This window comes from Flexivirga caeni (genome assembly GCF_003724155.1).
GTDB classification, from domain to species: Bacteria; Actinomycetota; Actinomycetes; order Actinomycetales; family Dermatophilaceae; genus Flexivirga; species Flexivirga caeni.
On sequence record NZ_RJJQ01000001.1, the window covers coordinates 57,672 to 113,594 of the forward strand.

The 55,923-nt window shown below is 66.8% G+C and carries 60 protein-coding genes and 1 pseudogene (2 of these 61 running past the window's edge); 20 read left to right on the forward strand and 41 right to left on the reverse strand.

The features are described 5' to 3' along the window. A protein-coding gene (locus EFY87_RS00255; RefSeq protein WP_123269318.1) for an ABC transporter ATP-binding protein crosses the window boundary here: on the reverse strand, positions 1-735 show its beginning. It extends 1,152 nt beyond the left edge of the window; the window shows 735 of its 1,887 coding nt (coding positions 1-735); it begins with the start codon at positions 733-735; its stop codon lies beyond the left edge, outside the window. Positions 736-821: 86 nt separating this feature from the next. On the opposite strand from EFY87_RS00255, the gene EFY87_RS00260 reads away from it, so the two are divergent. The 3 genes from EFY87_RS00260 (at position 822) to EFY87_RS00270 (ending at position 3,439) form a co-directional block, all read left to right on the forward strand. Beyond that, on the forward strand, positions 822-1,289 hold the full coding sequence (locus tag EFY87_RS00260; protein ID WP_123269319.1) for a MarR family winged helix-turn-helix transcriptional regulator: 468 nt from the start codon (positions 822-824) through the stop codon (positions 1,287-1,289). Between the two features lie 216 nt (positions 1,290-1,505). After that, complete coding sequence (locus EFY87_RS00265) at positions 1,506-2,504, forward strand: SPFH domain-containing protein (RefSeq protein WP_123269320.1); 999 nt, start codon at positions 1,506-1,508, stop codon at positions 2,502-2,504. Further along, positions 2,501-3,439 carry a diacylglycerol kinase catalytic domain-containing protein gene (locus EFY87_RS00270; RefSeq protein WP_245988255.1) on the forward strand — a complete coding sequence of 313 codons (939 nt, stop codon included), beginning with the start codon at positions 2,501-2,503 and terminating at the stop codon, positions 3,437-3,439. Before EFY87_RS00265 ends, EFY87_RS00270 begins: the two co-directional genes overlap by 4 nt. A gap of 30 nt (positions 3,440-3,469) precedes the next feature. Here EFY87_RS00270 and EFY87_RS00275 read toward each other — a convergent pair whose 3' ends face one another. From EFY87_RS00275 to EFY87_RS00285, 3 genes are all read right to left on the reverse strand, one after another. Next, the gene (locus EFY87_RS00275) at positions 3,470-4,216 is read right to left on the reverse strand and encodes a hypothetical protein (RefSeq protein WP_123269321.1); all 747 of its coding nucleotides are present in this window, start codon (positions 4,214-4,216) and stop codon (positions 3,470-3,472) included. Positions 4,217-4,310: 94 nt separating this feature from the next. Beyond that, positions 4,311-4,667: a DUF3024 domain-containing protein gene (locus EFY87_RS00280; protein WP_123269322.1), complete on the reverse strand. Its 357-nt coding sequence runs from the start codon at positions 4,665-4,667 to the stop codon at positions 4,311-4,313. 5 nt (positions 4,668-4,672) lie between these two features. Then, complete coding sequence (locus EFY87_RS00285) at positions 4,673-5,611, reverse strand: 1,4-dihydroxy-2-naphthoyl-CoA synthase (RefSeq protein WP_123269780.1); 939 nt, start codon at positions 5,609-5,611, stop codon at positions 4,673-4,675. Between the two features lie 31 nt (positions 5,612-5,642). Between EFY87_RS00285 and EFY87_RS00290 the strand changes: the two genes are divergently transcribed. After that, positions 5,643-6,638: an o-succinylbenzoate synthase gene (locus EFY87_RS00290; protein WP_123269323.1), complete on the forward strand. Its 996-nt coding sequence runs from the start codon at positions 5,643-5,645 to the stop codon at positions 6,636-6,638. An 8-nt stretch (positions 6,639-6,646) separates the two neighbouring features. On the opposite strand, the gene EFY87_RS00295 is transcribed toward EFY87_RS00290, so the two are convergent. Further along, complete coding sequence (locus tag EFY87_RS00295; RefSeq protein WP_148043185.1) at positions 6,647-7,246, reverse strand: hypothetical protein; 600 nt, start codon at positions 7,244-7,246, stop codon at positions 6,647-6,649. A gap of 83 nt (positions 7,247-7,329) precedes the next feature. On the opposite strand from EFY87_RS00295, the gene EFY87_RS00300 reads away from it, so the two are divergent. Further along, positions 7,330-7,821 (forward strand): MarR family winged helix-turn-helix transcriptional regulator, encoded by a 492-nt coding sequence (locus tag EFY87_RS00300; protein WP_123269325.1) that lies wholly within the window; start codon positions 7,330-7,332, stop codon positions 7,819-7,821. Next, a complete protein-coding gene (locus EFY87_RS00305) occupies positions 7,818-9,053 on the forward strand; it encodes an MFS transporter (RefSeq protein ID WP_123269326.1) in 1,236 nt (411 codons plus the stop codon). Before EFY87_RS00300 ends, EFY87_RS00305 begins: the two co-directional genes overlap by 4 nt. A gap of 107 nt (positions 9,054-9,160) precedes the next feature. Here EFY87_RS00305 and EFY87_RS00310 read toward each other — a convergent pair whose 3' ends face one another. Both EFY87_RS00310 and EFY87_RS00315 read right to left on the reverse strand, forming a co-directional pair. Then, positions 9,161-9,943 carry an inositol monophosphatase family protein gene (locus EFY87_RS00310; protein ID WP_123269327.1) on the reverse strand — a complete coding sequence of 261 codons (783 nt, stop codon included), beginning with the start codon at positions 9,941-9,943 and terminating at the stop codon, positions 9,161-9,163. Between the two features lie 58 nt (positions 9,944-10,001). After that, positions 10,002-10,745: an SDR family NAD(P)-dependent oxidoreductase gene (locus EFY87_RS00315; protein ID WP_123269328.1), complete on the reverse strand. Its 744-nt coding sequence runs from the start codon at positions 10,743-10,745 to the stop codon at positions 10,002-10,004. An 84-nt stretch (positions 10,746-10,829) separates the two neighbouring features. Between EFY87_RS00315 and menE the strand changes: the two genes are divergently transcribed. The 3 genes from menE to EFY87_RS00330 all read left to right on the forward strand — a co-directional run bounded on the left by menE (position 10,830) and on the right by EFY87_RS00330 (position 13,468). After that, the gene (gene menE / locus EFY87_RS00320; protein WP_220093444.1) at positions 10,830-11,987 is read left to right on the forward strand and encodes an o-succinylbenzoate--CoA ligase; all 1,158 of its coding nucleotides are present in this window, start codon (positions 10,830-10,832) and stop codon (positions 11,985-11,987) included. A 36-nt stretch (positions 11,988-12,023) separates the two neighbouring features. Then, positions 12,024-12,899 carry a 1,4-dihydroxy-2-naphthoate polyprenyltransferase gene (locus EFY87_RS00325; RefSeq protein WP_123269329.1) on the forward strand — a complete coding sequence of 292 codons (876 nt, stop codon included), beginning with the start codon at positions 12,024-12,026 and terminating at the stop codon, positions 12,897-12,899. A 164-nt stretch (positions 12,900-13,063) separates the two neighbouring features. Next, entirely contained in the window at positions 13,064-13,468 is a 405-nt protein-coding gene (locus EFY87_RS00330; RefSeq protein WP_123269330.1) for a recombinase family protein, read from the forward strand. Between the two features lie 217 nt (positions 13,469-13,685). On the opposite strand, the gene EFY87_RS00335 is transcribed toward EFY87_RS00330, so the two are convergent. From EFY87_RS00335 to EFY87_RS00345, 3 genes are all read right to left on the reverse strand, one after another. Beyond that, positions 13,686-14,414, reverse strand: coding sequence for a class F sortase (locus tag EFY87_RS00335; RefSeq protein ID WP_123269331.1), 729 nt, complete (start codon positions 14,412-14,414; stop codon positions 13,686-13,688). A gap of 25 nt (positions 14,415-14,439) precedes the next feature. Next, the gene (locus EFY87_RS00340; protein WP_181445416.1) at positions 14,440-15,300 is read right to left on the reverse strand and encodes a hypothetical protein; all 861 of its coding nucleotides are present in this window, start codon (positions 15,298-15,300) and stop codon (positions 14,440-14,442) included. A gap of 1,234 nt (positions 15,301-16,534) precedes the next feature. Continuing rightward, positions 16,535-17,122, reverse strand: a complete 588-nt coding sequence (locus tag EFY87_RS00345; RefSeq protein ID WP_148043186.1) for a hypothetical protein — start codon at positions 17,120-17,122, stop codon at positions 16,535-16,537. Between the two features lie 122 nt (positions 17,123-17,244). On the opposite strand from EFY87_RS00345, the gene EFY87_RS00350 reads away from it, so the two are divergent. After that, the gene (locus EFY87_RS00350) at positions 17,245-17,640 is read left to right on the forward strand and encodes a hypothetical protein (RefSeq protein ID WP_123269333.1); all 396 of its coding nucleotides are present in this window, start codon (positions 17,245-17,247) and stop codon (positions 17,638-17,640) included. Positions 17,641-18,281: 641 nt separating this feature from the next. On the opposite strand, the gene hchA is transcribed toward EFY87_RS00350, so the two are convergent. Beyond that, positions 18,282-19,163, reverse strand: coding sequence for a glyoxalase III HchA (hchA, locus tag EFY87_RS00355; RefSeq protein WP_220093445.1), 882 nt, complete (start codon positions 19,161-19,163; stop codon positions 18,282-18,284). 159 nt (positions 19,164-19,322) lie between these two features. Further along, positions 19,323-20,807 (reverse strand): aldehyde dehydrogenase family protein, encoded by a 1,485-nt coding sequence (locus EFY87_RS00360; protein WP_245988318.1) that lies wholly within the window; start codon positions 20,805-20,807, stop codon positions 19,323-19,325. Positions 20,808-21,483: 676 nt separating this feature from the next. On the opposite strand from EFY87_RS00360, the gene EFY87_RS00365 reads away from it, so the two are divergent. After that, positions 21,484-21,735: a hypothetical protein gene (locus EFY87_RS00365; RefSeq protein WP_148043187.1), complete on the forward strand. Its 252-nt coding sequence runs from the start codon at positions 21,484-21,486 to the stop codon at positions 21,733-21,735. Positions 21,736-21,776: 41 nt separating this feature from the next. On the opposite strand, the gene EFY87_RS00370 is transcribed toward EFY87_RS00365, so the two are convergent. The 4 genes from EFY87_RS00370 to EFY87_RS00385 all read right to left on the reverse strand — a co-directional run bounded on the left by EFY87_RS00370 (position 21,777) and on the right by EFY87_RS00385 (position 27,223). Continuing rightward, on the reverse strand, positions 21,777-23,063 hold the full coding sequence (locus EFY87_RS00370; RefSeq protein ID WP_123269336.1) for a PucR family transcriptional regulator: 1,287 nt from the start codon (positions 23,061-23,063) through the stop codon (positions 21,777-21,779). After that, on the reverse strand, positions 23,060-23,848 hold the full coding sequence (locus EFY87_RS00375) for an alpha/beta fold hydrolase (protein ID WP_245988257.1): 789 nt from the start codon (positions 23,846-23,848) through the stop codon (positions 23,060-23,062). The genes EFY87_RS00370 and EFY87_RS00375 overlap by 4 nt, the downstream gene beginning before the upstream one ends. A 97-nt stretch (positions 23,849-23,945) precedes the next feature. Next, positions 23,946-25,646 carry a PHA/PHB synthase family protein gene (locus tag EFY87_RS00380; RefSeq protein ID WP_123269338.1) on the reverse strand — a complete coding sequence of 567 codons (1,701 nt, stop codon included), beginning with the start codon at positions 25,644-25,646 and terminating at the stop codon, positions 23,946-23,948. Further along, a complete protein-coding gene (locus EFY87_RS00385; protein ID WP_342769084.1) occupies positions 25,643-27,223 on the reverse strand; it encodes a long-chain-fatty-acid--CoA ligase in 1,581 nt (526 codons plus the stop codon). Before EFY87_RS00385 ends, EFY87_RS00380 begins: the two co-directional genes overlap by 4 nt. A gap of 205 nt (positions 27,224-27,428) precedes the next feature. Between EFY87_RS00385 and EFY87_RS00390 the strand changes: the two genes are divergently transcribed. The 5 genes and pseudogenes from EFY87_RS00390 (at position 27,429) to EFY87_RS00410 (ending at position 31,726) form a co-directional block, all read left to right on the forward strand. Continuing rightward, positions 27,429-28,262, forward strand: coding sequence for an SDR family oxidoreductase (locus tag EFY87_RS00390; RefSeq protein ID WP_123269339.1), 834 nt, complete (start codon positions 27,429-27,431; stop codon positions 28,260-28,262). Positions 28,263-28,336: 74 nt separating this feature from the next. Beyond that, entirely contained in the window at positions 28,337-28,693 is a 357-nt protein-coding gene (locus tag EFY87_RS00395; RefSeq protein WP_123269340.1) for a UBP-type zinc finger domain-containing protein, read from the forward strand. 429 nt (positions 28,694-29,122) lie between these two features. Beyond that, a pseudogene (locus EFY87_RS20605) lies at positions 29,123-30,361 on the forward strand (GMC family oxidoreductase); the annotation flags it as partial. Then, the gene (locus EFY87_RS21280; RefSeq protein WP_158607473.1) at positions 30,249-30,665 is read left to right on the forward strand and encodes a GMC oxidoreductase; all 417 of its coding nucleotides are present in this window, start codon (positions 30,249-30,251) and stop codon (positions 30,663-30,665) included. The pseudogene EFY87_RS20605 and the gene EFY87_RS21280, both read left to right, overlap by 113 nt. Before the next feature lie 842 nt (positions 30,666-31,507). Next, on the forward strand, positions 31,508-31,726 hold the full coding sequence (locus EFY87_RS00410; protein ID WP_148043189.1) for a hypothetical protein: 219 nt from the start codon (positions 31,508-31,510) through the stop codon (positions 31,724-31,726). A gap of 109 nt (positions 31,727-31,835) precedes the next feature. On the opposite strand, the gene EFY87_RS00415 is transcribed toward EFY87_RS00410, so the two are convergent. Beyond that, positions 31,836-32,348, reverse strand: coding sequence for a hypothetical protein (locus EFY87_RS00415; RefSeq protein ID WP_123269344.1), 513 nt, complete (start codon positions 32,346-32,348; stop codon positions 31,836-31,838). Positions 32,349-32,484: 136 nt separating this feature from the next. Then, the gene (locus EFY87_RS00420) at positions 32,485-32,781 is read right to left on the reverse strand and encodes a helix-turn-helix domain-containing protein (RefSeq protein ID WP_245988259.1); all 297 of its coding nucleotides are present in this window, start codon (positions 32,779-32,781) and stop codon (positions 32,485-32,487) included. Positions 32,782-32,919: 138 nt separating this feature from the next. Here EFY87_RS00420 and EFY87_RS00425 point away from each other — a divergent pair, with 138 nt between their 5' ends. Both EFY87_RS00425 and EFY87_RS00430 read left to right on the forward strand, forming a co-directional pair. Next, positions 32,920-33,570, forward strand: a complete 651-nt coding sequence (locus EFY87_RS00425) for a hypothetical protein (protein WP_123269345.1) — start codon at positions 32,920-32,922, stop codon at positions 33,568-33,570. A gap of 57 nt (positions 33,571-33,627) precedes the next feature. Then, positions 33,628-33,888: a hypothetical protein gene (locus EFY87_RS00430; RefSeq protein WP_123269346.1), complete on the forward strand. Its 261-nt coding sequence runs from the start codon at positions 33,628-33,630 to the stop codon at positions 33,886-33,888. A gap of 119 nt (positions 33,889-34,007) precedes the next feature. Here EFY87_RS00430 and EFY87_RS00435 read toward each other — a convergent pair whose 3' ends face one another. The 12 genes from EFY87_RS00435 to EFY87_RS00495 all read right to left on the reverse strand — a co-directional run bounded on the left by EFY87_RS00435 (position 34,008) and on the right by EFY87_RS00495 (position 44,707). Beyond that, positions 34,008-34,604: a hypothetical protein gene (locus EFY87_RS00435; protein ID WP_123269793.1), complete on the reverse strand. Its 597-nt coding sequence runs from the start codon at positions 34,602-34,604 to the stop codon at positions 34,008-34,010. Between the two features lie 158 nt (positions 34,605-34,762). Next, positions 34,763-35,311, reverse strand: a complete 549-nt coding sequence (locus tag EFY87_RS00440; RefSeq protein WP_181445417.1) for a GNAT family N-acetyltransferase — start codon at positions 35,309-35,311, stop codon at positions 34,763-34,765. A gap of 327 nt (positions 35,312-35,638) precedes the next feature. Next, positions 35,639-36,109 (reverse strand): hypothetical protein, encoded by a 471-nt coding sequence (locus tag EFY87_RS00445; RefSeq protein WP_123269347.1) that lies wholly within the window; start codon positions 36,107-36,109, stop codon positions 35,639-35,641. A 171-nt stretch (positions 36,110-36,280) separates the two neighbouring features. Beyond that, positions 36,281-37,513, reverse strand: a complete 1,233-nt coding sequence (locus EFY87_RS00450; protein WP_148043190.1) for a S1C family serine protease — start codon at positions 37,511-37,513, stop codon at positions 36,281-36,283. 210 nt (positions 37,514-37,723) lie between these two features. Beyond that, positions 37,724-37,966, reverse strand: a complete 243-nt coding sequence (locus EFY87_RS00460) for a DUF4229 domain-containing protein (RefSeq protein ID WP_148043191.1) — start codon at positions 37,964-37,966, stop codon at positions 37,724-37,726. After that, entirely contained in the window at positions 37,966-38,991 is a 1,026-nt protein-coding gene (gene ccsB, locus EFY87_RS00465; RefSeq protein ID WP_123269351.1) for a c-type cytochrome biogenesis protein CcsB, read from the reverse strand. The genes EFY87_RS00460 and ccsB overlap by 1 nt, the downstream gene beginning before the upstream one ends. After that, positions 38,988-40,643 (reverse strand): cytochrome c biogenesis protein ResB, encoded by a 1,656-nt coding sequence (gene resB / locus EFY87_RS00470; protein WP_245988261.1) that lies wholly within the window; start codon positions 40,641-40,643, stop codon positions 38,988-38,990. Before resB ends, ccsB begins: the two co-directional genes overlap by 4 nt. Before the next feature lie 31 nt (positions 40,644-40,674). Beyond that, positions 40,675-41,418, reverse strand: a complete 744-nt coding sequence (locus EFY87_RS00475; protein WP_123269352.1) for a cytochrome c biogenesis CcdA family protein — start codon at positions 41,416-41,418, stop codon at positions 40,675-40,677. Between the two features lie 61 nt (positions 41,419-41,479). Continuing rightward, positions 41,480-42,064 carry a TlpA family protein disulfide reductase gene (locus EFY87_RS00480; protein WP_245988262.1) on the reverse strand — a complete coding sequence of 195 codons (585 nt, stop codon included), beginning with the start codon at positions 42,062-42,064 and terminating at the stop codon, positions 41,480-41,482. Between the two features lie 8 nt (positions 42,065-42,072). Further along, complete coding sequence (locus tag EFY87_RS00485; RefSeq protein WP_123269354.1) at positions 42,073-42,729, reverse strand: histidine phosphatase family protein; 657 nt, start codon at positions 42,727-42,729, stop codon at positions 42,073-42,075. A 102-nt stretch (positions 42,730-42,831) separates the two neighbouring features. Then, on the reverse strand, positions 42,832-44,163 hold the full coding sequence (gene hemL / locus EFY87_RS00490; protein ID WP_123269355.1) for a glutamate-1-semialdehyde 2,1-aminomutase: 1,332 nt from the start codon (positions 44,161-44,163) through the stop codon (positions 42,832-42,834). Between the two features lie 34 nt (positions 44,164-44,197). Beyond that, positions 44,198-44,707 carry a MarR family winged helix-turn-helix transcriptional regulator gene (locus tag EFY87_RS00495; RefSeq protein WP_123269800.1) on the reverse strand — a complete coding sequence of 170 codons (510 nt, stop codon included), beginning with the start codon at positions 44,705-44,707 and terminating at the stop codon, positions 44,198-44,200. A 139-nt stretch (positions 44,708-44,846) separates the two neighbouring features. Here EFY87_RS00495 and EFY87_RS00500 point away from each other — a divergent pair, with 139 nt between their 5' ends. Further along, the gene (locus EFY87_RS00500) at positions 44,847-45,383 is read left to right on the forward strand and encodes a YceI family protein (RefSeq protein ID WP_123269356.1); all 537 of its coding nucleotides are present in this window, start codon (positions 44,847-44,849) and stop codon (positions 45,381-45,383) included. A gap of 122 nt (positions 45,384-45,505) precedes the next feature. On the opposite strand, the gene hemB is transcribed toward EFY87_RS00500, so the two are convergent. The 5 genes from hemB to EFY87_RS00525 all read right to left on the reverse strand — a co-directional run bounded on the left by hemB (position 45,506) and on the right by EFY87_RS00525 (position 51,346). After that, positions 45,506-46,486, reverse strand: a complete 981-nt coding sequence (gene hemB, locus EFY87_RS00505) for a porphobilinogen synthase (protein WP_123269803.1) — start codon at positions 46,484-46,486, stop codon at positions 45,506-45,508. Between the two features lie 50 nt (positions 46,487-46,536). Beyond that, the gene (locus EFY87_RS00510) at positions 46,537-48,174 is read right to left on the reverse strand and encodes a bifunctional uroporphyrinogen-III C-methyltransferase/uroporphyrinogen-III synthase (protein WP_123269357.1); all 1,638 of its coding nucleotides are present in this window, start codon (positions 48,172-48,174) and stop codon (positions 46,537-46,539) included. Positions 48,175-48,178: 4 nt separating this feature from the next. Continuing rightward, entirely contained in the window at positions 48,179-49,201 is a 1,023-nt protein-coding gene (gene hemC / locus EFY87_RS00515; protein WP_220093447.1) for a hydroxymethylbilane synthase, read from the reverse strand. Beyond that, positions 49,198-50,607: a glutamyl-tRNA reductase gene (locus EFY87_RS00520; protein WP_123269358.1), complete on the reverse strand. Its 1,410-nt coding sequence runs from the start codon at positions 50,605-50,607 to the stop codon at positions 49,198-49,200. Before EFY87_RS00520 ends, hemC begins: the two co-directional genes overlap by 4 nt. 67 nt (positions 50,608-50,674) lie before the next feature. After that, complete coding sequence (locus EFY87_RS00525) at positions 50,675-51,346, reverse strand: redox-sensing transcriptional repressor Rex (RefSeq protein WP_123269359.1); 672 nt, start codon at positions 51,344-51,346, stop codon at positions 50,675-50,677. A gap of 187 nt (positions 51,347-51,533) precedes the next feature. Here EFY87_RS00525 and EFY87_RS20165 point away from each other — a divergent pair, with 187 nt between their 5' ends. Next, entirely contained in the window at positions 51,534-51,701 is a 168-nt protein-coding gene (locus tag EFY87_RS20165) for a VOC family protein (RefSeq protein ID WP_158607444.1), read from the forward strand. Positions 51,702-51,711: 10 nt separating this feature from the next. Here EFY87_RS20165 and EFY87_RS00535 read toward each other — a convergent pair whose 3' ends face one another. From EFY87_RS00535 to EFY87_RS00560, 6 genes are all read right to left on the reverse strand, one after another. Then, positions 51,712-51,972: a glutaredoxin family protein gene (locus EFY87_RS00535; protein ID WP_123269361.1), complete on the reverse strand. Its 261-nt coding sequence runs from the start codon at positions 51,970-51,972 to the stop codon at positions 51,712-51,714. Positions 51,973-51,974: 2 nt separating this feature from the next. After that, complete coding sequence (locus tag EFY87_RS00540) at positions 51,975-53,465, reverse strand: lysophospholipid acyltransferase family protein (protein ID WP_245988264.1); 1,491 nt, start codon at positions 53,463-53,465, stop codon at positions 51,975-51,977. Continuing rightward, positions 53,458-54,444, reverse strand: coding sequence for an NAD-dependent epimerase/dehydratase family protein (locus tag EFY87_RS00545; protein ID WP_123269362.1), 987 nt, complete (start codon positions 54,442-54,444; stop codon positions 53,458-53,460). The genes EFY87_RS00540 and EFY87_RS00545 overlap by 8 nt, the downstream gene beginning before the upstream one ends. A 127-nt stretch (positions 54,445-54,571) precedes the next feature. Next, on the reverse strand, positions 54,572-54,670 hold the full coding sequence (locus EFY87_RS00550) for a 30S ribosomal protein bS22 (RefSeq protein ID WP_082775156.1): 99 nt from the start codon (positions 54,668-54,670) through the stop codon (positions 54,572-54,574). A gap of 169 nt (positions 54,671-54,839) precedes the next feature. Next, positions 54,840-55,040 carry a helix-turn-helix domain-containing protein gene (locus tag EFY87_RS00555; protein ID WP_123269363.1) on the reverse strand — a complete coding sequence of 67 codons (201 nt, stop codon included), beginning with the start codon at positions 55,038-55,040 and terminating at the stop codon, positions 54,840-54,842. Between the two features lie 475 nt (positions 55,041-55,515). Beyond that, positions 55,516-55,923, reverse strand: the final stretch of a protein-coding gene (locus EFY87_RS00560) for an acetoin utilization protein AcuC (RefSeq protein WP_123269810.1). The gene runs 726 nt beyond the window's last position; 408 of the gene's 1,134 nt are visible here — the last part of the coding sequence; its start codon lies beyond the right edge, outside the window — the gene reads right to left on this strand; its stop codon occupies positions 55,516-55,518.

Consider the following 55,923-nt stretch of genomic DNA (forward strand, 5'->3'; position numbering starts at 1 on the left):
CTCCTCGATCTGGGTCTGCATGTCGGCGAGCGCCCGCTGCGCGCGGGCCTGGATGGTGCGGCGCAGCCGCGCGACGCGGCGGGTCAGCCAGATCGCCGGAGGCAGGATCAGCAGGCTGAGCAGGGACAGGCGCCAGGAGAGCACGACCATGGCGATCGCCGTGCCGACGGCAGTGGTGATGTTGGTGGCCACGGAGGTCGCCGAGTCGGTGACGACCGTCTGCATGGCGTTGACGTCGTTAGTCAGGCGGGACTGCACCTCGCCGCCACGGGTGCGGGTGAAGAAGCCCAGCGACATGCGTTGCAGGTGGGTGAACAGGTCGGTGCGCAGCCCGTGCATGACCTGCTGGCCGATGCGGGTGGACAGGAAGGTTTGCACGACCCCCAGCGCCTGGGTGACCACGGTGACGATCAGCATCGCCCCGACGAGTTCGAGCAGCAGCGAGACGTTGTGCTGCGGGATGGCGCTGTCGATCAAGCGGCGGATGAGGAACGGCGTCACCAGCCCGATCAGGGAGCTGGCGACGATGATGCCGGTGACCACCGCGAGGGGGAAGCGATGCTGCCGGAAGAGGCCGGCGATCCGGCGCAGGGAGACGGGATGTTCGGCGAGTTGCTCGACGTCGGCGGGGTCCTTCTTGCGACTGGCGCGGGTGCCGGGCGGCCGGCCGCCTCGTTCGCCGAGGCCGCGCGGTTGCAGGCCCGAAGATCCGGAAATTGTCGGGGTGCCCGTCATAGGGCAGCACCTGCCTTTCGGTTGATCGGCATTGATGAGGTTACCTCACAGTGTTGTAACCTCAACAGCCGCCCTACAATTCCCGTATGCCGCCACGTCCGCAGCCCGACATTGAGGACGAACCAACGCTCGCCCAGTCGGTCATGCGCGTTGCGCGCATGCTGCGGCGGGCGAGCCAGAGCGAACTCGAGCCGTTCGGCCTGACCCCCAGCCAGTCGCGGGCGCTCGGAGTGGTCAGCCGCTGCGGGGATCGGCCGCCGCGCCTGCGGGACATCGCGGCGCGCCTCGACATCGCGCCACGCTCCGCGACCGAGGTAATGGACGACCTGCAGCAGCGCGGTCTTGTCGAACGCACGCCGGACCCGACCGACCGGCGCGCCGTGACCATCACACTGACCGATGCCGGCCGGGAGTTGCGCCGCCGGATCGAGCGCGCCCGGGCTCGGCAGGGTGACGCCTTCTTCGGACACCTGAGCGCCGAGCAGCGAGCGGATCTCGCCGACCTGCTGCAATCCGCACTCGCACCGCACACGTCGCCCCGATCGCCGCGCTGACGCGAGCGGCGTGCGCGGCGGGCGCAACCAGCAACGGTCGCCGATTGCGCGCGAGCTTCGGCGGCAAACCTCGTCCCCAAAGCTCGACGGTCGCGCCTCCGGGACGGGTAACTGGCGGGCGTCCCCGCCATACTCCGATATTAATGTCAGATTGACATATATACCCCAGCCGTCTTATAGTCATATCGACTCTAACAACAGACAGAGGAGGACGTCATGGCTGACATCGCCCGCTATCCCTTCGTTCGCCACCTGCGCGGATCGGGCACGACGCACGTCGAACACATCCGGAAGGGCACTACCGTCCACGCGGGAGCCGGCGCCTCGTTCTGGTTCCGGCCGCTCTCCGCCGTACTCAACGAGGTGCCGATCGATGACCGGGAACTGCCGCTGCTGTTCCACGCGCGCACCAGCGACTTCCAGGACGTGACGGTGCAAGCGACCATCACCTACCGCGTCACCGACCCGGCGACCACCGCGGGCCGCATTGACTTCTCGATCGACCCGGAGACCGGCCGGTGGCGTGGCACCCCGCTGGAGCAGGTCGCGGGGCTGCTCGTCGAGTCGGCCCAGCAGTACGCGATCGACCGGCTCGCGACCGTCGACCTGCCGACGGCGATGGCCGCCGGAGTCGGACCGGTGCGGGCCGTGATTGCCGACGGCCTACGCGCAGACACCCGCCTGGCCGAGACCGGCATCGCGGTCGTCGGGGTGCGCGTGGTCGCGCTGCGGCCTGAACCCGAGGTCGAGAAGGCGCTGCGTACGCCGACCCGCGAGCACGTGCAGCAGGAGGCCGACAGGGCGACCTTCGAGCGGCGCGCGGTCGCCGTCGAACGCGAGCGGGCGATCGGCGAGAACGAGTTGCAGACGAAGATCGAGCTCGCCCGCCGCGAGGAACAGCTGGTCGGCCAGCGTGGCGCCAACGCCCGCCGCGAAGCAGAGGAGAACGCCGTGGCCGGTGCGATCGCCGCCGAAGCGGAGGCCAAGCGCACGGTCACCCTGAGCGAGGCGAGCGCCGAGGGCACCCGGCTCGCCGGTGCCGCCCAGGGGGCGGCCGAGGCGGCGCGCGTCGCGGCATACCGGGACGTCCCCGAGACGGTGCTATTCGCGCTGTCGGTGAAGGAGCTGGCTGCGAACCTGCCGCAGATCGACACGCTCGTGCTCAGCCCCGACCTGCTGACCAAGGCGCTCGCTCACCTCGGAGCCGCGAAATGATAAACACCCCACGAAGTTCTCCGCTCGTACCTCGCTCCGATACTTCGCGGGGACCCCGAGGGAGCACCCCAAGGGTTGTCGTCGTCCACCGACGCACAGAGTATGACGAACTGCTCGCGACCCACGGCACTCGCGGCCAGGCGGCGTTCTTCCTGCGCAGCCGCGGGCGTGACCTGAACGAACTCGAGGAACGGCACCTGCTGACCCAGGCCGCCCTCGACGCGGCGACCGCGGCGATCCCGGTGGACTGGCGGCGCGGCACGGTCGAGCGCGCGGACGTCGCGCGGTTTCTCTTCGCGCTCGAAGACGTCGTCGTGGTCGTCGGGCAGGACGGCCTGGTCGCGAACGTCGCGAAGTATCTCGACGGTCAGCCGGTCATCGGTGTTGACCCCGAGCCGGGCCGCAATGCCGGTGTGCTGGTGACACATTCGGCTCGCGACCTGCCCGAGTTGTTGCGGATGCACGGCCAGGCCGTCGAACGCACGATGGTGCGTGCCGCGCTCGATGACGGGCAGCAACTGCTGGCGCTCAACGAGATCTTCGTCGGGCACCCGAGTCACCAGACTGCGCGCTACGACCTCTTCGCGCCGAACGCGCGGCCGGAGTCGCAGGCGTCGTCGGGCGTGATCGTGTCGACCGGGACGGGCGCGACCGGGTGGTGCCGCTCCATCGCTCTCGAGCGTCGCAGCCGGCTGGCACTGCCCTCGCCATACGAACCACGGCTGGTGTGGTTCGTCCGCGAAGCGTGGCCGTCCCCGGCCACGGGCGTCGGCCTCACCGAGGGCGAGCTCATCGGCGGTGAACTCGCGCTCACTGTCGCCTCGGACCGCCTCGTTGCCTTCGGCGACGGCATCGAGACCGACGCACTCACGCTCACCTGGGGTCAGACGGTGCGCGTCGGACCCGCCGACCGTGCCCTGCGCCTGGTCGTATGACGAAAACCCCACGCAGCTAGCCGGTTTCGGTCAGTTCCAGGGCTCTCCGAAGGCCCGGATTCGATCCTCGGGAGGCGTCGCGGACAACAGAGCAACGATCTCCCTGGCCGCTTCGTCCGGGTCCGGGTTGTCGCACGGAATGCGTAGTCCGACGTATGCCGGGCCAGACCTGGGCGTGTCGCCGACTTTTCCGAACGACAGTTCCACGCCGTCGGCCCGCCACGCCGGTGACACCCACTGCAGCCGGAACTCCGGCGCCACGCTGAACCCGGCGGCTCGCAGCCGTGTCTCGACCAGCCGCGCCGTGAGCCGCCGAGGCGTCTCCCAGGACCGGTCGGCCGCCGCGCGACACACCTCGGCCTCGTACTGCGCTGCTTCGAAATGTATGGCGGGCAGACCCCATGCCCGGCCGTCGAACCGGTCCACGTCGTCGCGCACCGGACCATCGAACACACCGGTGTAGTTGCGGAAGTCCATCCACGAGATGCGGCGGCCGTCCGGAGAACGCTCGATCCAGGGCGCAATGACGCCGCATCCCGGCACTCCGCAGGAACAGCGGTAGACGGCCACGCGCCGGCCGATGTGGACGGGCAGCAACGGTCGCTCACCACCGAGGATGTCGGCCGGATCGAAACCCCGCCAGCCTTCGGCAACCGTCTCGAACGGATTCTTCCCATCGACGCGGAGCGCCATCTCCGGCCAGTCGGGATTGTCGCCGACTTCGAAATGTATTGAGAGCGTGGAGGTTTCGGACGTTTCAGCAGCGGAGTGCGTCATACGATCGGCGCTTTGCGGCGCACCGGGAGCCATCACCAAGGGCCGCAGGGCGCGGCCGAGTCGCGTGAACAGCGTAGTGCGCCCTTCCGCGGATCTAGAAACGGTCGGAGAAGATGCGCCCTGAGTTGAAGTCGACCTCCTCGAGCATCTGCACCATCGACCCGGAGTGGACGCCACCCCGTGCATAGCGCCCCCACCGGTCGGTGTATGGCTTGTAGTAGTAGAGCCCCCACTGCCGCTCGTCCTCGTAGTAGCGCAATTGGAAGAACTTCCGGTGCGTCCAGCCGCCGTCGCCGCTCCAATGCGGCCGCGATTCGCAGAGCGTGACGAAGGCGCCACGGATGTGGTACTCGATCCGCACCTCGTGCCGGGCGCCTGGGGGCACCTTCGAGTCGCACCAACGCTGCAGCCGCGCAACGTCGGTCTCCGGGATCTTGCGCCGCCACACCATACGGCTCAGAAGTACCAGGGAAACGGCGACCAGTCGGGATCGCGCTTCTCCAGGAAGGAGTCACGGCCCTCGACGGCCTCGTCGGTCATGTACGCCAGCCGGGTCGCCTCGCCGGCGAAGACCTGCTGCCCCATCAGCCCGTCGTCGGTCAGGTTGAACGCGAACTTCAGCATCCGCTGCGCGGTCGGGCTCTTGCCGTTGATCTCGGCCGCAGCCTGCAGCGCCTCGACCTCGAGCTCGGCGTGATCGGCCACGATGTTCACCGCGCCCATCCGCTGCATCGCCTCGGCGTCATACGTCCGGCCGAGGAAGAAGATCTCGCGAGCGTTCTTCTGCCCCACCATTTTCGCCAGGTATGCCGAGCCGTATCCCGCATCGAACGAACCCACATCGGCGTCGGTCTGCTTGAACCGCGCATGCTCCCGCGACGCGATCGTCAGGTCGCACACGACATGCAGGCTGTGGCCGCCGCCGGCAGCCCAGCCGTTCACCACTGCGATGACGACCTTCGGCATCGTGCGGATCAGCCGCTGCACCTCCAGGATGTGCAGCCGCCCGCCCTGCGCCTTCACCCGCGCCTGGTCGACGGTGTCCGCGGTCTCGCCCTCGGCGTACTGGTAGCCGGACCGCCCGCGGATGCGCTGGTCGCCGCCCGAGCAAAACGCCCAGCCGCCGTCCTTAGCGCTCGGGCCGTTGCCGGTGAGCAGCACGACGCCCACGTCCGGGGTCATCCGGGCGTGATCCAGCGCCCGGTAGAGCTCGTCAACCGTGTGTGGCCGGAACGCATTTCGCACTTCCGGCCGGTCGAACGCAATGCGCACCGTGCCCTGCTCCGGCCCGAGCCGCACACAGCGGTGGTAGGTGATGTCGGTGAAGTCGAAGCCCTCGACCGGTTCCCACGCACTCGGATCGAAGATTTCGCTGATCGGACGCTGCTCGCTCACCCGCACGAGCTTATGACTACCGTCGTATGCCGTGACGCCTTCCCCGACGCTGGACGAACTGCTCGACACCATGCACGTCGTCAGCATCCCGATGCGCGTGCGTTTCCGCGGTGTGCTGCATCGCGAAATCGCCGTATTTGCAGGTCCGTCCGGCTGGGGCGAGTTCTCACCCTTCCTGGAGTATGACGCCCCCGAGGCGTCCCGCTGGCTCGCCGCCGCGATCGACGCAGCCTGGGGTTCGTGGCCGGTCGCTGTCCGCTCGGCCGTGCCGGTGAACGCGACGGTGCCCGCCGTCGCCGCGTCGGAGGTCGCGGCCGTGCTCGCCCGGTATGACGGCTGCCGGACCGCCAAGGTCAAGGTCGCCGAGCGCGGTCAGTCGCTTCCTGACGACGTGGCGCGCGTTGCAGCGGTACGCGACACGATGGGCTCCGGCGCGTTCGTCCGCGTGGACGCCAACGGCGGATGGTCGGTCGACGATGCGCTGTCGGCGATCGAGGCGCTGGCGCCATACGTCCTGGAGTATGTCGAGCAACCCTGCGCGACCGTCGATGAACTCGTCGAGCTGCGGAAACGGTTGGCACGAAACGGCATCGGCGTGCGGATCGCGGCGGATGAGTCGATCCGCAAGGCTGAGGACCCACTGCGCGTGGCCCGGCTCGGCGCCGCGGACGTCGCGGTCGTGAAGGTCGCCCCGCTCGGCGGCGTCTCGTCGGCTCGGCGCATCGCGACCGAATCCGGTTTGCCCACAGTGGTTTCCAGCGCCATCGACTCGTCGGTCGGCATCGCAGCCGGCGTCGCATTGGCTGCCGCACTGCCTGAACTTCCCTTTGCCTGCGGGCTCGGCACGCTGGAGTTGATGGCCGGCGACGTGGTCTCCGATTCCCTGGTGCCACAGGCGGGTTCGATCAACGTCAGCCGACCCACACCCCAGCCGGCACTCCTGGAGCGGCATCGCGCACCGAGGGAGCGACAGCAGTGGTGGCGCGACCGCGTCACCACGTGCTTCTCGCACCTCGCCCGGGGCTGAACTGTCGATCAGGCACCTTCGCCGAGTGCCCACTCCCACCAGCGCTCGATGAATGCCTCGGTGATCGCAACCGGCGACGTGAGATCAGGCACTGTCCCCACGGTGCAACTCATCCGCCACGACGTACCCTCGAACGTGAAGTGGATCGTGGGACGTTCGTCGCGCGGAATGGGTTCGCCGGACAGGCCCGACTCGTCTGCTGTCCACCTCCAGGGGAACCGCGCGATGATCCACGCCGAGTCGGCCCTGGTGGACTCGGCGACCATCCGTTCCAGCACGTCATGGACCGGCTCGATCCGCAGCTGCCGCAGACCGCGCCTCGTGGTCGGCTCGTCGACCCGGGCCCGGCCACGGGCGAACAGCCACATCTGTCGGTGGCGCACCTCGAACCCGCTGGTGATGATCGGCAATGGTGGCTGGTGCAGTCGCAGGAAGAGCCTCAGCTGTGGCGGAGTGCTTTCCTCGGCGGCAATCGACCGCCAGGAGTCCCTGAGATCGCCATACAGCACTCGGTCCAGCATCGCCTCGTTGAACTCACCGAGGACGTGCGTCCCGGAGGTCAGGATCTCGGCACCTGGCGTCGGCTTCATCCGCCCCTTGCGTCTCATTACCGAACTCCCGTCACGAAGGTAGACCGCTCACCCTCAGTCTTGTATTGGCACTTATATATAAGCACTGTTATATTTACCGAATGCTCGAACCCGACCTGCTCGACAGCAGCTACTACCGCCCGCTTGCCCAGCTGTTGCGCGCCATGGATCAGGAGGTCGAGCGGCTCTACACCTCCCGCGGCATGACGATCCGCAGCCGGTTCGTCGGCCCGCTGATCACGCTCTCGCGCCGTGGGCCGCTCACCGTCAAGGACCTCGCGATCGCCCAGGAGGTCTCGCACTCGGCGATGAGCCAGACGGTCGCGTCCATGACGAAAGCCGGCCTGGTGCGGACGGAGCCCGGCGAGGATGCGCGGTCGCGGGTCGTCATACCCACCGATGAGGCGAATGAGCTCATCCCCCTGCTCCGGGCCGAGTGGCGCTCGACGGAGGCGGTCACCCGGGCGCTCGACGGCGAAATCGCGCACCCGATCATGCGCGCAGTCGAGGCGATCAACGCTGCGTTGGAGAAGAAGTCCTTCCGCGAGCGCCTGGAAGAGGCGCTCGCGGAGAATCTGCGGTCGGAGTCGTGAGGGTCCTCACCGACGTCACTCCCCTGCGCACCAGTCGCGAGTTCCGCAACCTGTGGCTCGGTGGCGCCGTCTCGTCCATCGGCAGTCAGTTCAACGGCTTCGCCGCCATGTATGCCGTGTGGCATCTCACCGGATCGTCCCTCATGGTCGGGATGCTGGGGCTGGCATCCGGGATCCCTTTGATCGCAATAGCTTTGGCCGGCTCGATGTTCATCGACGCGGTGGACCGCGCTGCGCTGGCCCGCCGCGCGACGGTCGGCCAACTCTGGACCGGCCTGCTGATGGCCGGGGCTGCGCTGGAGCGCTGGGTGGCGGCCCTCATCGTTCTCACCGCGGTGGCCGCCGCCCTCGGCGCGATCGGAGGACCCGCCCGGCGGGCACTGACGCCGACGGTCGTCGGGAAGCACGAACTGGCCGCGGCATACGGGCTCACCGCGCTGTCCTTCCAAGTCTCGATGCTGATCGGCCCCGGGCTGGCTGCACTCACCGCAACGCTGTGCGGTCTACCAATGTGCTTCGTGATCGACGCGGCGAGCTTCGTGGCATCCCTGGCCGGGCTACGCGGCCTGCACCGGCCGCCGGAAGATGCGACCACCGATCGGGGCCTGCGGGCCGCGATCGGTGGATTCCGCTTTGCAGCAAGGACATCCGTGGTCCGCGCAGCACTGCTGTGCGACCTGGCAGCAACCGTGCTCGCCATGCCCTTCGCGCTCTTCCCAGCGCTCAGCCACGACCGGTTCCACGGCAACGCGCAGACCCTCGCGTGGTTCACCACAGCCGTCGCGGTCGGCGGCGTCGCCTCCTCGGCGCTGAGCGGCATCATCACCCGCCGGCACCGCCCCGGTGTCGTGATGGTCTGCTGCTCGCTCACCTGGGGTGCCGCGCTCGCCGTGGCCGGGATGTCCCACATCTTGGCAATCACCTTGGCAATGCTCGCGATTGCCGGAGCCGCCGACACCTGGGCGGTCACCAGCCGGACGACACTCGTGCAGTCCGCGACCCCGGATCGGCTGCGCGGCCGGCTGAGCGCGCTGGAGCAAGTGGTCGGCAGCGGCGGACCCAACCTCGGCAACTTCCGTGCCGGCGCTGTCGGCGACGTCATCGGCGCAGGCCCTGCCATGTCCCTCGGCGGTCTCGCCTGCATCGCTGTGGTGGCCGGGATCATCGCCAGCAACAAGTCAGTCGCACCTATGCGCTGCACTCCCCTGACGAGCCATCACCCGCGGTCATGACCAGCATCTCGCAGAACATTGACGGCCCCCAGGACGACTGACGGTGTCTTGCCGCCGTCACTCGTCCCGCAGACCGTCAGTCTCGCGTTTCTCGGCCGACTGAACCTTCAGTGCTGCGACCCCGCTGCGTAGGCCGCAACGACCACTTCCGAGACGCCGGGGCTGCCGGCCGGGAACAACGGCCGCCGGGTGCTCCTCGGGTCGTATAGCGTGCCATCGTCATACGACGTCACGCCGCCCGCCTCGGCGACGATCAGCGAACCCGGCGCGTGATCCCACGGCATCGAACCGTTGTACACGATGTAATCACAAGCGTTTTCGGCAAGCTTCGGGTAGTCGATGCCGCAACTGACCCACGTCAGCTCAAGAGTGGGCAACGCACCCAGCGACTGCCCGACCAGGTCCCGCCGCGAGGTCCGCCCGCGGGGTGCCGCCGCGTCACGGGGCGTCACGGCAAGCCGGCGATCACCGCACCAGGCGCCGGCGCCACGCTCGGCGACATACGCCAGCTGGTGCTCCGGCTGCCAGATCCAGCCGCGCACGACCTCGCGGCCGCGCAACTCGGAGACCATCACCGCATAGTCGGACACGCCATGCACGAAGTTGCGGGTGCCGTCGACCGGATCAATGGTGAACCAGTGATCGGCGTCAACCAGCCCGTCGAGCATCGCCGGGTGTGCCGACACCGCTTCCTCGCCGATCAGCAACGCGTCCGGGTATGCCGCCGCCAGCCGGCGGGTGATCTCCACCTCCGCCTCACGGTCGGCCACGGTCACCAGGTCGCCGGGATTCTTCTCCATCACCTCGCCGTCGGCGAGCGACCGGAAACGGGGCTCGATCACCTCCGCGGAGACTTCTTGCAGCAGGGCCAGGACCTCGTCAGTCTGCACGCCTCAACTATGCCGGGTCGGCGGAAAACACCGGACCACCGGGGTGCGCGGGCGGCCGTCACCCGTCTTCGCGGAAGACCTTGTGCGCGGCGGCTTGAGCGCGAGGGCGGACGACGAGCTGGTCGATGTTGACGTGATCGGGACACGTGGCGGCGAACGCGATGCACGCTGCGACGTCCTCCTGGGTCAGCGGCTCACGGACCCCGGCATACACCGCGGCGGCCTTGGCCTCGTCGCCGTGGAACCGCACCAGCGCGAACTCGTCGGACGCCACCATCCCTGGGTCGATCTCGCACACGCGCACCGGCTGATCCCACAGCTCCAGCCGCAGCGCCATCATCAGCGAGTGGACGGCGGCTTTCACGCCGCAATAGCCGGCGCCGCCCTCGTAGGCGACCATGCCCGCCACCGAGCCGACGGTCACGATCACCCCGTGCCCGGCGACCAGCGCGGGCAGCAGCGCCTGGATCGACGCGGCGACCCCGAGCACATTGGTGTCGTACATCATGCGCCACTCGGCCAGGTCGGCGGCCGCGACAGGCTCCGACCCGATCGCACCACCCGCGTTCGCGACCAGCACCGCGACTTCTCCACCGGCGGCCGCCGCGAGCGCCGCGACGTCCTCCGGCCGGGTCACGTCGCAGGTGACCGCGCGCCCGCCGATCTCGGCAGCGAGCGCCTCGATCCGCTCAGTCCGGCGCGCCGCGCACACGACCTCGAAACCGGAGTCGGCCAGGGCACGGGCCGTCGCCCGGCCGATGCCGCTGCTCGCCCCGGTCACCACTGCGATCGGTCGGCTCATCGATGTCTCCTTGCGTCGGGTGTCGTGGCGGCATACGCCGTGCCCTCACGATAGAGCCGGTTCCGCCCCGCCTACCCTGGGCGGGTGCCCGAGTTGCAGCCCTTTCGTGTGTATGCCGAGGCGCTGTCGGCATACCGGGACGCCTTGGCCGTAGCGCTTGACGGCGGCCCGGCCATTGCCCCGTATGCCGAGAGCGCCGCCCCTGAACTGCCCGCCAATGCCGCACTGCCCGACGACCTTGCACTCGTCGTGAGCACGTCCGGCTCCACCGGCACTCCGAAACGCGCCATGCTCACCCGCGCCGCCCTGATCGCGAGCGCCGACGCGACCCACGAACGACTCGGCGGTCCCGGCCAGTGGCTGCTGCCGATGCCCGCACAGTTCATCGGCGGCACGCAGGTGCTGATCCGGTCGCTGCGAGCCGGAACGACGCCAATCACCTTGGAAAGCTTCGGGATCCGGGAGTTCACCGACGCGACCGCCGAGCTCACGCACCGGCGTCGCTACACCGCGCTCGTGCCGACGCAGCTGCGCCGGCTGCTGGACGCCGGCACCGAGGCACGCGCGGCTGTCACGCACTTCGACGGCATCCTGCTCGGCGGCGCCGCGGCCGATCCGGGGCTGCTCGCCGAAGCTGCGGACCTCGGCGCGACAGTCCTGACCACCTACGGCTCGAGCGAAACGGCGGGCGGGTGCGTCTACAGCGGCGTGCCCCTCTCCGGCACCACGGTCGAGATCGCCGACGACGGCCGGATCACGTTGTGCGGCAGCACCATTGCCTCCGGCTACCTCGGACGCCCCGAGCTGACCGCGGCCACCTTTGGCCACCGGACGGACGGCACGCGCACGTTCCACACCGACGACGTGGGCGTATGGCGCGACGACCGGCTGCACGTGCTCGGCCGCGTCGACGACCTGATCAACACCGGCGGGGTGAAAGTCGCGCCGCGCATCGTGGAAGCTGCCGCGACGGACCATCCGGACATTCTCGAAGCAGTGGCGCTAGGCCTGCCCGACATGGAGTGGGGCCAGGCCGTCGGTCTCGCGGTGCGCGCGCGGAACGACTTACAACTGCACGAGATTCGCGCCATGTTGCGCGACCGGCTCCCGGCATACGCCCTCCCCCGGCGGCTGCTGCTGCTCGACGAGATCCCCGTCCGCGGCTCCGGGAAGCCGGACCGGGCCGCGCTCGCGGCATACCCCGGATGGCAGACTTTGGCTGCTCCGTCCCCGGCCGACTGACGGCCACCCTCGTCCGAAAGCACCCCGAAACACCCCATGGCAACCCTCTCCGAATGGACCGCCGGATCCCGCCCGCGCACCCTGCCCGTCGCCGTCGCCCCGGTCGTAGCCGGCACCGGCGCGGCATACGCCATCGGTGACGGCAACCCCGCGTACGCACTGCTCGCGCTGCTCGTCTCGCTGCTGCTGCAGGTCGGGGTCAACTTCGCCAACGACTATTCCGACGGCATCCGCGGCACGGACGAGGTGCGCGTCGGCCCGGTGCGCCTGGTCGGGCAGGGTCTCGCCGCACCGTCGAGCGTGAAGTTCGCCGCGTTCACCTGTTTCGGCGCCGCTGCGGTATGCGGCCTCGCGCTGGTCGCGCTGTGCGGCCACTGGTGGATGCTGATCGCGGGTGCGCTCGCAATCGTCGCCGCCTGGAAGTACACCGGGGGCGAACACCCTTACGGCTACTTGGGACTCGGCGAAATCTTCGTCTTCGTCTTCTTCGGCCTGGTCGCGACGCTCGGCACCACCTACAGTCAGGCCGGGTCGGTCGACGTCACCGCCGTCTCCGCCGCAGTCGGCATCGGTGCTATCGCCTGCGCGATCCTGGTGGTCAACAACCTGCGCGACATACCGGGCGACACCGTGTCGGGCAAGCGCACCCTGGCGGTGCGGATCGGCGACGCGGCGACCCGGAAGCTGTTCGCCAGCATGTTCGCCATTGCGCTGCTCGCGGTCGTCGTCGCCGCCACTCAGCACCCGTGGGCGCTGCTCGCCTTGCTCGGCCTGGTGCCGTCGGTGAAGTCGGTGCGCACAGTGACCGGCGGTGCGACCGGCCGTGACCTGATCCCGCCGCTGGCCGCCACGGGCATGACGATCCTTGCGTATGGCGTGCTCTTCGGCGTCGGACTGTTTCTCAGCCGCTGATCGCGAAGACCCGAGACAGAACTGCCCACTGTCGCCGGTTGCTGCAGGCTGCGGTGGTGGGACCGCAATCTTCCGACGACAGTGGGCGATTCGGGGGTGCAGGGCAGCGGGAAAGGGGAGGAAAACCGCGGCAGCGTTTCTCAGATTGATATCCTTAAGGAGACATGGCTACCAAGAGAAGGCCCCGAGCCGTCATCTACGCCCGAGTCAGCGAAGATCGGGACGGCAGAAGCCTGTCGATCGACCAGCAGATCGAGGACTGCGAGCGATACGCGAAGCGGAACAAACTGACCGTCGTCGGCAAGGAGATGGATCGGGATCGGTCTGCGTCGAGCGGCAAGAAGCGTGATGGATTCGAGGCTGCCATCGAGTGTGTTCGTTCGGGTGAAGCTGACGGAATCCTCGCCTGGAGCAGTGATCGTCTGTACCGAAGACTGATTCACCCCGCCGTCATCGCCCGGCACAGCCGCCGAATCCTGGTACACATCAAAGAAACCGCCGCCGACGCCGACCTCGTGCTCACCGCCTGGCAACGCCTGAGTACCGCGACACCCACAGCGCCCGGCTGACCACCAGCCCACCCGTCCCAACAACCCGCACCACAACCGGCACCGTGGAACCCGCGCCTACCGCGAACGACATCGCGGCGGACTGTCACACCCACCAGGCAAAATCGATCCCAGAACCGGCAATCAGGTCCGAAACGACGCCACCCAGCAGCCCCATGAAAGATCGAGGTTAGCCCCAGGTTAGCCCTGCTGAGTCGAGTGTGATCGCTGCGACGGTTCAGCTGGGGTGGCTGCTGATCAGGTGGGCGTAGACGACGATGTTGTCCAGGTAGTGGCCGGTGGCGCGATCGAATTTGCCGATGCAGGAGATCAGCCGCAGCCCGGCGTGATTGATGTTGCCGTAGACGTGGGCGGTCGGAAAGCTGGCCTTGGGGTATTCCTCGAGGCTGTCGACCCTGAAGGTGGCGACGATGCGGTCGGCCAGCGTGACCCGGACCAGGTCGCCCGGGCGCAGTTGACCGAGCCGGAAGAACACCGATTGTGCGTCCTTCTGCTCGTCGGTGTGCCCGACGAGCACCGAGGGGCCGAGCTGTCCGGGGGTCGGTGATCCGGTGTACCAGCCTGGTGGCACGCCGGGTGTGGCTGGCGGGACAGCGATCGCCCCCTGGGAGTCGGTACCGAACGCGGCAAGGCGGGCATCGTTGATCCCAATCGCGGGAATGCTGAGGGTTTTGGGGACGGAGCGACGCAGCACCGGACCGACGGTCGGTGGGGTTGCGGGTGTCGTTGCCCGCGACGTCGTCTGTCGGCTGGGCGCCGAGTTGGACGACGACGGCGCAGGCAGGTTGCCTTCTGCAGAAGGATGCGCGGCCGAGACCGGTGGAGTCGCGGCGTGCACCTGGCCACGCAACCCGATGACCACCAGCACGATTGCTGCGATCGTGAGCATGCCCGACACCACGGTCGCCCAGCGGCGACCGTGGTGGGCAGGCGTGGAATTGTTCACGTGATACCGAGCCGATTTCTGACGATCAGTGCTGCTTGCCGAACCGGCGTCGAACCACAAGCACTGCGCCCGCGCCCAGCAACAGGCCACCGGCACCGTAGAACAGCCCCTGGTCCTGGATGCCGGAGGTGCCGCCGCCACCGGTCTGGACCCCACCGGACGGCATGGTGTTCATCTGAGAAGACACCAAGCGGCCGCACAACGCCGGTGCCGTGCCGATCATCGCCAGCTTCTTACTCGCACCGGGCAGAGTGACACCCAGCGAGTTGGGCGACGTCAAGGCCGCCTTCGGTGCGTTTGCCGGGTTCAAGCCGTGCACCACGACCACTGCCTTGTTGTTCTTGATCGCCGACAGCGTGGCCTGGTTCATCGTGAAGGTGCGCTTATAGGTGAAGCTGCCACCGCCGGGTGCGACGGTCACGGTGGCCGCCGCCGACGCGCCGGTCGTGCCCTTGGTCGACAACGTGGTGCCGATCTTGCCGTACGCAGGTTGGCCCTCCACGGTGCTGATCACACCGTCATGGTTGGTGTCAGCCGAGGCCGTCGGGCACATGTCGTTGCCGTTGATGTGGATGTGCTGCACGTGCGGGAACGGTGCTCCGGCGAACGCTGCCGGGATACCCAGGGAAGCCAGCGTTGCCTTGTCGGTCGGCAGCTTGGACGCCAATCCGGACACCGTCTCGCTGACGGTGGCCTGGTCACCGTTGATGGTGAGCATCAGATGCCCCGAAGCTGCGCCAGACGGAGTGTTCGGCGACACCGCGGCCAGGGTCGCCTGGTAGCTCCAGCTATCCGCAGCGTGCGCGGCAGGGGCGCCTGCACCCAGCGCCGCGACACAGGCAGCGGCCGGAACGGCCACCAGAACCAACTTCTTCTTCGTCTGCATGATTTGCTTCCTTCTCCATCGGACGCCGACAGGGCGAACGCTCCACCGGTTACATCACGCACCAGGAACGCGCAACACGTCCTGTGCGCCGTCGTACTGCTCGGGACTTCACCCGGCAACAGCCGACGGCTCGTCGAGATCGGACCGCCCCGTGTGCTTCCACGCCTGTTCCGTGACATCGCCGTCGCGGACCAGCCCGAAGGAACTCCGTCGAGCCGACGAACACCAGTAGTTCGGCACCATCGGAGAAATGGATGGGACACGTCTTCTTCTCGTCGAGGCACCCCAACAGGCCGCCAACTCAAGACCGTTCACAGGGCCCGGACTACGGCACGGGCCCCGGATCTGGACTCAGTCGCTGGACCATCCATGGCGCGGCTCGCTTCGAATCACTGGCTCACACTGATGCCCGGATGTCTGGTCCATGTCAGGAAGTCACCCATGACCGACAAGCGTGACCAGTTCGCCAACCGTGCGCGACCGCGTCCCCATCCCCGATGACTTGCCCGCTCGACGAAGGTGGTCAGTGCAGTCAAGTAGCGAGACGAAATCGCATCACCGTCGCATAGAAATCCCGCTCGCCCGATCGACCGAGCGGATCGAAACCGACAGGCGCGCTCGACTCGCGAACCGCGCCGCCCCACCCGCCAGACAACAACAGCGCGCGCTACGCCCGGGTCCGAGCAGGTCGAAAACGAGCGACTAATAGAGGTCTGATCCGGGCTGGGGTCGGGCGCGGCGACGTATCGGTCCGTGGGGAACGGTCCGATGTCCTCGGGGTTCAACGGTTCGGGTGTCGTCGGTCCGAAGGCCTCGGCGAGAGGTCCGAGGGAACTGCCCTTCGGTCCCTCTCCGGGGGGGTCCGTCGCGGCAGCGACGGCCATGCAGATGATCAGAAGGACTGTCAGAAGAACGGATCGGTTGAACGGACGGGAGAACCAAGTCGATAATCCGAAGGGCTAGCGAGAGGACCGCTCGCGTGCCTTGAACTTAAGTTGAGCACGTAGCGCGACGAAAACTACTCGCTGACTCACCCCGCGGAGTGCAGACGGATTTGCCTGTCCGGGCTCACGTTGGCCCGACGGTCCTGACCCTGAATCGCTGCCGGGCTGGTCTGGTGCTCGGATACGTCCTGTCGCTGTCGATGACGACAACGATGCCTACTGGCAGGACCGGCTCTGAGTACCGGCCGAGGTGTGATCCGGGCGCGGCCCAAGTCGCCTGGACGAGCTTGTCACTGCACCGGGATCTGCAACCATAACTGCACCGGGTCACCGTGAGCCTGCACCTCCACGTTGGACGGCCAGGTGAACACGCTGCCCTCAGCCGAGGACTTGTTGGTGATCTGTTGCAGACGTCGGATGGCGCTGTCCAGCTGCCCGTCGGCGGTGCGACTGAAGATGTGCCGGGTCTCCTCCCGCACCAGGATGAACCCACCGAAGCCAGCCGTCCCCAGCTCCTCGTCGGTGAGACTGCGACCTGGATCGGGCAGGAGATCCTGGCGGTCTGACCCGACGGCAGTGGCCTCCCGCGCATCTATCCACGCCTCTACCCGGAGGTACAGCCATAGCTCCGGCGGGGAACCGTACGACTCCACTTCGAGGACGGCGGCGCGTCGCCTCGTGGTGCCGTCCGGGTCGGTTCGTTCCCGATGTAGTTCCCGGTGCAGCCACCGGACCATGAACTCGATCTGCTCCGTATGTGACCAGCTCGCGATGTGTGGTTCGGTGTCATCGACCAGGAAGACTCCGCCAATCGATGCAGCCCGAAGTTCCTCCCGGCTGAGCACTCGGCGGCTGTCGGGCATGGGTTGATCGCTCATGCTTGGAAAGTAGAAGTCGCCGTCCCTGCCGCGTCCTGCATCACCACCGGGCCACCCGATGCTCGGACCACAGATCCGACTGCCCCTAGGCGAACTGCACCACCTGATGGCACGCTGGTCACGTGGGTGATGACTACGTTGCGTTCGGCACGTTCCACTACGGTGCGCCCGAGTATCCGGACGACTGGGTGGACGGAGCGCCGGCCAGTCCGGAGGACCAATCCTGCGCCTTCTGCGACGCGCAAGACGTGACCTGGGTGCACCCGTTGGACGCGGACAAGGTGGAGTACCGAGCCTGGGGCAAGGGCTACACTCTGCCGTCGTTCTGGGCACTGTGTGAGCGGTGCGAGCAGCTGTACCAGGCCGGTGCCGACGAGGACATCGTGACGGTGATGTCCGCCGCTCAGGCCAACTGGACCGACGACATCGACGAGGCGATCCGCCACCTTACGTCACTAGGAGCGAAAGCGGACATCAGCGCAGCAGCCGAGCGATTCGCTTGCGTAGCCGCTCGCTGAGTTGTGTCTCAATAAACTGATTCAGGCGTTCGGGGTCCAATGCCACGTAGACTAACGCATCTTCGCAGGTCAGCGCCTGTTTTTGGATCCCGCGACACGGGCCAGATCGGTCCGCAGCGCCGTTGTGAGCAGCCGTAGGTAGCCCGTGGAGGCGACTGGCAGGGCGGAACAGGGTCGTGAGGGGACGGAATCGGGTGCGAAGTGCTCTCGCGAGATGGCCGAACCCGGCCGCGAAACAGCTTCTGACCAGGGGAAACGCACTTACGCTACGTGGCATTGGTTCGGGGTCAGGTTCAACCCGCTGCGCCTCCTCCAGTTCTCCCCACGTGCTGTAGTCGCCCGGATCGGACGCGGTGATAACGCCGATGCCATGCGTCCTTGCCACCAACCGAACGCTCCGCACCGGCTCGCTGAGAGAACCCTCCGTCTCTGCCGGAACGTGCAGCACCACATATGCAGCGTGGATGCGCGGCGATGCGCGAGTGCCTCATAGACCGCCTGGACGTCGATGGAATCTGACGGCTTTACCTCGAAGGTGATGACCTTCAAGAACTTGCCAGGAACGTATTCGTAGGTCTTAATTTCGACCGAGACAAGGACCGGTCGAGACCAAATTCCACTGGTCTGGCGTCGACCCTATCTCAGGCATCGCTTGTGTCTTCGTTCGTGGCCTGCTCAATGAGGGCACGTGCAGCCATCTTACCGAGATCGTTGGCAGCCAATGGGCTGTCTCCGGAGAGCAGGTTGCGGTCTCTGGCGGTCGCGCCGGTCATGTCGTCGTTGGCAAGTTCGAGACCCGCCTTCGTCAGTGCCTCGCCCAGAGCCCACGGCATTTGACCCGGTAGGTATCCGATGTCGACATTGGCACCCTGATCGAGCGAGTCGGGGAAGGCACACACCCTATAGCCCGTGAACGGCGACGCACCGTCCGACGACGACGATGCGAGCAGCGCCGCGGGCCCGTGACAGAGCGTGATGACGAGTTTGTCGTTCTCCTGCGCCCAGTCAATGACCGATGCGACCTCGGGGCTGTCATTCAGCTTCAACATCGCGCCGTGACCACCCGGGATGAACACCCCAAGGTAGTCGGAGCCCGGTCCGAGCTGTCCGGCCACGACGTCTGCGAGCGACGCCGGGCTGCGAAACTGCTCGCGCAGTTCCTCCCATGTCGCATTGACGGCGTAGTCTTCGCGGGGAAAGGCCCACCACTCGAACTTGGCAGGGGCCCCAGTTCGAGTCGCGATGGTCACTTTGAAGCCGGCCCCGATTACGTGGTGCAGGGGCAGCAGCGTCTCTACTGGATGATTTCCTGTTGAGAACATCGTGTCATTCTGCATCAGCATGTAGCGCTCCTCAGTCGCAATCACTAGGACGCGGCCGGACCCCGAGTATTCGCCAGTTTCAATGGCGAGGCCGTCAAAGTTCGTTTCGTCCGATGTGTACTGCGACAAAGAATAAGGAGAGGGGAAGAACGCGCCCTTCTCGGCGGCGTCTGGGGTGGGGTTACGATTCTCCGTGGACATGTCTGACCTTCCGCTAAGAGGTTTAATGATCGGGTGCGGCAGGCACCACATTTCAAACTGTGTTCACAAGTCATTGCGGGTTTGTTGCGCTCGGTAGCCCGAGAAATTCGCGACTCGAGTAGCCCCAGAGCGTCAAGCGGATCGCTGTTGCGGTGGGCGTCAGCTGTGGCCGAACAGCAAGCCGTAGGCTCGTTGCTGCAGATCCTGGTTAGCCGCGACGTGGATGTACTTCTCCTCGGTATACTCGTCGAAGGCGTGCGCGCCAAGTTCGCGGCCGAGGCCACTCTGCTTGAAGCCGCCGAACGGTCCGGTTAACGGGAACATGTGCCAGTCATTGACCCACACCGTGCCTGCTTCCAGCTGCGAGGCGACGTCTATCGCACGTTCCTCGTCGCCACCCCAGACTCCTGCGGCAAGGCCGTATTCGCTGTCGTTGGCCATCTCGATGGCCTCCTCGACCGTGTCGTACGGGATCACCACGCCGACCGGTCCGAATGCCTCGTTCCGGGCGATGTCCATCTCGTTGGTGACGTTGGACAGGATCACCGGCGCAACCCAGGTGCCGCCGCGGAACTTCTCGTCCAGGTCGAGGGCGCCTCGGTAAGCCACGGTCGCGCCCTGCTCGACCGCATGGGCGACCATCTGCTGGATGCGATCGACCGCCTCCTGATCGATGATCGGCCCAAAGTCGGTGTCCGGGTCGTGCGGGTCACCAATTTTGAGCGTTTTGGTCGCCTCGACCATGAGCTGCACAACGTCGTCGTAGAGCGCTCGCGGCACAAACGTGCGGGTGCCAGACTCACACACCTGCCCGTTGTACATCAGGAAGGCGAACAGCGAGCCGCGCACTGCCAGATCGAGATTCGCGTCGTCGAGGATGATGCTAGGACCTTTGCCGCCGAGCTCCAGCGTCACCTTCTTGACATTGCTGGCCGCGCCGCGCATCACGATCTTGCCGACCTCGGTCGAGCCTGTGAAGGCGATCTTGCGAATGCCCGGGTGCTCGGCCAGCCGTCCACCAACCGCCTCGCCGTCGCCGAGCACAACGTTGAAAACACCGGGTGGGAGCCCGGCCTCCTCCGCTGCCTTCGCGAACTCCAGCAGCGTCTGTGGGGTGTTTTCGTCCGGTTTGACCACAATCGTGTTGCCGGCGGCGAGCGCCGGGCCGATCTTCCAGATGCCCAGCACCAACGGAAAATTGAACGGCAGGATCGCCCCGACCACGCCGACCGGGTCGCGGTGGATATATCCCTGGGCCGGAAGCGGCAACTGGGTCGGCTCGTTCGCCTTGCGGAACTCGTACACCCGGGTCTGGTCGGCGAAGTACTTCAGCGAACCCAGCGCGACGCCGACGTGAAATGCCGTCGCACACCGCACCGTCGCACCGTTCTCCGACGCCACTAGATGCGCAAGGTCTTCGACCTTCGCGCTCAGGATCTGATGAATCCGGTCAAGGACATCGGCGCGCTCAGCCGGCGTCTTCTTGCGCCACACACCCTCAGTGTGGGCGCGGGTCGCCGCCTCGATCGCGCGATCGGTGTAGGAGACGCCTCCGTACGCTACGGTCGCACAGGTCTCTCCGGTGGACGGCTCCTTCACCCCCCAGACGGAACTGCCCTCCACCCACTGTCCGTCGATGAACATGTTGTAGTGCGGGACATCGCTCACCACGTACCTCCTCAGGGCCTTCGGGTCACCTTCGACCACTCGGACGAACGCCCCGTCGGATAGCGCGCTACATCGCCGTGTGATCCGTGTCTCACCATGCCATTCGGTAGGCAGCAGACGTTAGTGATCGGCCGATAGCGAAGTTCGGTAGGCTCCACAAGATTGGCGAAATCGGTTGCCATCACTCGGCGTGCACAATCCACGGGATTGACGCCCGGACCGGTCGGGTCGAGGATGCGCGAGACAGACCCACCGATTGCGTCCGAGCCGGCGTGGCATCCACCGGGCGAGGAGAGACCTGTGACCGACTCGCCGACGACCGCGTCCAAACTGCGTGCCCTGATGCTCGGTCCACCCGGATCGGGCAAGGGCAACCAACGGTCCGCTACTCGCCGCCGCGTACGACCTCCCTCACCTATCCACCGGAGATCTGCTGCGGCAACAAGTCGCTGCCGGCACGCCCGCTCGGGCGCTCCGCACAAGCGGCGATGGAGCGCGGTGACCTGATCGACGACAAGGCCATCACGGGCACGGTGCTCGATGTCTTGACCCAACCGGGAAAGTCCGGCGGCTACGTGGTTGACGGCTTCCCCGGACGCTGCCGTTGCCGTGGAGCAAGCTGGCCGGGAACGCAACGTGTCGCTGCGGGTAGTTGGTCCATCTGGCCGCGCACGACAACACACTGATGCGGCGAATCCTGCTGCGTGCCAAGCAGTGCGGGCGAACTGACGACACCGAGGACGTCATCCGCCACCGGCTCTCAGTGTTTGCCAGCAACACTGCCCCCCTTCTCGATTTCTACGACACGGGGGCATCCTTTGCCCGGATCGACTCCGACGCCGAGATCGATGAGGTCTACGGCCGGATCATGGCGGGTGTGGCCGCCCTGGCTGGGCATGCGTGATCGCCACTGTCGAAATGCTGTCCGCCCGAGGAGGTGGCGGGTTATTGGTGTCGCGTATCTGGTCGGTCGACGCGTTCCTGGAGGATCCGCACCGCGACCATCAAGTTGAGTACTTGCGGCAGCCGCCGCAGGTCCTGACCGGTGCGCTCGCTGATCCGCTCCAGCCGGTAGTAGACCGTATTGACGTGTAGATGCAGTTGATCGGCGGCCACCTTGGCGTTGAGATCGGCGGCGACATACGCCTTGAGGGTCTTCAGGAAAGTGCCTTCGCCGGCCAGCTCGTCCTTGACGAACGATCGAATGCGGGGGTCGACCAGCCGTTGCGCCGTTTCGTTCTGGGTGCTCATCAGGTAGTCGAGTGCCGTCATCGACTCCAGACCGAGCACCCCGGCAGACGCCCCGATAGCCTCTTGCGCGACCCTTGCCTCGCGATAGGCCTCTACAATTTGCCGCCACCCTTCGCGTGCCGTGCTGACTCCGATCGCGAGCTGGATGCCGTGCGCTCGCAACGACTCCTGCACGCGGCGTAGGTGGGTAACTACCGGCTGTGCACCGCCGCGCGCCGGAATGACACCGACGACCTCGCCATGCCGGGGCACGATCAGCCCGCGAGAGATGCCGCCCAGTCGGCGTAACGCGACATGTGCGTCACGGACAGACGCTTCGTCATTACGCGAGGTGACCCGGGCGGCAACCACGACCAAGGCGGCGTCAGGCGCGAGGCCCAGGGCGAGCAGCATGCCCTGCCGCGGCTCGATCTGCGGGTCGCGGCCGACCAGCAGATCCTCTAGCAAGTCGCGCCGGACGCGATCCTGGTCGGCCAGCCGGTACTGCTGCGCCTCCAGATAAGCGCGGGCGGCGACCGAGCTGCCTGCCTCGATCACCTGCATAAGCAACGTAGCGACGCTGAGCAGCGCATCTCGGTTGAGGTCGTGCTCGTCGGTCAGCCGTACCAGCGCACGCCAGAAGGTGACCTGGCCGAGCCGGAATGCCCGCATGAAGTCGGCCAACGACACGCCCTGGCCGACCCGGTTGAGGGCATTGGTTGCCGTAGCAGGGAAGTCGTTCTGACGCGCCCACCGGTTGTCGCGCAGGCAGACCAGCAGGGCGTTGAACACCATCTTGCAATGGTGCGCAACCTGGGTCTTGATATTGGAGTCGGCGCTGCGCCCGTATGCCGGAACCTGCGAGATGATCAGCTCCGCCGCAGACCAGGAGATAGCATCCAGAGCGGGTTCAGCGACCCGGACAAGCTCAACGAGGTCTCCGAACTCGCCCGGTCCGAGCGGGCCAGCTGCCTCCGCCGAAGACTCGGTCTGAGCGCTCACCTGCTCCGCTCCGAGTCGAGGAACGCATCGATCAATCGCGCCCAGGGCGCGGGATGGGTCAGTGGATCGAGGTGTCCGCCGGGCAGGACACGCAGAGTCGCGTGAGGAAGAAGCATCTTCATCATCCTCCCATTGCGCACCGGGATGATGGGGTCATCGTCCCCCGCAAGGATCAGAGTGCGTTGCCGCATGAGGGGCAGGAACGGAGTACTGGTCCATCCCGCGCCGGCCATTAGCTGGTAGAGGTAGCCGCGGCGGCTGGCCGCCCGGGTACGCGCGCCAAGGGCTTTGCCCGCCGGTCCCGGCCGGGTGCGCATGGTCCCACCGTACAGGCGCCCGGCGACGCGCTCAGCGTAGCGACCATCGCGGTGGCGGCGGGGCGTCACCATCCGGGACAGCGCCTGCAACTGCCCCGGGAAGCCGATCACGCCGGTCATGGTGCACAGCAGCACGACCTTGCGGCAGCGGACCGGGTTCTGCAGCGCGAATTGCTGCGCCAGCGCACCGCCCCAGGAGTAGCCGAGCACGTCCGCCCGGTCATGGCCGAGCCGGTCGAGCAGCTCGCCGAGGATGTGCGCCATCCACGCCATAGAATAGGGAATCACCGGCGCCGGGGAGGATCCGGTGCCAGGCACGTCGAAGCGGATCACTTCGCGTCCGGTCCGCAATGCGTCGACCAGAGGCGCCAACGCCTTCAGGCTCGCGCCGATGCCGTTGCACAGCACGAGTGGCGGCTGCGACCGGTCCCCACTGCGCACGCTCAGCCCAATCTCGTGGCCCTGCACGCGCACACTATGGAACTCGGGTCCGTGGGAATCCTCGGCTACTGATTGCGGTGGCTCCGCTCTCTCAACCGGCCCCTCATCACTGGTCAACTCCGAGTCACTTGTCAAAGACATAGGACCCTGGCGCGGTGTCGACGACCGGGAAGTCCTCGTTGCCCACATCGGTCGGCGCAACCCTGCGACCGCCCCCACGCGCGCTCAGCCAGGCGGCGTAGTCGCCCCACCACGAGCCCTGCACGGTGGTGGCGTTCTCCAGCCACTCGTTCGCGTCTTCCGGATTGGTGCCGGATTCGCCTGCCCGGTAGGTCGCCTTCGGGTTACCCGGGGGGTTGACCAGGCACGCGACGTGACCACTGCGTGACAGGATGAACCGCGCGTCGCCACCGAGCAATTGAGTGCTGGCGTAGCAACTCTGCCACGGGCAGATGTGATCGGCGATTCCGGCCACGATGTAGCTGTCCGCCTTGACAGTCGACAGGTCAACGGGCGTGCCCAGCATCATCCCGGCACCCGGCTGCACCAACTTGTTGTCCACGAACAGGTTGATGAAATCAGCATGCAGCTTGGCCGACATACGGGTGGCGTCAGCGTTCCAGAACAGGATGTCGAACGCCGCCGGCTTGCGACCCTGCAAGTAGTTGTTGACCCAGTAGTTCCAGATCAGGTCGTTAGGCCGCAACCACGCGAAGATCTCCGACAGCGAGGCGCCGTCGAGGTAACCCTTGGTCGCCGACGACTTCACTGCGCGTCTGGCGGTCTTCTCGTCCGCCAGCGAGTTGACGGTGCCGCCACCGGACTGGTCGAGGACCGCCACCCCCATGCTGAACGTCGCAATCTTGTCGCCTTCGCCGATTGCCACCATGTGCGCGGCCAGCATCGAGGACAGCGCTGCCCCCGAGCACATACTCATCATGTGCGTACTCGGTGAATCAGTGATTGCGAGCACCGCGCCGATCGCCGAGCGCACCGCGGTGCCGTAGATGTCGAAGCCCCAATCCCGGTGTCGCACATCGGGATTGCGCCAAGATATGGCGAAAACCTGCTGACCTTGATCGAGCAGGTACTCGACCATGCTGCGATGCGGCGACAGGTCGACCACGTAGAACTTGTTGATGACCGGCGGCACGATCAGCAGCGGCGTGCGCGCGACCTCGGGTGCGCGAGGGTAGTAGTGGATCAGCTCGAACTGCGGCGTTCGCAACACGACACCACCACGAGTCGCCGCGATGTTGTGGCCGACCTGGAAGGGTCTGACATCCACCATCTGCGGCACCCGCGGCGCACTCATCATGTCCTGCGCAAAGTGTTTCGCACCTCGCAGGACACTCTTTCCGCCGGTGTCGATCAACGCCTTCCACCACAACGGGTTCAAGGTGGGGAGGTTATTCGGCGCCAACGCGTCGATGAGGTTCTCGAGAACGAACTCGACGCGCTCACGGTCACGTTCGTCGAGGTCGGCCGACTCCACAACCCGCGTCGCCGCGTCGGACGTCACCAGATAGCCCTGCAAGATCGCGCGCAGCAGCGAATTGTCGGTCCATCCTGGCTCGGAGAAGCGCCGGTCCGACTTGCCCGGCACAACCTGCGAGCGGCCGCGCGCAATTTTGGCATACTCCTTCGCCGCGCCCATGACCGTACGAGCGACCTGGTCGGGATGACGACCGACGCTGGTGGCAAGCTTGAGGGTCGAACCGTTCGGCATGAAACGGCGCCATATCCCTGTCGCCGCCTCGGTCAGCAACAGATCGAGGGCTGCGCCGCCTTCGTCGGGTAGGTCGTCAAAGGGCGTTTCTTTCACACGTCACCTCCGGGATACGTCACCTCACGGCGCAGGATCTTGCCGGTCGGACCCTTGGGGAGCTCCTCGACAAACCAGATTTTACGGGGATATTTGTATGCGGCGACTCGGTCCCTGACGAATGCACGCAGTTCCTCTTCGGTGACGCTCGCGCCCGCGTTCAGCTCGACGGCCGCTCCGACTTCCTCCCCGAGATTATCGTCGGGAATGCCGATCACTGCTGCCTGAAAGACGTCCGGGTGGGCGTAGATAACTTCCTCGATCTCTCGCGGGTAAACGTTGTATCCGCCACGGATGATCAGCGACTTCTTGCGGTCGACGATGAAGAAATAGCCATCCTCGTCGACCGTGGCGACGTCGCCAGTGAGGAACCAGCCATCCGGCGAGAGCACCTCCGCCGTCGCCTCCGGCAGGTTGTGGTAGCCCTTCATCACGTTGTGTCCGCGGATAGCGATCTCACCGGGCTCGCCCTGGGGAACCTCCTTACCGTCGTCATCGACGGCCCTCATCTCCACGCCAGTAACCGGAAGGCCGATCGAGCCGATCTTGCGCACGCCGTCGGGCGGGTTGAACGACGCGACCGGTGACGTCTCAGACAGACCGTAGCCCTCGATGATGACGCAACCGAAGCGCTCCTCGAAACCGCGCAGCAGCTCCACCGGCATTGCCGCGCCACCGGAGCAGCACAGCCGCAGCGAGGACGTGTCAGTATCCTTCTCCCTGCCGGCCGCGAGCATGGCGGCATACATCGTCGGTACACCGATGAATGCGGTAACCTTGTCGCGCTCAATGACGTCAAGCGCTTTCGCGCCGTCAAAGCGGGCGATCAGCGTCAGGGTCGCACCGGCGAAGATCGCGCTGTTGAGGGAGTTGGTCTGGCCGAACGTGTGGAAGAACGGCAGACAACCCATCACCACGTCGCCTGGAGTCAGCTTCAGGAACTCCTGGGAAAACAGATCGGCGTTCTTGCGCATGTTGGCGTGCGTGAGCTCAGCGCCCTTGGGCCTGCCAGTGGTGCCGGAGGTGTAGAGGATGACCGCGAGGTCGGACTCGTCCCGCTCTACCAGCGGCAGCGGCAGCACACCTGCCAAGGTCTGCGCGAATGCTACGGGCTCCACCGAGATCAGCTCTGCCCGCGCGTCTTTCGCGCCAGTCGCCGGCTGGCCCGGAGCCTCGTGCCAGGCGAGTAGTATCCGCGCACCGGAGTCGGAAATGTAGTGCTCGACCTCCTGCTCCTTCAGCAGCGGGTTCATCGGCACCACCACACCGCCAGCCAGCAGCACGCCGTAGTAGCAGATGGGCCATTCCGGCACGTTCGGCAACATGATGCCGACCATGTCGCCCGGCTTGAGTCCTTTGTCAGTCAGCAGGCGCGCGAGACGGTGCGCCGCATCGGCCAGTTTCCCGTAGCTCAGTGTGCAGTCGTCGAGCTTGACCGCGACTGAGTCCGGGTCGGCCGACGCCGAGGAATCAAGTCGTTCTGCGAGATTGGTCATCCGGGTTGCCTCCACGCTGAAATCGGTCGGATCGGGCAGTCCGAGTCGAATCCGCGGCGGGCATGAAAATGCCGCCGACATACGCCCACTCGTCGTGATTCACATCACAGCAATTCACACCGTACGTCGATGCGGATAGCCGCGGTAGTCGAGCCACCACACTCGCTTTGTGTGGGTCCCACACGCTTGCTACCTGGCGTCGAGCTGCGTGCCATGATGAGCGAACCCGGCCCTGGTCGCCGGTCCTCCGCGGGACGAATTTCAGCACGAATCTAGGAGCACTCCGATGTCACAGCAGTCGCCCGTCTGGCTCGTCACCGGTGCGTCGAAGGGAATGGGGCTCGAGGCGGTCAAGGCGGCGCTCAAGACGGGAGCCCGAGTAGCCGCGACCTCCCGCGACAAGACTCGCTTGGACGGCCAACTGCATGCCCCTGAGAACCGCTTCCTGCCGCTGGAGATGTCGTTCACCGACGCCCGAGACATCGAACGGGCCGTGGCCCACACGGTCGAGCGTTTTGGGCAAATCGACGTGCTCGTCAACAACGCCGGCTACTCCCTGCTTGGCGCAGTCGAGGAGTTCTCAGCGCAGGAGGTGCGCGCCAACTTCGACGTCAACGTCTTCGGGCTGCTCGCGGTCACCCGGGCCGTGCTACCGACGATGCGCGCCCAACGGTCCGGCCAGATCATCAACTTGGCCTCTATCTCCGCCAACGTGACCGGCACCGCGACCGGTCTCTACAGCGCAACAAAAGCCGCGGTGCTCATGCTCTCCGAGGCGCTGGCACAGGAGGTCGCTCCGTTCGGCATCGGTGTCACGGCAGTGTGCCCGGGTGGCGTGCGCACCGACTTCTTGGACCCCAGTTCCTCGCGCCACCCACAGCGCGAGATCGACGACTACACCAATGTCCGAGAGGCCCTGGCGTCATATGGGCGCCTCAATCACAACCAAGGCGGTGATCCACGACGAGTGGCCGAAGTCTTCGTCCTGCTGTCCCGCATGGAGAACCCGCCGACGCGCCTCTACCTCGGGCGGGATGCGCTCGGCGCAATCGTGGCCAAGGCGGAGTCCGTCATGTCCGATGCGAGCCGGCTCAGCGAGATCTCCGAAAGCATCGACTGACTGAGTTACGGCAGGTCGTGTCACATACAACTCGTCCCGCACAAAACCCCTTCAGAGAAAGTAGCGTGAATCGCATGGAGCCAACGCCAGCCGACGTCGACCCCACCGTGCCCCCAAGCGCACCCGGGTGCGAGGAATGCCTGGCGGCGCAGGATGGCTGGTGGGTGCACTTGCGACGGTGCGCCGCGTGCGGACACGTCGGCTGCTGTGACACCTCCCCCTCGCAGCACGCGACCCATCACTTCCAGCAGACCGGGCACGCGATCACGCAGAGCTACGAGCCAGGCGAGAGTTGGTTCTTCGACTACCGCACCGGCGACTTCGCGGACGGTCCGCGGCTTGCGGCGCCCGACAGCCACCCGGCGCAGCAGGGCGTGCCCGCACCGCGCGACCGGGTCCCCCAGAACTGGATGTCGCTCATCCACCGCTAATCGGCGATCATCACTATTCGATTGTCCAGAGCGCCACTCGCCGGTGGCAGGGCGCCCGTGAACGCAGCAATCGACGCAGGGAGAAGCACCGTGACGGACCAGACAACGAGCATCGCCCAACCTGCGGAGCTATACGACTTCGTGGTGATCGGCTCCGGCGCCGGCGGCGGCCCCTTGGCCGCGAATCTCGCGCTGGCCGGTCACTCGGTGCTCGTTATCGAGGCCGGCGACGACCACGAGTGTCCGTATTACTCCATTCCGATCATGCAGGCATACGCCAGCGAGGACGCCAGCATGCGCTGGGACTTCTTCGTGCGGCACTTCGACGACGAGACCACCCAGCAGACCGACACCAAGTTTGTTGCTGAGCATGACGGTGTCCTCTACCCGCGCGGCAGCACCCTTGGCGGCAGCACGGCGGTGAGTGCGATGGTGACTATCTATCCGCACGCCAGTGACTGGGACAACCTCGCTGAGCTCACCGGCGACCCGTCGTGGGGCGCCGCACCGATGCGCGAGCTGTTCCACCGAATGGAAGACTGGCACGGCGTCGACGCCAACCCGTTGCCGGGCGACGACGAGGCCGAGCGGGACCGCAAGGCGGCGCACGGCCAGGGGGGCTGGCTCGGCACCACCCGCGCACATCCCAAGCTCGCCGGTCGAGAGCCGATGTTCCTGGACATCATCAACGCCATCGAGAACACCAGCCGCGACCGGTTCGGAATACCTAAGGACATCTCGCTCCCCCGCGACGCCAATGCCCTCGACACCCCACAGGACTTCGAGGGCATGTCATTCATACCGGTGGCCATCCGCGACGGATACCGCAACGGCAGCCGCGATCGGTTGCGCTCGGTGCTCCAGCGGCAGCCGGACAACCTGACGGTCGCGCTCAACACCCTCGCGACGCGGCTCGTCTTCGACGGCGACCGCGTGGTAGGCGTGGAGTACCAGCGGGGTGAGCGAATTTACCGTGCGGCCCCCCGAGAGATCCCACCCGGCGACCCGGGCAGCTCGGAGACCGACACTCCACCCGGCCACGGAGTGGTGCGGGCGCGGCACGAGGTGATCCTCGCCGGAGGCGCATACAACACGCCGCAACTGCTCAAGCTGTCCGGCATCGGCCCGGCCGACGAACTGCGCGAGCACGGCCTCGACGTGCGCGTCGACGCACCGGGAGTCGGGATCAACCTGCACGACAGGTACGAGGTGGCCGTCACCCACGAACTCACCACGGATTACCCTATATTCGACGGCTCGACCCTGGATATCCCGAAGAACCTGGAACGTGGTGATCCCCTTTTCGACGAATGGCGGGACGATGTCAACGGGCCATACACGACCAATGGCTCGCTGGCTTCCCTGATCGCCAAGTCGAGCGTGGCGAAGGACCGCTCCGATCTCATCGTCTTCGCGCTGCCGATCGACTTCCACGGCTATTACCCTGGTTATGCCGAGGAAGGCGCGAAATATCACAACCGACTGTCGATCCTGGTGTTGAAGGCGCACACGAACAACCGCGCCGGCACGGTCACCCTGCGCTCCGCCGATCCGTATGACGTGCCGGACATCCGATTCCGCTACTTCGACGAAGGGTCTCCGGGGTGGGAAGAGGACCTGGAAGGCGTCGTCGACGGCATCGAGATCGCTCGCGACATCGCAAAGCATCTGGAGGTCGCCCGCGTCAAGACCGAACTGGAGCCGGGCTCCGACGTCGCCGACCGCGACGCGTTGCGCGCGGGCACGCAAGCAGGCGTGGGGCCATCACGCGTGCGGTACCGCCAAGATCGGCCGGGACGACGACTCGAACGCAGTGTTGGATGGGAACTTCCGAGTGCGTGGCGTAACCGGTTTGCGTGTCGTGGACGCGTCCATATTCCCCGACATACCCGGCTTCTTCATCGCATCGGCGGTGTACATGGTCAGCGAAAAGGCCAGCGACGTCCTACTCGCTGAGTATGGCCGTCACTGACAGGTGACGCGCACCGTCGCTGCGCTCGACCAGCAATCACCGGTCTCCCCAGCACCATGCCGCACATTCGGTCAGGCGCGCGCAGATCGAGTCCGGTTGCGTGACGGGCTGTGTCTCAGCCCCAATCGCAGCCTGATACTCAAGACTGGTGCCGCAGTTTGAATCACCAAGGATCGCTACGAAAAGCGCTGATCTGTGGGCGGCTTCGCGGTGGTTGTGCGTGTGCCCGCGGAAATCGTGATGAATGGTGTTGATACTGCCCGGTCTCGCCTGGTGGCCCGGGTTTCAGGGCCCCCAACCGGTTCTGGGCGGGTTACCGCCCAGCCATGACGGCGTGGCGATGGTCTGCGCGGCCGATTTCGAGCGTCGCATACGCTGTATGATCCGATTGAGGCCCTCAACGCCCATCTGAGACTCGTTGATACGAAACACGACTCGATCTACGCGTCTCGAATCTGATGTCCTTAGAGCGCGTTTGACGCGATCCTGTCAAACTTCGCGTTCGACCCCGTTCTCGGAGCTCGACCAGCCTCGCCTGGACTGCTGCGAGTTGATCCCGGTCGGGTCCCCACGGCGGGCGAGGCACCAAGGTCGCCAGATCGGACTGGATCAGCTGGATCAGCTCGTCGTCCTCGGTGCTGAAGGACGCCCCGATCACCTCGATGAGCTGAGCCAGGCGGAAGTCGGGCACCATTCGCCAGATGATCTCGACCGCTTCCAGCACGGGTGGGATTCGGTCCGGATTCCTGAGCATCGCGTCTCCTGACGTGTCGTGGACTGGGTCGACGATGTGGACGCTAGAAACAAGGCCGACCTCGGCGATGTGGCGGCATACTTCCCGTGTGCCTCGCCCAACGATTCCTGCGGTCCAGTTCGTCGAGCCGATCTCCTGGGCCGCAGACTTCGATGCCTTGCGACGGATTCTGCGCGAGTTGAGCAAGCAGTCACGACTTGAGACGCTGCAACTCCTCCTCGCCGGTCCGAAGCAGACGAGCCAATTACCTTGCCGTCTCGACGAGTTGAAGGCGTTCGAAGACCTCGGGCTGGGTCCAATCGAGTGACATGGCGATCGGACGTGACCTGCTCTGGAGCATCGACCGTGACGCGCTCCCGCGAGTCCAGAACTGCTTGTGTTAGTACGCGAGGTTACCGACATTCACCCGGCTCTGATCAGCCCTCGCCGTCGATCTCGTCCATGTAACTCCGGAGTGTCCAGTCCGTCAGGCGAGTGATGTCCACCTTGCCCAGCGGCCGGCCCGGATAGAGGTCGTCGTATGTGATCTGATGCCACTGCTTGACAGCTTGACCACGGTTGAAGTTCATGTCGATCTGGCTGCCCTGGATGGCAGTGCCAAGCACCTTAATCATCAACGCTTCCATGTCGAACACCACCGTTGCGGCGTCAACCTCCTTCAGCGCGGAACGGAGACGAATCTCGGACCAGCCCGTCTTGCCGACGTCCACAACATCGTCGAACGAGAACCAGGAGAACCGTGTCCAGGTCTTCTGGGCATCGTTCCTGGTGCGATCGTGTGACAACAGCCGTTGACCTATGCCCTGCGTACCTCGTGCGATCCCAACGTAGTTCGGCCCGTAATCGTTGTAGAGGATGTAGAGACCTCTTGCCCGCCGGAAGTCGCACACCCGCACGGTTCCGGCGTTGATTCCGCGATAGCCCAGCAACTGCCATGGACGCCCCTTGCCCGAGGGCCAACCTACTTGCCCTCTGTCCCAGAACAGCCCGTAGGCACTGACGAGGTGAGAACTGGACCCGGACTTGGACAACTCTGGCCTCCCGCATGAGAACTGAGACCTCAGACTACTTACAGTCGCCGGCCCGCCTGCCTGCAATGGTCGAGCGGTTCGCGGGCAGATTGAACCTCGGCTCAACCTTCTCGACACTCGCCACTACACCGGTCAACAGATCAACCGGGTCCACCTCGATGGCCTCGGCGATGCGCTCGACCGCTTTCAGCGTGAGGTTCCGCTCACCCCGCTCCAGGCCACCAACGTAGGTGCGATGTAGGCCAAGGACGTCGGCGAATGCTGTCCTGGGACAGCGACCTCGACAGCCGGTATGCGCGGAGGTTCTCGCCCACGCGCCGCTGCAGATCACCCTCCACGGGGTGACCTTCTGGGTCGCAGACCTATTAGTCTACATACTTATAAGTAGCTCTCGTTGTGGAAGATGTCCGATTGCAAGGGGAGAGAACATAATTCGACAGACAGCCGACGTAGGGATCGGCGACACGAGATGAAGCCCAAGACGGTACGGGTGACTTTCTGGCTGTTCGGCGTCGCGGTCGCCCTATGGGTGATCGGCGATGTCCTGTCGCTGGTGGACCTGCTCAACCAGCAGGTGTCCAGCTACGGCGAGGGAAGCGGCTCGGACTACACGGCCGCCGCAACCGAGGTCAACGCCATCGGATTGGTCTTCTTCGTTGTCGTCTGCCTGATCGTGCTGGCGGTGTTGGCCCTGATCGGCAGGATGCTGGCGCGCGGGTCCAGCGCCGGGCGAGTGACGTTGTTCATCGTCGGCGGACTCTTCGTCCTCCTGGGGATCGCCAGAACGGTGTCTCTGCTGTCGTCCGGGATCGTGTACGCCCTCAGCGGCGCTGCGCTCCTGGCAGCAGCGGTAGCTGCATCTCATGCGCCGGCCGTGCAGTGGTTCCAGTGGAAACGATCCACTCTCGCGTCGCCTCAGCCTGTACCTGTTCAACAGCCGTGGTCGCAGCAGCCGGGCCCGACGTACGGCGCACCACAGCCGCCCCCGACGGGTTGGAGTCCGCAGGCATACCCAGGCAACGCTGGGTGGAATCCACCACAAGGGTCCGGCCGTCCCCTGCCGCCACCGCCCGGACACCCTCAACAGGATCCGCGCAGCGATCCACGAAGCGGTCAGTAGTCGGCTGCGACACGGATCGTGATTGCGAACCAGGTGCCGGGATCGGGATGCTGGCTCGTGACCACCTCCAGCGGCACCACGTACACGATCGATTACGACAACGAGCTGGTGACCCGCCACACGTCCGGGGTCACCGACATGCGAATAGACGGACAGACGGTGCCGCTTCTGGCCTGCTCCCTCATCATGGCCGGTTTGCCACTGCTCACGGTGGTGAACCGCGGAAAGGAGGACGGCGTTGTCACCCGTGTGGCGTCTACAGCCGTGGTCCAGATCGAACGCCTCGACAAACCGGTGCGCGCACCGGATCAGCGCTGACGTAAGTTTGCGCCCACAGCACACTCGTGAAATGCGCTCCTAGCGCAGGAGATTCGACGTGGCAGTCCGAAACGCTGGGATAACAGTCTGCGGTCCGGGCTGCTCAGCTGGCGCCGGAATCAGCTCACGGCGGAAGCCCGAATCCCGAGTCGAACCGAATGGCCTTGCGAGGCATCGACCACGTGGTGCAGCCCAAGCATCGTGATGCGCCCATCCCGGTTGTTCCACTCACTCGCACCATCGTCTCGTCCCAGGATCGGACCGAGTGCGTCGATGGTTGCCTTCCAGAGGTTCGGCCACGCCCGACCAGGTCCGGTGACAAAGGCCAGCTGCAACTCCACCGCTCCTTCAGACAACGGCGTGGTCGCTGCAATCTGGTCGCGGATCTGCTCCTTGTAGGCAGCGGTTCCGCCGGCCTTGGTGATGACGACATCGAACGACCGCTGTCCGCCGGGATCGGCTGTCGGTATTGCGGTTTCAACTCCGACCGTCGAGCGATCGGAGTGCGCCTTCGATGCCCACACCGACACGAACGGCTGGCCGGTGCGTTTCGTCAGCTGAGGCACCAACGGATACAGGTAGTTGTCCAGATCGTGCCGGGCGAGAAGTTCGATTGAGTCCGGCAGGCCGACGTCGAGGCGGATGGCCAGCGGAGCAGGGAAACTGGCCAGCTGCGCAGAGACAAGATCGTGGACATCGTCGATGAAGCTGTTCATCCGAAGCTGTCCGGGTGAGCCGGTCTTGTCCCAGCTTGCCAGCGCCGGAGCTACCCCGAGCGCGTCGCCGGGCCGGGCCGGCTCCTCGAAGAACGGCAACGCCATCACGTCGGCACTCTACGGCAGCCGACTCGCCTCTCTCGCTTGACAGCACCGTGTCAAGACGACGACCGAGTGTGGCACCGTCGGTCAAACTTCAAGACGGCCAACAGGTTCTGCCCATGAGCTGACGAAGCGCCCCTCGCACCGACCTCGCGAAACCCGAGCTTCTCCAGAACCCTGCGGGACGCGAAGTTCCAGTCCCAGACGTCGGCGTGGAGCTCTCGGTAGCCTGCCGCCCGCGCCCACTGCACCACGGCCAGTGCTGCTTCAGAGGCATATCCCTGGCCGTGGGCGGATCGGAACAGCTCGTATGCCAGCTCTGGTTCGTCCGGCGATGACTCCTCATCGAGGATCAAGCCACACAGACCGATGACCTCGGAGGTTGCGCGCAATTCGACGGCCAGGAGCCCAGGGCCGTCGTCGCCCGATTCCCGAAGCCGTGCCGCTATGTCATCGACCGTCGGTCTCCCGTCGGGGTCAATCCGACGCCGCGCGGGAACTCGTGAGTCACGCTCGACCCACAGCTGGCGGTAGACAGCCGCTTCGTCCACGCGTTGCGGTCGGAGAAGGAGACGATCAGTCTGCAACGTGTCCAGCGTCGGCATCGCGCCATATTCCCACATGGCCAGCCCTGACGACCGCACTGTGCGTGCGGTGTTGCGCCGGTCTCGAATCAGGGCCAGGGCCCATCGGCCCGTATCGCAGGCCAGGGCGTCGGCCAGCTCGAACAACGCATCAGCTCGACGCGTCAAGCACCTGTAGCAACCCTGACGGAACCGGTTCAACCAGGCCAGCTCGTCACCGGGTGGCGTCAACCACCCCGCATCAGTGATAATCATGACGCGGTCGCCGTTCCTTCGAATCTCTTTGTCTCACAACAAGAAGCATCGAAGACGGGCGACCGCACTTCACGTCACGACACGCCGACAATGTCACCCACGGCCATGACGGACGTTAAACAACAAGCTCAGAGATCTCCATACCCTGTTGGGTGAGCTCATCAGATTTATTCCACCGGCCAGCTCATCGGGAAATCGCACCACCACAGCATTGAGCTCCCCGCATAATGCCGAGAGGTCGACGAAGTCCAGGAAAGTCACCCACCTGCTTCCGACTTCGAAGGCCTCGCGCCATATGGGACCGCCGTAGGTGGGCCCCGACCGACGGTCCATGCTCTCCCGCAGGAGCAGGAGAGCAGCCATCATGTCGGAAGCTTCGATCGCATCCAGCGCCTGCTGGCTTTGTTCCTCGGCCGCATGAACCGGACGTATACCGGCCAGCAGGCACAGATCCAGCCGGTCGACTGCTGGAACCCGGGTCGCGTTCGCGAGCGCCTGAATCTGACGGTTCGCTCCGCCGTCGATGAACGTCTTTCCCCGCTTCGCCCGATCCTCTGTCGCCACGTGACCCCCTCGATGGATCTCCAGTCACGGTTCTACTGCAAAGCTTCTAACCTTCGTCGCGAACGAAGTGATCAACGCCTGATTAATAGTTACCAATCTGAGAATCGTAGACCCGGTTCTGAGGGCGTCAGTCCGGCCGGGTCAGTGCCGGCCGAGGGACGGACGAACAGGTCAGTTCTCGGGGGAAGTCCCGAGGGTGACGGTGGCGGTGTGCGACTGACCCTGGGCGTCGACCCAGCCGACGCTGATCTTGTCGCCCGGGTACTTCGTCTCCAGGACATCGGTCAGCGTGGTCGGTCCGGTAACCTGCTTGCCGCCGATGCTGGTGATCGTGGATCCGGCAGTGATGCCTGCCGCTGCGGCCGCGCCGCCCTGCATCGTGCCGACGACCGAGGCGCCGGAGGTGGTCTGGCCGTTGCTGGTGCCGAAGCCGTTGTCGCTCGAGGACTGGGTGCTGATCTCGACGCCCAGCGCGGCGCGGGGACCGATGTGCACCGTGGAGCTGCGGGTGCCGCTCTCGATCTGGTTGGCGATCTTCACGGCCGACGTGATCGGTATGGCGTACCCGGTGATCGGTGAACCCGACGACGCGGCGGTGTCCATCCCGATGACCTTGCCGCTGGAGTTGACCAGTGGACCACCCGAATAGCCAGGCACGATCTGGGCATTGGTCTGCACCAGCCCCTGCAGCGTCTCCGCGTCCGACCCGGTGCCCTCGTCGGACGCCGTGATCTGCTGACCGGTCGCGGTCACCGACCCGCTGGTCTTGTAGAGCGTCCCCAAGCCACCGCCCTGCCCGACTGCGGTGATCTTCTCGCCGAGGAGAGCGCTGCTCGTCGCCAGTGAGGCGGTCTGCAGGCCGCTCGCGCCGCTCAGCTTGATGACGGCGACATCGTGTGTCGGGTCGGAGCCGAGCACCTTCGCACTGTAGGTCGAACCGCTCCCGACCTTCACCCGGATCGAGGTGGACCCGTCGACGACGTGGTAGTTGGTGAGGACGATCCCGTTGGAGGTCAGCACGATGCCGGTCCCGGCACCCTCGCCATTGGTGAGGACGGTGTCGATCATCACCGCGCCCGGCCACGAGGAGACTGCCGTGCCGGAGACCTGGTTGCCGGTGGTCCGCTGCGACCAGGGGCCGAAGCTGCCGCCGGAGCCGTTCCCGCTCGAACCGCTGCCGGACGAGCCATTGCTGCTCGAGCCGTTTCCGGACGAGCCGTTTCCGGACGAGCCAGCGCCGGAGGAACCGGAGTTCCCGGACGAACCGCTCGGGGTGGACACCGACGGTGCCGCACCGGACACGGTGACGTGACCGGCTATCGCTTCACTGGTGACGACGGCGCTCGCCGGCGCGATCACGGCCACAGCCAACGCCGTCGACACGGCGACCAGACTTCGCTTCATGGTGTGAACTCCTTGGGTTCTGTGCGTGAATCCAAGATTGGCGCGCCCACTGATGCGCCACCGCGCAACGCGTTGTGCGCTTCCTGTGAGGCTCTGGGAGACATCTTCCCCCACACAACCTTCGACCGTCGAGGGTTACGTCACGTATGACGCCCCACGGCATACGCAGCCCTCGACCGTCGAGGGTTACGTCACGCAGGACGTCGCCGCTCAGTCCTCGGTGTCGTCGTCCTCGGCCCGGCGGTAGGCCTCTGCGCGAGCCTGGCGCTCGGACACCTTACGCTGCAACTGCGTGGCGAACTGCTCCCGCGGACCACGGAGCAGGAAGAACGACACGACCAGCGAAATCACCGCCGACAGCAGCAGCAGCGGCCAGCCGCGCAGTTGCAAGGCGAAGAGGACGAGCAGCGCCACGATGAAGATCAGCAGGCGCCAGACGGTGTAGCGCAGCATCACATTCCCGAGTAGGAGTGCATGCCCACGATGAAGACGTTGACCACACAGAAGTTGAACAGCACGCAGGCGAACCCGGCGAGCGCGAGGTAGGCGGCCTTCTTGCCGCTCCAGCCGGCGGTCGCGCGGGCGTGCAGGTAGGCGGCATACACGACCCAGATGACGAGCGTCCAGACTTCCTTGGGGTCCCAGCTCCAGTAGTGGCCCCAGGCCTTCTGCGCCCAGATCGCGCCGGCGATCAGGGTGAACGTCCACAGCGGGAACGCGATGATCAGCAGCCCGTAGGTCGTGCGGTCCATCACTTCGGAGCCCGGGACGGCATCCATGAACTTGTACTTGGTGTCGTGGATGTCCTCGCGCCACTTCTGCACGAAGTACAAGATGGTGGTGGAGAACGCGATGGTGAACAGCGCGACCGACATGATCGCCACGGTGACGTGGATGGTCAGCCAGTAGTTCTTCAGCGACGGCAGCAGTTCGCTCGCCGCGGTGTAGAAGATCAGGGCTGCCAGCATCTCGGTCAGCAGCGTCGGGCCGACGACGAAAATGCCGAGCGAGCGGACGTCGCGCTTCAGGTTCCAGAGCAGGAACGCCAGCAGCACGAAGAACGCACCGACGATGGCGAATTCGTACATGTTGCCCAGCGGCGGGCGCCCGACCGACGCAGACCGGAAGACGACACAGGCCGCGAGCAGCAACCAGCCGAGCCAGGTCAGCGCCATCCCGATGCCGGCCCACTGCCGCTTCTCGTGCGGTATGGCGGGAGCAGTCTCGACCGTCCGCTGCAACACGGTGGTGCTGCCCGCCGCCTCGGCGGCGACCGCCTGCTGCTCACCTGCCAGCTCCGCGCGGCGCGCCTCCTCCCGCGCTACCCGCCCCGGGTACCCGGCGAGGTCGGCCGCGAAGGACAGCATCGCCAGGCCGAGCACGACCGCGGACGCGTAGAGGAAGTTGTTGGAGAGGTTGGACAATCCGACATCGGTCGAGTGACCGCCGAAGTCCAAGAAGTGCAAGAAACTGTTCATCGCGCCGGACCTGCCTGAGATGTGGGGGTTGTTCCGAGTCGTCGTTCGACACCGTCGAGCAGAGCGTCGAGTGCGACCTGCAGCCGTGGGTCCTCACCCTTGGCGAGGGCTCCCGCGCTGATCAGGGTACTCGCGGTGTCCGTGTCGTCCGCGCCGCCGGTGCGGATCTTGACGAAAATGCGGCGTCGCCGCAGCGTCATCGACATGATCAGCCCGGCCAGGCCGAGCAGGGCCGCGGTGAGCGCGGTGCCCTTGCCGGGGTCGTACCGCGCGGACAGTCCCGCCCAGCGAGGCACGGTCTTGGCCATCGAGATCGTCGTGCCGTCAGGCAGTTTCACGGTCTGGCCGGGGCGCACGACGGCGTTCCACGGTTTGTTGCCGTCCATGACCTGGGTCATCTTCTGGGTGTCCAGCGAATAGACCGACTGCGGCAGCGAGCTGGGAAAGAGCGTGCCCTGGTAGGCACCGATGACCAGCTCCGGGTTGCTGAGGCCGGCATACGTCGAGATCGGGCCCTGCGTGTTGCTGAACTCGGCAGTGGGCAGGAAGAAGCCGTAGAACCCGAGCTGCTTCGGCGACGCGGCCGGCACCTTGATCGCGCCGACCGAGCGGTAGCCGTTGTCCTGCGGCAGGAACGGCGTCTCCTGGTGGTAGAGCACCTTGCCTGCCGGGCTCTTGACGGTGATCATCGGCGCGTAGCCGTTGCCGAGCAGGTAGACCGAGGTGCCGTCCAGCTTGACCGCGTCGTTGACCTCGAGGGTGCGCTTGGTCTGCTTGCCGTTCGGTGTCGGGCTGGTGGTCACCGACGCGACGAAGTCACGCGGCTGGCCGTATTGCGGAGAGCTCTTCGCCACGTCCTTCTCGAAGGTCACGTCGAGATGGTCGACCGTGATGCTCCAGGGCTTGATGTCCGACGTGCGCACCCACGGCCCGAGATCGAGCGTGTTGTAGCTGCCGACGGCGCTGACGAACGGGTCGCTGCCCTCGGGCACGATCACGTCGCCGCGCCAGCCCATCAGGTGGTCGGCAGCAACGGCCAGGACCAGCACCAGCAGGCACAGGTGGAAGATCAGGTTGCCGGTCTCGCGCAACCGGCCGCCCTCGGCGACGATGGCCTGCGTGCCGTCGACCGGGTCGTCGACTCGCACGCGATATCCCTTGCGCCGCAACGTTTCTCGGGCAGCGGCGACCACATCGCCAGAAGCAGCCGGCACGTCCCTTTCGGCTGTCGCAGGCAGCCGCTCGATCCGTTTGGGGACACGCGGCAACGGCGAACGCAACGCCTTGAGATGTATGGCGCACCGGGGCAGCACGCACCCGACCAGGGAGACCAGTAGCAGCAGATAGATCGCGGCGAACCACGGTGACCCGAAGACGTCGAACATCGAAAGCTTGTCCAGCAGCGGCCCGACCGTCTTGTGCTGCTCCAGGTAGGTGGCCACCCGCCCCGCGTCGATGCTGCGCTGCGGGAAGATCGAGCCGGGCACCGCAGCGACCGCCAGCAACAACAGCAGGAAGAGCGCTGTGCGCATCGAGGTCAGCTGGCGCCAGAGCCAGCGCAACATGCCGAAGAAGCCGATCTTGGGCGCCAGCAGTGGCTGCTTGCTGTCGCGCCCAGATCGGGCGTTCTTGGCGGTTTCCGTTTGAGTCACGCGGATCTCCGGCAATAGAACGGGTAGGACATCAGACCACCGGGACGAAGCTGTCGGAGCCGGTCAGCTGGATCTGCACCCAGCTGATGAGGTGCAACCACTGTCCGGAGACCATGACCACGCCGACAATCAGCATGAGGCTCCCGCCGACCAGCTGGATCGGCCGGTGGTGGTCGCGCAGCCAGCGCGACCAGGACTCGGCACGGGCCCAGCCTGCCGCGATGAGCAGGAAGGGTATGCCGAGGCCGAGGCAGTAGAACACCGCGAGCATCACCCCGCGCGACGCGCTGGCGTCGCCGATCGGGTTGGCCAGGTTGAGGATTGCGCCATACACCGGCCCGACGCAGGGGCTGGCGCTGAGCCCGAAGACAGCACCGAGCAGCGGCGCGCCGACCAGGCCGGCCGACGGTCGCCAGCGCACCGGGATGCCGCGCTGCCCGATGAAACCGAGGTAGACGAGCGCGAGCAGGATCACGATGACCCCGCTGATCCGGATGCTGAGGTCCCGGTGCACCAGGCGCAGGTTGTCGACCCAGCTGTATGCCGCCGCGGCGCTGACCAGCACCACCGAGAACCCGACGACGAAGAGGAACGCTCCGGTCACGAGCCGGGTCTTGCGCGTCTCGTCGGTCAGGCCGGTGACATAGCCGAGAAAGCCTGGCACCAAAGGCAATACGCACGGCGAGGCGAAAGACACCACTCCCGCGACGAGCGCCAGCACCACCGCGGCCGGCAGGCTGCCGGTCGCCACGGTCTGCGCGGCGTCAGCGATCATGCGGGGTCCCCGCGAAGTACTCGGGGGAGCGCAGCGGAGGAGAGGCTTCGTGGGGTGTTCATCAGCCTTTGCCGAGCACGTCGTCGACCAGCCCGATGAGGGTGGCGGTCGTCGTCGGGCCGGAGACCCGGGCGGCGATGCGGTGCTCCTTGTCGAGCACCAGGGTGGTGGGTGTCGCGGACGCCTTCCCCTGCAGCGCGACCAGGGCTGCGCCGCCGTCGTCCTGCAAGGACGGATAGGTTGCGCCGGCCGACTTCAGATATGCCGCAGCAGTCGCCGCGCTCTCCTTCGTGTCGGCGCCGATCAGCAGCACGCCGCGCGGCTTGAGCTTCACCCACGCTTTCTGCAGCTCACCGGTCTCGGAGATGCACGGCGCGCACCACGAACCCCACACATTGACCACGATGACCGTGTCCGGGTGGTCGGCAGTGGACCACGGGGTGCCGTCGAGCAGCTTGCCGGCGAGAACGACCGGCTTGCCGCGCTTGTCCGGCGCCAGCTGAGCGAGCGTGCCGTCGCCGGCCAGGTAGTTCTTGTCGTCGCCCTGATTGGCCTGCTTGGTGATGGAGTTGCCGCTGCTGCACGCGGCAAGGCCGAGCGACGCGGCGCCTGCGAGCGCGACGCTCAGCGCCGCACGGCGAGTCATCGGGGTGTTCATCGTGCGCTTCCCATCGCCGAACCGGCCGCTTCGGTCGCGCTGGGCAGCAGGTCGCGTGCCGGCTCGGCATACTCCACGCGAACGATCCGGTCACCCGCGAAGACGATGCTGGTCACCGACGCGAGCGTGCACTGGCGACGCCGCGGGTCGTGCCACATGCGTTTGTTCTCGAAGTGCAGCCGCGCGATCCAGACCGGCAGCTGGTGGCTGACGATGACGGCCTCGTGGTCCTCGGCCGCGTCCTTGGCGTCGCGTGTCGCGAGGTCCATGCGCTGGGCGATCTCGGCATACGGCTCGCCCCAGCTCGGCTTGAGCGGGTTGGTGAGTTTGCTCCAGAAGCGAGGGTTGAGAAGCTGTTTCGGGTGCTTGCCGACCGTCAGGCCTTCGAAGTCGTTGGCGGCCTCGATCACCCGGTCATCCAGCCGCACCGGCTGCTTCAGCGCCTCCGCGAGCGGCTCGATGGTCTCCTGGGCCCGCTCGAGCGGCGAGGACACCAGGTGGGTGATGTCGCGGCCTTCGAGGTATGCCGCAGTGCGCTGCGCCATCTGCCGGCCGAGCGCCGACAGGTGGAAACCCGGCATCCGGCCGTAGAGCACGCCTCCCGGGTTGTCGACCTCTCCGTGGCGGACGAGGTGGACGATGGTCTCAGTCACCGGTCGACACCTCCCCTGCGGGCATGGCGGAGCGATGACTGGTGGCGGTCACGGCCAGAGTGTCGCACCGAAAGCTGTGTCGTCATGCGGGTGCCCGACCGCTCAGTGCGCCGCGGCGGCAGCGGCGGCAGCTGCCGGAAGCGCCGACAGCACGTGCTCGACGGCGGCGTCGTCGTGGGACGCGCTGACGAACCACGCCTCGAACGAACTCGGCGGCAGGTGCACCCCGGAGTCGAGCATCGAGTGGAAGAACCGGCCGAACGCCGCGGTGTCCTGCGCCTTGGCGTCCTGGTAGTTGCGCACCGGGCCCTCGGTGAAGAACACCGAGAACATCGACCCGGCCCACTGAACGGTGTGCGGCACGCCGTGCCCGGCGAGCGCCGCCGAGGCGGCGTCGGCGATCGTGTGGGCCACGACGTCGAGCCGGGCGTAGACCTCCGGGGTGCAGCCGCGCAGGGTGGCCAGGCCGGCAGCGGTCGCGACCGGGTTCCCGGACAGCGTGCCCGCCTGGTAGACCGGCCCGTCGGGCGCGAGCTGCGCCATCAGGTCGGCGCGGCCGCCGAACGCCGCGGTCGGGAAGCCGCCGCCCATCACCTTGCCGAAGGTGAAGAGGTCGGGTGCACCGCCTTCCGGCTCGCCTTCCAGGCCGAACCATCCGGCGGACGAGCAGCGGAAGCCGGTCATCACCTCGTCGGAGATGAGCAGCGCGCCATACTCCGTGGTGATCCGGCGCAGCGCATTGGTGAACCCGGGTGCCGGCGGCACGACGCCCATGTTGCCTGGTGACGCCTCGGTGATGACGCACGCGATCCGGTCGCCGTGCTCGGCGAAGGCAGCTTCAAGAGCGGCAATGTCGTTGTAGGGCAGCACGATCGTCTCGTGCGCAGCCGACGCAGGGACGCCCGCGGAGTCGGGCAGCGCGAACGTGGCGACGCCCGAGCCGGCCGCGGCCAGCAGCGGGTCGACGTGTCCGTGGTAGCACCCGGCGAACTTCACTACCGCGCTGCGGCCGGTCGCACCGCGCGCGAGACGCAGCGCCGACATGGTCGCCTCGGTGCCGCTGTTGACCAGCCGCACCTGCTCCAGTGGCGCGACACGCGAGACGATCTCCTCGGCGAGCGCGACTTCGTTCTCACTGGGCGTGCCGAAGCTGAAACCCTTGACGGCGGCGGCCTGCACGGCGGCGAGCACGTCGGGGTGCGCGTGCCCGAGGATCATCGGGCCCCACGAGCAGATCAGATCGACGTAGCGGTTGCCGTCGACGTCGGTCAGCCACGGACCGCTTGCCGACGCGATGAACCGGGGCGTGCCGCCCACCGCCCGGAAGGCACGCACCGGGGAGTTCACGCCACCCGGGATGACGTCGCGGGCTCTCTCCAGCAAGGCTGCTGACGCGCGGTCACGAACGGTCTGACTGGTGGGCGTGCTCGTCATACCGCCATTGTCTCAGGCGACGTGACGCGATCTCCTACGGGTTGTAGTTCTGCGCCCGGAGGTGCTGCTCGACGGTGCCCATCGCCTGCCCGAGCGCCACGAACAGCTCTGGGCTGATCAGCCGCACCAGGTGTCGTTGCACGCTTTCGACGTGCACCCGCGCAGCCTCCTGCACCGCCGTCCAGCCGTCGCAGGTGAGCTGCAGCTCGATGCCGCGCCCGTCGTCGGCGGCCTTGCGCCGCTCCACCCAGCCGCGCCGTTCCAGCCGGGTGGCGGCGTGAGTGACCCGGCTGCGGGACTGCACCGTGATGTCGGCCAGCTTGCTCATCCGCATGACGCGGTCGGGCGACTCGGACAGCATCGAGAGCAGTTCGAACTCCGCCAGGGACATGCCCACCTGCTGCAGCTCCGCGTCGAGCACCACCTCCAGCAATCGGCTACCCCTCAGGTAGGCACGCCAGGCGTTCTGCTCATCGGCAGCCAGCCACGGTGCATCGGCATCAGTGGCTGCAGCTTGCTGCCCGGCGGGCTCGTATGGAGGCACGGTCACAGCATAGGTGCCGAGAAGTCGCGGAATGCGGGAATAATTGAAACATCAACCAGTGTTCGGCATGATGGTGACCGCGGCAGGTGGCCGCCGGACCAGCTTGACCCAGGCACGACATACATCCCGAAGGAGCACCATGAGCACAATCGACGGTCTCACCGCCGGCACCTGGAATCTGGATGCTGCGCACAGCACAGTCGGCTTCCAAGTCCGCCACATGATGGTGAGCAAGGTCCGCGGCAGGTTTGACGAGTTCAGCGCGACACTGCACGTGGGTGACTCGCTGGAGGAGTCCCGCGTCGAGGCGGAGGTGCAGATGGCCTCGATCAACACCGGCGTCGCTGACCGTGACAACCACCTGAAGACCAATGACTTCTTCGAGGTCGCGACCTACCCGACGATGACCTTCACGTCCACAGCACTCAGCCCGACCGAGCTGACCGGTGACCTGACGATCAAGAACGTCACCAAGCCAGTCACGTTCGACGTTGAACTCGGCGGCGTCGGCGCCGACCCCTACGGCAACACCCGCGCCGGATTCGAGGCCAACCTCGAGATCAACCGCAAGGAGTTCGGCGTGGACATCGACATGCCCCTTCAGGGCGGCGGCGTCGTCGTCGGAGACAAGGTCAAGATCACGCTTGACCTGGAGTTCGTGAAGGCCGCCAGCTGAGCGACTCCCCACCGCGCGTTCTCTCATTGACAGGACCCCAAGCGCATCGAAAGGACCCGAAAAGCGAGGGCTTTTTCGGGTCCTTTCGATGCAGACGGGGTCCGCTCGATCAGAGAGGCGGGTCAGGAGGACTGGAGGCGGCGGGCGACCTCGGTCGCCCAGTAGGTCAGCACCACCTGCGCACCGGCCCGCTTGATCCCGGTGAGCGTCTCCAGGATCATCGCGTCGCGGTCGATCCAGCCGTTCGCGGCGGCGGCCTCGACCATCGCGAGCTCACCGCTGACCTGGTATGCCGCAACCGGCACGTCGCTGATCTGGGCCACGTCGCGCAGGATGTCCAGATAGGGCAGCGCCGGCTTGACCATGACCAGGTCCGCGCCCTCGGCGAGGTCCAGCCGCACCTCGCGCAGCGCCTCGGTCCGGTTGGCGTAGTCCTGCTGGTAGGTGCGCCGGTCGCCCTGCAGCGTCGACTCGACGGCCTCGCGGAAGGGGCCGTATGCCGCGCTGGCGTATTTCACGGCATACGCCAGGATCCCGGTGTCCAGGTGACCCGTCTCGTCCAGCGCCCGCCGGATGACCGCAACCTGCCCGTCCATCATCCCGGACGGACCGACGACGTGCGCGCCCGCTTCGGCCTGCGCGACGGCCATCTCGGCATACCGCTCCAGCGTGGCGTCGTTGTCGACCCGGCCCTGGTCATCGAGCACTCCGCAGTGTCCGTGCAAGGTGAATTCGTCCAGACACAGGTCGGACATCAGCACCGTGTCGTCGCCCAGCTTGTCCCGTAGCCGGCGCAGCGCGACGTTCAGGATTCCATCCGGATCCGTTGCTCCCGAACCGGTTTCGTCCCGCTGCTGCGGGACGCCGAAGATCATCAGCCCACCGACTCCGGCGTCCGCCGCCTTGCGCGCCGCCTTCACCAGCGAGTCGAGCGTGTGCTGCCGGACACCGGGCATCGACTGCAGGGCGGCCGGCTCCTCCGCGCCCTCCTTGACGAACATCGGCAGGATCAGGTCGGCCGGGTGCAGCCGGGTCTCGGCGACCAGCCGGCGCAGGGCCGCAGTAGTGCGCAGGCGGCGGGGACGGGCGGAACCCGCGGGCAGTGCCCACGGGTTCCCGGTCGCCGCACGGTGGCGGGGAGTCAGCTCGGAGCTCACCGCGACGCCTTGACCTTCCGACGGGACGACGCCTTTCGCTCGCTCGGGCGCCGCACCGGCTCCCCAGCCTCATGTGCGGACAGCGCGATGCTGCGCCCGTAGTCGGCGAGCGCCTCGACCAGCGCCTCGGCGCTCGGCTCAGCAGACAGCACGTCGACCCGCAGCCCGTGCTCCTCGGCGGTCTTGGCCGTGGCCGGCCCGATGCATGCGATCACCGTGGTGGTGTGCGGCTTGCCGGCGATGCCGACCAGGTTGCGCACCGTGGAGCTGGAGGTGAAACAGACAGCGTCGAACTTGCCGGTCTTGATCGCCTCGCGCACTTCCGGCGCCGGCGGAGCCGCGCGCACGGTCCGGTATGCCGTGACGTCGTCGACCTCCCACCCCATCTCCTGCAACCCGGCCACCAGCGTGTCGGTCGCGATGTCCGCACGGGGCAGGAACACCCGGTTGATCGGGTCGAGCACCTCGTCGAAGGGCGGCCACTCCTCGAGCAGACCCTTGGCCGACTGCTCTCCTGCAGGCACGAGGTCGGGCTCGAGACCCCACTCACGCAGCGCGTCGGCGGTCACGCCGCCCACAGCGGCGATCTTCAGACCGGCGAACGCCCTTGCATCGAGGCCGAATTCGACGAACTTCTCGCGGACCGCACGCACGGCGTTGGCGGAGGTGAAACCGATCCACTCGTAGCGGCCGGTCACCAGCCCCTTGATCGCGCGCTCCATCTGCTGCGGGGTCCGCGGCGGCTCGACGCTGATCGTCGGCACCACATCGGAGGACGCTCCGTGCGCGGCGAGCCGGTCGGTCATCGTGCCGGACTGCTCCTTGGTGCGCGGCACCAGGACGCTCCAGCCGAAGAGCGGCTTGGTCTCCCACCAGGACAGCTGGTCACGCAGTCCGACGACCGAACCGACGACTGCGACAACGGGGTTGGTGAGCGGGTGCCCCTTGAGCGCGGCGCTCACGCCACCGAGGGTGGTCACCCGGGTCTGCTGCCGGATGGTGGTCCCGTCGGTGCTGAGTGCGACCGGCGTCTGCGGGTCACGACCTGCAGCCTCCAGCTTCGCCAGTCCGACAGGGATCGTCTCGGCGGTGCCGAGCACGACGGCGGTTGCGTCGGACGCGATCGCACTCGACCAGTTGGTCTTCTCCTCGGCTGCGGACAGCACATGCACGGTGCGAGCGCCGTTGCCGATCAACGGGATTCCAGCGTATGCCGGAACCGCGCTCACCGCGCTGACACCCGGCACGATCTCGAACCGGAGGCCGGCCTTGTGACACGCGAGAGACTCCTCGGCGAGACCGTTGAAGGTCGCCGGGTCGCCGTCCATCAGCCGTACGACCAGCGCCTGCGTGCCGTCGGCGCGCGCCGCAGCCTTGGCGGTGCGGACCACGAGCTTGGCGCGGGACGCGGTGGTCAGCCGCTGACCGGTCTCACCGTGACCGGCGTCGACGATCTCGGCATCGCGCCGGACGAAACCGGCGACGAAGTCTTCGCGAGCGACCTGATCGATGATGACCACGTCGGCCTCGCGCAGCAGCCGGGCCGCACGGACCGTCAGCAGGGACGGGTCGCCGGGGCCGGAGCCGACGAAAACGAGTTCCGGCAATGTCTTGGGGGTTCTGGTTGTACTCACGTGTTCACGCTCCGCGGCGCTGGTGGTGGATGTCGGTGACGGGATTTGCGTCCGTGGGTAAGTGGCCGCCGGGTGGCGGTTCGGGCGGGTGGTCACTCGGCGCGAAGGCCTCCAGGGCCCCGTCGTCGAGCAGTTGTTGGGCCAGGTCGTGCCCGATGCGCTCGGCCTTGTCGAGCGGACCGGTCATCGAGCGGCGCAGCTCGAAACTGCCGTCCAGCCGGCCGACGAACGCCCGCAGCGAGACCTCGAGCCTGCCGTCGAGGTCTTCGCTGATCTCCGCGAGCGCGCCCAGGGGCGCGGCGCACCCGGCCTCGAGCCGGGCAAGCACCGCGCGCTCGGCGGTGACGGCGGCGCGAGTGTCGGGGTGGTCCAAGACGTGCAGGGCCTCATGCAGTTGCGTGTCGGCAGTGCGGATTTCGAGCGCGAGCGCACCCTGGCCGGGCGCTGGCAGCACCTGGAGCGGGTCGATGACCTCGGTGACTTCATCGAGCCGGCCGAGACGCGACATGCCGGCGCGGGCAAGGACGACCGCGTCGACCACACCCCGGCGGACAAGTTCGACACGGGAGTCGACATTGCCGCGGATGTCGCGAGTGCGCAGGCCCAGGCCGAGCGCCGCCAGCTGAGCAGCTCGCCGGGGAGCACCGGTGCCGACGACGGAGTCGACGGGCAACTCACCGAGCGTGAGCCCGTCCCGTGCGACGAGGACGTCGCGCGGGTCTTCCCGCTGCGGGATGGCGGCAACCGTCAACCCGTCCGCGGGTGCGGTCGGCAGGTCCTTGAGCGAATGCACGGTCAGGTCGATCCGCCCGTCGTGCAACGCATTCCGGATGGCCGTGGCGAAGATGCCGGTGCCGCCGAGCTGGCTCAGCGACGCCCTGTTGGTGTCACCCTCAGTGACGATTTCGACGATCTCGACCTGGTGGCCGAGCGTGCGCAGCCGGTCGGCGATCAGCCCGGTCTGGGTGAGCGCGAGCGTGCTGCGCCGGCTGCCGATGCGGATCGGCTTGCGGAAGGGTCCGGTCACCGCACCTCACCGCCCTCGACACCCCACGAAGCTTCTTTTCCGCTACGCTGCACCCACCGAAGTTCTCCCCCGCTGCGCTCCCCCGATACTTCGTCGGGACCCGCAGCCCCCGAATACTTCGCGGGGACCCCGTCAAGGGGGATCTGCGACACGCGCGACTCATGCGGGTCCAGGTCGAAAAGGGTTCGCAACAACGCGGCGTAATCCTGGCCGCCCTGTTCCTCGCCGGCCAGCTGCTTGATGCGCACCGTCGGGGGGTGCAGGATCTTCTCGACCACGCGATGCACGGTCATCTGCACCTGCGCCTCGTCGTGTTCGGAGAGTTCGACGCGCTGGCCGAGCCGGGTGAGTTCGGTGGCGACGACGTCGGCCGCACGAGCGCGCAGCTCGGCGACCGCCGGGGCGACCGCAGCTGCGCGGCGAGCCACGAGGAACTCGGCAACCTCGGCGCTGACCAGGTCCTGGGCAGCGGCCAGCTGGGTCTTCTCGGCATCGTCGGTCACCGTCGCGTTGAGGTCTTCGAGGCTGATCAGCGTCGTGCCGGGAAGCGTGGCCAATTGCGGATCGACGTCACGCGGCAGCGCCAGATCGACCAGCACCCTGCGCTGGTCGACGGGCCGCACATTGTCGGGGTCGAGGATGTGCCCGACAGCGCCCGTGCACGAGATCACCAGGTCGGCGTGTGCGATCGCGCCGGTCAGCTGCGACCAGTCCGCGGCGACGCCACCGGTTGCTTCGGCGAGGCGGGTTGCCTTGGCCGGGGTGCGGTTGATGATGGTCAGACTGCCGACCCCGGCGCGCGCGAGCGTGTGGGCGGCGAGCCCGCTCATCGCACCGGCGCCGACGACCAGCGCGCGCTGCGCGCTCAGCTCGCCGAGCGTGGCCTGCGCGACGGCCAGCGACCGCTCGACCAGCGAGCGGCTGACCGAGTCGATGTCGGTCTCGGTGTGCACCCGCTTGCCGACGCGCAGCGCGTGTTGCATCAGCGCGGACAGCGACGGGTCGAGGTGGTCGGCTTCCTGGGCGACGCGCAGGGCGTCGCGGAGCTGCCCGAGGATCTGCCCTTCGCCGACGGCGACCGAGTCGAGTCCGGATGCCACCTGGAAGGCGTGAGCGACCGCGCGGTCCTCGAAGTGGACATAGAGGTGCTCGCGCAACTCGGCGACGCCCAAACCCGTTGCTGTCGCGAGAGATTCAGTGATCTCCGTGACCGCGCCGTGGAAGGTCTCGACGTCGGCGTAGATCTCCACCCGGTTGCAGGTGGAGACGACCACGGTGGCGTTGATGTGCTCACCACGGCCGAGCGCGTCCTCGAGTCCGCGGATGTCCTGTGCGCTCAGCGTGGCACGCTCCAGCAGGTCGACACCGCTGGTGCGGTGCGACATACCAAGGACAATGAGGCTCATCGCCACCCCCTCCTGCGTCGGGTGCCGCGATTCGCCCTGAGCCCTGTTGGTCGCTCGCTGCGCTCGCTCATCGCCGCCCCTCCGCCACGTCGTCGAATTCGTCACGGCCGCGCTGCTCGTGGAAGGCGAGGATCTGCAACTCGGTGGCCAGGTCGACCTTGCGGACCTCGACCCCGTCGGGGACCGTGATGACGCACGGTGCGAAATTGAGGATGGAACGCACGCCGAGCGCAATCGCCCGGTCGGCGGCCTGCTGCGCCGCGTGCGGCGGCGTCGCCAGCACGGCGATGATCGTCTCGGGCGCCTGCCGGGCCAGTTCGGCAAAGTCGATCACGCGCAGTCCGGCGATCTCGGTGCCGATGATGGCGGGGTCCTCGTCGACCAGCCAGCGCACGCTGAACCCCCGGGTCGCGAAGCCGCCGTATGCCGCGAGCGCGTGACCCAGGTTGCCCATGCCGATGATCGCCACGGCCCAGTCGTGCTGCAGCCCGAGCTCACGAGAGATCTCCTCGGACAGCCGCGCGACGTCGTAGCCGACACCGCGCACGCCATACGATCCGAGGTGCGAGAGGTCCTTGCGCAATCCCGCCGAGCGGACCCCCGCCGCTTCGGCGAGTTCTTCGGAGGAGACCACGTCGACACCGCGGGATTCCAGGGATGCCAGTGCTCGCAGATAAAGCGGTAGCCGAGCCACGGTGGCTTCGGGAATCTCCCGACGGGCGGCCGATGCAGTGCTCACTGGCGCTTCGACTCCTCATGCGTCACGGGCGGGCGTATACCAAACGCCGACCACAGAGGATCAATGACCCCCTGACTGTAGGTCTTTGTGAACGCGGGCACAAAGTCGCGAATTCCCGGAAAAGGTGCTACACACCCGGAACGCGCCATCCAGGGGTCCTTGCGGCGGGTGCGGAATGGCGGTCGCGGTGGCCGGGCGTTCATGCGCCGCCGGGTATGCAGATCGCGCGGTGGAGCGCGCCCAGGATGCGGGCGCCGAACTGCTCGAAGGACCACTCACCACGGACTGGGGGACGCAGGCGGCATACCTGCGCGGACCCGGGAACCTCGTCGTCGACGTATGCCGCGACGCCTGACCGTCCCAGGTCAGCGGCCGAAGAACCGCCGCCGGGAGAGCGCCTTGCGCAGCCGCTGCTCGTCCACTCGCCAGTAGTCGTGCTGCTTGCCGTCGACGAGGGTGACCGGGATCTGTTCGGCGTATGCCGCCAGCAGCTCCGGCTCGTCGAGGATGTTGCGCTCGGTGAAGCTCTCTCCCGTGTCTGCGCACACTCGCTCGATCACCGCGCGTGCCTCGTCGCACAGGGGGCAGCCCGGTTTGCTGATGAGCGTGATGCGCGGGTTCGCCATACCTAAAAAAAGACCGAACGGCGTTGCAGCAGAAGGGAATGCAGCGATTGCTGGACTATCTCGCGGACCTGGTCGGTCAGATCGAAGACCAGCATCGGGTCGTCCGCGGCAGCGGCGCCGTGACTGGCGGTGTCGACCGGTTCGCCGAACTCGATGATCCACTTGCTCGGCAGCGGGATCAGCCCAGCGAGGCCGAAGAGCGGGAAGAGCGGTGTGATCGGGAAGTAGGGGAAGCCAAGCAGTCGCGCCAGCCCCTTGATGTTGCCGAGCATCGGGTAGATCTCCTCGGCGCCGACGATCGCGCACGGGATGATCGGCACCTCGGCGCGCAGGGCGGCCGCGACGAACCCGCCGCGACCGAAGCGCTGCAGCTTGTAGCGTTCGCCGAACGGCTTGCCGACGCCCTTGAAGCCCTCGGGGAAGACGGCCACCAGTTCACCCTGCGCGAAGAGCCGCTCGATGTCCGGGTTGGACGCGAGCGTGGTGCCCGACTTGCGGCTGAACTCGCCGACCAGCGGCGACTCGAAGACCAGGTCGGCGCCAAGCATCCGCAGATGGCGATGCGTCGGATGTTCGTCGTGTACGGCGACCTGGGTCATCAGGCCGTCGATCGGCAGCGTGCCGGAGTGGTTGGCGACGACGAGCGCGGCCCCGGACGCGGGAATGTTCTCGACGCCGCGCACCTCCACCCGGAACCACCGCTTGTAGAGCGGCCGCAGGATCGGCAGCCACACCTTGTCGGTGAACTCCTGGTCGAAGCCGAAGTCGTCGATCTCGTAATCGCCGGTGAGCCGGCGCCGCACGAAGGCGAGCGCGGCGGCGATCCGGTGCTCCAGATCGTCGTCTTCGATGCCGACCAGGGAGCCCGCCTTGCGCAGCGCTTCGACGAGTAGGTTGATCAGGACTTCGAACTCGCCCGCGCCGGACGCGTCAGGAGTGATTGCATCCGCCGGGGACTCGGGCGGGTCGGGCACTACCCGCAGCGGCGGGGCGTCGGTCGGACGGTCGGTGCGCCGGGTGCCGGCATGGCCGGCGGCGGCACTGATCGAGCGACGGGAGGGGCGCCGCGCGGATGCCTCCGCGCGTGGCGCGGCGGCTTCGGTATGACGACTCGGCTCCCCCGTCGTCCGCGCGCCCGGCTGCGACGCGGCCTTCGTGGCGGCCCGCTTCGTGGCGGGAGTCTTGTTCGCCGACGCCGCCTGCTTCGCTGTGGTCTTCCGGGCTGCCGGCTTCTTGGCGGCAGTCTTCTTGACTGCAGACTTCGTGACTGCCGGCTTCGTGGCCCCGGACTTCTTCGCCGGAGCGCGCTTGGCCCCGGACTTCTTCGTGGCCGGCGCGTCAGGGGCCGCCTTCTCGGCGGGCGCTTGGTTTGCAGTCGCCCTGGGCGCAGCCGCCTCGGGCGCGATCACCCTCGCCGCGGGCCCTACGGCGTCACGCGGTTCGCGCGCGGGGGTCATGCCGTCGCCGGTGCCGGTCGGCTCTTCGTCAGACACGTGCCTCTCCCAGGTTGCCGGTGCTCGCGCGGCTCGCGCCGAACACCTCGCGGAAGGCGTCTCGTGTGCTGTGCCGGGGCTCGAAGCCGAGACGGTCGCACATGCGGGTGGTGTCCATGCCGCGGCCGAACTGCAGGAACTGCATTTGTTCGGCGTCGAATGACCCACTGCCGCCGAGCAATCCGCTCACCTGCTGCACGAGTGCCCCGGTCTGCGGCAGCACCGGGGTGACGCGTTTGCCCGCGATCCGGGCTGCTTGCCGGACGGTCAGCAGTCCCGCGCCCGCGACGTTGATCGTCCCGGACAACTGCTCGGCCCGCGCGGCACGGTGCAGCACCTCGACCGCATCGTCGATGTGCAGCACCTGGAAGCGCCCGTCATACCCGAGCGGGACGGGCAGCACGGGCAGCGAGAAATATTCGGAGAACGTGGTGCGCAGATCGGGGCCGACGAGGTTCGCCATACGCAACATGGTGACCTGGATGTCGGGGCGCCGTCGGGCGAGCCCACGCACGTAGGTCTCGACCTCGACCGAGTCCCGCCCGAACCCGCCAGTGGGGCTGCGGCGGGCGCTCATGTCCTCGGTGAACATGGCGGGGTCGCGCGCGGACGAACCGTAGATCGACGACGACGACTTGACGACGAGGCGTTGCACCGAGTCGGTGCGCTGGCACGCAGCGAGCAACTGCATCGTGCCGATGACGTTGATCTCCTTCTGCAGCGCACGGCCACCGGCCTGCTTGGGCGTCATGATGACGCCGAGGTGCAGCACGGTGTCGACCTGCTCCTGCGCGAGGATCCGGCCCATGACCGGGTTGCGTATGTCGGCCCGGATGAAGTCGGCCCGGCCGAGACTGTGCAGCGGCGGCACGGTGTCGACGGCGATGACCCGGTCGAGACCGGGGTCTGCGGCGAGGGCGCGGCACGTCATACCACCGACGAGGCGGGACACTCCGGTGACCAGGACAACCCGACCCATTCGCCCTCCTTCGTGACCTGCTCGCTGTGCAGCGATCCTATCGAGACTGCCCGGACGGCTACGACGAAGCCCCGGTGCCCGCACGTGCTGCGGTCCGGGGCTCCTGCTGCTCGGCGCGCCGAGCGGCTTACTTCTTGTTGCGGCGCTGGTGGCGCGTCTTGCGAAGCAGCTTGCGGTGCTTCTTCTTGGCCATCCGCTTACGGCGCTTCTTGACGACTGAACCCATGCGTACGCTCTTCCTGAATTGCTGACGAAAAACCGGCGGGCTGCGCTCCAACCGGTCGCGAAGCCTGATCTGTCTCGCGTCCCCGGGCGGGGACGCGATCGACGCCCAAGGCTACGCCATGGTGCTGACCGCGGACCAATCGAGGGCGCCGGTTGCCGCGGCCGAACGGTCAGGCAGTGCCCATGTAGGACTGGCTGAGATATTCGGAGACGACGTCCTCGCGAACGCGGAACGACCTCCCGACGCGCACGGCCGGCAACTCGCCGGAGTGCACCAGCCGGTAGACCGTCATCTTCGAGACGCGCATGATGGCGGCGACCTCGGCGACGGTCATGAATGCGACCTCGCCCGGCTGACGCTCTTCGGCCATGGTGTGTGCCAACCCTTCTCCTGCGACGGCTGCTCCCCTGCGTCCAACGACGCCCCGGAGGCATGCGGGTGTACTGCTGGGCAACTTTAGGGGGTCAAAGCACCATCTGGAAAGTCCGCGAGCGTGAAATGTCCACCTGACACGCCGATGCAGGCGGGAAAAATGTGGCGTATGGCGGGTGCGGCGGGAGTTTCTGGCGGTGCGGGTGGGGTGGTGGGGCTCCAGGACCGCGTGAGGCGGGGTGGCGGCGGCCGCTGCGTCCCGAAAGCTCGACCGTCGCGACTCCGGGACACGAAACCGCCACCAACCCGTCCCGAAAGCTCGACCGTCGCGACTCCGGGACACGAAACCGCCATCAACCCGTCCCGAAAGCTCGACCGTCGCGACTCCGGGACAGCGCCGGACGACCCCACCGGACGACAAACCGACCGCGCCGGAGGCGACGACCGAAAGGCGAGGAGCCGCAGCAAAGGATTCAGTCGAACCAGAGATCGAGTCCGTGCAGGGGGAACACGGCGCGCCGGGTGGCAAGGACGGCGCTGTCGACGGGGTTCGCCGGGTCGGCGCCGGACTCCCAGGAGCGCCACCAAACCTGGCCGTTCTCGGCTTGCCCGTCACCCATGCGGGGCGGCCCGGGCCGGTTGAAGGTGCGCTGGACGTGGTCGCGCCATACGGCGGGTACGTCGGTTTCCAGGTCGATCGGCTGGTGCGCTGCGATGGCGGTGAGGTGTGTCCAGGCGCGGGGCACGACGTCGATGAGTTCGTATCCGCCGCCGCCGAGCGCGAGCCACTTGCCGCCGGTGACCTCGTGCGCGAGCTGGTGCAGCATCTCGTATGCCGTGCGCTGCGCGTCGACCGACAGCGCCATGTGCGCGAGCGGGTC

Bases quoted from the DNA above. Each gene is read 5' to 3' on its own strand.
- EFY87_RS00260 (WP_123269319.1), top strand. From the start codon at position 822: ATGCCGCCACGTCCGCAGCCCGACATTGAGGACGAACCAACGCTCGCC.
- EFY87_RS00265 (WP_123269320.1), top strand. From the start codon at position 1,506: ATGGCTGACATCGCCCGCTATCCCTTCGTTCGCCACCTGCGCGGATCG.
- EFY87_RS00270 (WP_245988255.1), top strand. From the start codon at position 2,501: ATGATAAACACCCCACGAAGTTCTCCGCTCGTACCTCGCTCCGATACT.
- EFY87_RS00275 (WP_123269321.1), bottom strand. From the start codon at position 4,216: ATGACGCACTCCGCTGCTGAAACGTCCGAAACCTCCACGCTCTCAATA.
- EFY87_RS00280 (WP_123269322.1), bottom strand. From the start codon at position 4,667: ATGGTGTGGCGGCGCAAGATCCCGGAGACCGACGTTGCGCGGCTGCAG.
- EFY87_RS00295 (WP_148043185.1), bottom strand. From the start codon at position 7,246: ATGAGACGCAAGGGGCGGATGAAGCCGACGCCAGGTGCCGAGATCCTG.
- EFY87_RS00300 (WP_123269325.1), top strand. From the start codon at position 7,330: ATGCTCGAACCCGACCTGCTCGACAGCAGCTACTACCGCCCGCTTGCC.
- EFY87_RS00315 (WP_123269328.1), bottom strand. From the start codon at position 10,745: ATGAGCCGACCGATCGCAGTGGTGACCGGGGCGAGCAGCGGCATCGGC.
- EFY87_RS00325 (WP_123269329.1), top strand. From the start codon at position 12,024: ATGGCAACCCTCTCCGAATGGACCGCCGGATCCCGCCCGCGCACCCTG.
- EFY87_RS00330 (WP_123269330.1), top strand. From the start codon at position 13,064: ATGGCTACCAAGAGAAGGCCCCGAGCCGTCATCTACGCCCGAGTCAGC.
- EFY87_RS00340 (WP_181445416.1), bottom strand. From the start codon at position 15,300: ATGCAGACGAAGAAGAAGTTGGTTCTGGTGGCCGTTCCGGCCGCTGCC.
- EFY87_RS00345 (WP_148043186.1), bottom strand. From the start codon at position 17,122: ATGAGCGATCAACCCATGCCCGACAGCCGCCGAGTGCTCAGCCGGGAG.
- hchA (WP_220093445.1), bottom strand. From the start codon at position 19,163: ATGTCCACGGAGAATCGTAACCCCACCCCAGACGCCGCCGAGAAGGGC.
- EFY87_RS00360 (WP_245988318.1), bottom strand. From the start codon at position 20,807: ATGTTCATCGACGGACAGTGGGTGGAGGGCAGTTCCGTCTGGGGGGTG.
- EFY87_RS00385 (WP_342769084.1), bottom strand. From the start codon at position 27,223: ATGTCGGCGGCATTTTCATGCCCGCCGCGGATTCGACTCGGACTGCCC.
- EFY87_RS00390 (WP_123269339.1), top strand. From the start codon at position 27,429: ATGTCACAGCAGTCGCCCGTCTGGCTCGTCACCGGTGCGTCGAAGGGA.
- EFY87_RS00395 (WP_123269340.1), top strand. From the start codon at position 28,337: ATGGAGCCAACGCCAGCCGACGTCGACCCCACCGTGCCCCCAAGCGCA.
- EFY87_RS21280 (WP_158607473.1), top strand. From the start codon at position 30,249: ATGACGTGCCGGACATCCGATTCCGCTACTTCGACGAAGGGTCTCCGG.
- EFY87_RS00425 (WP_123269345.1), top strand. From the start codon at position 32,920: ATGAAGCCCAAGACGGTACGGGTGACTTTCTGGCTGTTCGGCGTCGCG.
- EFY87_RS00435 (WP_123269793.1), bottom strand. From the start codon at position 34,604: ATGAACAGCTTCATCGACGATGTCCACGATCTTGTCTCTGCGCAGCTG.
- EFY87_RS00440 (WP_181445417.1), bottom strand. From the start codon at position 35,311: ATGCCGACGCTGGACACGTTGCAGACTGATCGTCTCCTTCTCCGACCG.
- EFY87_RS00450 (WP_148043190.1), bottom strand. From the start codon at position 37,513: ATGAAGCGAAGTCTGGTCGCCGTGTCGACGGCGTTGGCTGTGGCCGTG.
- EFY87_RS00460 (WP_148043191.1), bottom strand. From the start codon at position 37,966: ATGCTGCGCTACACCGTCTGGCGCCTGCTGATCTTCATCGTGGCGCTG.
- ccsB (WP_123269351.1), bottom strand. From the start codon at position 38,991: ATGAACAGTTTCTTGCACTTCTTGGACTTCGGCGGTCACTCGACCGAT.
- EFY87_RS00475 (WP_123269352.1), bottom strand. From the start codon at position 41,418: ATGATCGCTGACGCCGCGCAGACCGTGGCGACCGGCAGCCTGCCGGCC.
- EFY87_RS00480 (WP_245988262.1), bottom strand. From the start codon at position 42,064: ATGACTCGCCGTGCGGCGCTGAGCGTCGCGCTCGCAGGCGCCGCGTCG.
- hemL (WP_123269355.1), bottom strand. From the start codon at position 44,163: ATGACGAGCACGCCCACCAGTCAGACCGTTCGTGACCGCGCGTCAGCA.
- EFY87_RS00500 (WP_123269356.1), top strand. From the start codon at position 44,847: ATGAGCACAATCGACGGTCTCACCGCCGGCACCTGGAATCTGGATGCT.
- EFY87_RS00520 (WP_123269358.1), bottom strand. From the start codon at position 50,607: ATGAGCCTCATTGTCCTTGGTATGTCGCACCGCACCAGCGGTGTCGAC.
- EFY87_RS00535 (WP_123269361.1), bottom strand. From the start codon at position 51,972: ATGGCGAACCCGCGCATCACGCTCATCAGCAAACCGGGCTGCCCCCTG.
- EFY87_RS00545 (WP_123269362.1), bottom strand. From the start codon at position 54,444: ATGGGTCGGGTTGTCCTGGTCACCGGAGTGTCCCGCCTCGTCGGTGGT.
- EFY87_RS00550 (WP_082775156.1), bottom strand. From the start codon at position 54,670: ATGGGTTCAGTCGTCAAGAAGCGCCGTAAGCGGATGGCCAAGAAGAAG.
- EFY87_RS00555 (WP_123269363.1), bottom strand. From the start codon at position 55,040: ATGGCCGAAGAGCGTCAGCCGGGCGAGGTCGCATTCATGACCGTCGCC.